Here is a 57671-nt window from a genome sequence, read left to right on the forward strand (position 1 = left end):
GATCAAACTCTCCATCGTATAATCTTTAATATTCTACGACTCTAGTCCATCCAAAACCCAAAGAAATCTTTCGAATTACTTGTTGTTTATTCTACGCTGTCGTTTCAATATGTCTAATGAACTTTGTTTTTTTTACAACTTTTAACTCCATTTTCATTACCCTAAAGTAACTCCTCTTTCGCCTCAGTTAACACCCTGCTCTCTAGCAAAGCGGGTGCAAATATAAAACCGTTTTTTTCTTCTCACCAAATGTTTTTCAAAAAAAATTTTAAAAAAAATACAATAATCTGAAAAGCAATGTTTTAAGAATTAAAAAAGATATCACCCCTTTAAAATCTTTTAATTTACACGATAATTTATTCTAATTACTTATTCATGTTATTGCTGAGTTCTATTGTTACATCTCTTCAAGATATTATCTTTGCCCTTGTCTTAAAAGATATCAGATGATTAATATAACACTGCCAGATGGGGCGGTTAAACAAATGGAAAGCAACTCCACTCCTTTTGATGTGGCGTTAGAAATTAGCCAAGGCTTAGCAAGAAATGTTATATCTGCCAATTTCAATGGCACAACGGTAGAAGTATCTACTCCATTAAAAGAGGATGGTACATTAACCTTATATACGTGGGAGAATGACGAAGGTAAAAAAGCTTTTTGGCACTCATCATCACATGTTGTGGCTCAGGCTTTACAAGAATTATATCCTGGTATCAAATTAACTATTGGCCCAGCAATAGAGAACGGCTTTTATTATGATGTAGATTTTGGAGAGCATACTATTTCAGAAAAAGATTTTTCCACTGTAGAAAAAAGGGCACTTGAAATTGCTAGAGGTAAACACAATTTTAAAATGCGTGAAGTTTCAAAAGCTGACGCACTGAATTTTTATAACAGTCAAAACAATGAATACAAGGTTGAATTAATTGAAAATCTTAACGACGGCGAAATCACTTTTTGTGACCATAGCACTTTTACTGATCTTTGTCGTGGTGGCCATATTCCAAATACTGGCCTTATTAAAGCAATCAAGATATTAAATGTAGCTGGAGCTTACTGGAGAGGAGATGAAAATAACACACAATTGACTAGAGTATATGGCATTTCATTTCCAAAGCAAAAACAATTAACTGAATATCTTGAGTTATTAGAAGAAGCGAAAAAACGTGATCACCGAAAGTTAGGCAAAGAACTAGAGCTATTTACTTTCTCACAAAAAGTTGGACAAGGATTACCGCTATGGTTGCCAAAGGGAGCAGCACTGAGAGAACGTCTAGAAAATTTTCTTAAAAGCGCTCAAAAAAAAGCCGGGTATGAAATGGTGGTTACACCCCATATTGGCCAAAAAGAACTTTATGTAACATCTGGACATTATGCCAAATATGGAGAAGATAGTTTTCAACCTATTCATACTCCGAAAGAAGATGAGGAGTTTTTGCTTAAACCAATGAATTGTCCTCACCATTGCGAAATCTACAAGAACAGTAGATGGAGTTACAAAGACTTACCCAAACGATATGCAGAGTTTGGTACGGTTTATAGATATGAACAAAGCGGAGAACTGCATGGTTTAACAAGAGTTCGGGGCTTTACACAAGACGACGCACACATTTTTTGTACCAATGATCAATTAAATGATGAATTCAAAAAAGTAATCGACTTAACTCTTTATGTTTTGGGATCATTAGGTTTTGACAATTTTACCGCACAAGTTTCAGTTAGGGATTTAGAAAAACCAGAAAAATACATTGGCGAAGTAGAAAACTGGGAGAAAGCAGAACAAGCAATCATAGAAGCTGCAGAAGAAAAAGGTTTAGATTTTGTCATAGAATCTGGCGAGGCTGCTTTTTATGGTCCAAAGTTGGATTTTATGATTAAAGACGCTTTAGGTCGAAATTGGCAATTAGGAACAATACAGGTTGATTACAATTTACCAGAACGTTTTGACCTAACATATAAAGGCAGTGATAATGAGCTGCATAGACCAGTAATGATTCACAGAGCACCGTTTGGAAGTTTAGAAAGATTTGTGGCATTATTATTGGAGCACACAGGAGGTAATTTCCCATTATGGTTAATTCCTACGCAAGCAATGTTACTTCCTGTGAGTGAGAAGTATGAAAAATATGCAGAAAAAGTTTTGAATTCGCTTGAAAATCACGAAATTCGCGCGCTCATTGATAATAGGAACGAGACTGTAGGGAAGAAAATTCGAGAGACAGAGCTAAAAAAAATACCTTTTATGCTCGTTGTAGGTGAGAATGAAGAAGAAAATGGTACCATTGCAGTAAGAAGACACGGAGGTGAAGATTTAGGTAATATCTCAATAAAAGATTTTGCCAATTTGATTTCGAACGAAATTAATAGTACCTTAAAGTCGTTCTAATAAAATTAAGTTTAACAAAATTATTAAGTCATAGCAATTAGAAGAAGATCTAGGCCACAGCCAAGAAGGGAAAACAAAAATCCCCACAAAATCAATGAAAAAATAACCGTACCAGAGGTAAGATTGGTAGGTGATAATATTGAAATGGGTGTTTACCCTGTTAGAAAAGCATTAGCAATTGCCAAAGAACAAGAATTAGATTTGGTTGAAATTAGCCCAAACGCTAAACCACCGGTTTGTAAGATTATTGATTACAAAAAATTCTTGTACGAGCAAAAGAAAAGAGAAAAGGCGTTAAAAGCCAAAGCTACGAAAGTAGTAGTTAAAGAAATTCGATTTGGTCCTCAAACAGATGACCATGATTATGAATTCAAAAAGCGTCACGCTGAGAAATTTTTAAAGGATGGTGCCAAATTAAAGGCATATGTATTTTTTAAAGGTCGATCAATAGTGTATAAAGACCAAGGTGAAATTTTACTTTTACGTTTGGCACAAGAATTAGAAGATTTAGGTAAAGTTGAACAAATGCCTAAGTTAGAGGGTAAACGTATGACAATGATGATTGCCCCTAAAACAAATAAGAAATAAGCGGAGTTACTAGGATAAAAAAGAGAGAAAATGCCTAAGATGAAAACAAAGTCCAGTGCTAAAAAGCGTTTTAAGCTTACAGGCTCAGGCAAAATTAAAAGAAAGCATGCTTTTAAGAGTCATATATTGACTAAGAAATCTAAAAAGCGTAAGCTAAGGTTAACGCACTCAACATTAGTACATGAGGCTGACGTTAATAGTATTAAAGAACAATTACGTTTAAAGTAAGACTTCTTTAGGTTTAATAATTGTTTAACCATGGAGTTAGGCTCACAAAAGTTCCTACAAATTAAATAAGGGCGCCTACTACAAAAAAATTAAATTAAAATGCCAAGATCAGTAAACTCAGTAGCTTCAAGAGCCAGAAGAAAAAAGGTGATGAAGCAAGCAAAAGGTTACTTCGGACGAAGAAAAAATGTTTGGACAGTAGCCAAAAACGCGGTAGAAAAAGCAATGCAATACGCTTACCGTGATAGAAGAAACAAGAAGAGAACTTTTAGAGCTCTTTGGATTACACGTATTAATGCAGGTGCAAGAATGCACGGCCTCTCTTACTCACAATTTATGGGTAAGGTAAAAGCTAACAACATCGACCTAAATCGTAAAGTTTTAGCCGATTTAGCAATGAATCATCCAGATGCATTTAAAGCTATAGTTGAAAAAGTAAAATAAATTCACATAAACTTTAACCCCGCTTAAAAAAATCCTGTCGAAATCGGCAGGATTTTTTTATGTACCAAAAGCAGTAATTACAACATTTCTACCAGAAGCATAATCTCTGTGTTCACACAAATAAATTCCTTGCCATATTCCCAAATTCAAATTTCCATTAGAAATAGGCACTTGAACTGTTGTTCCCAGTAAAGCTGATTTTATATGAGCTGGCATATCATCTGAACCCTCATAATTGTGTTTGTAATACGATTGATTTTCTGGTACCATGACATTAAAATGAGATTCAAAATCTACTCTTACCGTTGGGTCAGCATTTTCATTTATAGTTAAACTGGCTGAAGTGTGTTTTATAAAAACCTGTAAAATACCTACTGTAATTGATTCTATTTCTTGAAGATTAGCTATTATAACATTTGTAATTAAATGAAAACCCCGCTTGTACGGTTTTAAAGTAATTTCGGTTTGATAAAATTTCATGGGTTGAAGTTAATACAATCTTTACACCAAGGCAGGCTTCTTGGTATTACCTTTGTTCTTTATATAATTATATGGATTTATCTAGAGTTAAAATGGTAGTGTCTGATATGGATGGCACACTATTAAATTCAAATCATGAAGTAAGCAACCAATTCTTTGAGCTTTTTACAAGCCTTCAAAATCAGGGAATTCATTTTGTAGCCGCAAGTGGTAGACAATATCATAGTATGTTAGACAAGCTTTCTAGCATAAAAAACCAAATAACTTTTATTGCTGAAAATGGTGCCCTTATAAAACGAAATGATGAAGTTCTATTAACTACACCTATAGCTAGAAATGCTATAAGCGGTATACTAGATGCTGTACATCCCGTTTCTAACGCGCATCCGGTTTTATGTAGTGAAAACAATGCATATGTTGACGGAGCTTCTGATGATTTTCTTAAGTTGTTAAAGGAGTACTATTCAAGTTTTGAAATTGTTACTAACCAAAAAGAAGTAGATACTGAAGTATTAAAGGTTGCTATTTATCATTTTGAAGATTCAGAAAAATACATTTATCCTAAAGTTGAACACTTTGAAGGCGACTTAAAAGTAAAAGTATCGGGTTCAAACTGGGTTGATGTTTCTCATAAAAATGCCAATAAAGGTTATGCTTTAGAAAAAGTAATGAAAGAATACAATGTATCAACTGATGAACTTCTTGTATTTGGAGATTATAATAATGATATTGAGATGTTAGCACTGGCAAAGTACAGTTTTGCCATGGAAAATGCACATCCAAATGTAAAACGAGTTGCTCAATTTCAAACTACGAATAATAACGATTATGGAGTTGAACGAATTTTAGAAAAATTGATAAAATAAAAAAGGCGGTCAAAAGACCGCCTTCTATTTTTAATAAGTCTGACCATTTAGTTTAAGTCAAATCTATCTAAATTCATCACTTTAGTCCACGCAGCAACAAAGTCATTTACAAACTTTTCCTCTGCATCATTACAACCATAAACTTCAGCAATAGCTCTTAATTCCGAATTTGAACCAAATATTAAATCTGCTCTTGTTGCAGTCCACTTAACATTTCCAGATTTTCTATCCTTTCCTTCAAATACTTCTTCTTGCTCATCAATGGTATTCCAAACTGTGTTATAATCCAATAAATTCACGAAGAAATCATTACTTAATACACCAGGTTTAGAAGTTAAAACTCCATGTTTAGAATCGTCATAATTAGCGCCTAACGCTCTCATTCCCCCAATTAAAGCAGTCATTTCTGGTGCAGTAAGTGTTAGTAATTGAGCTTTATCTACTAACAACTCTTCTGTTCTTGCAGAATATTTTTGTTTTAAAAAGTTACGAAAACCATCTGCAACGGGTTCTAGAGCTTCAAAACCTTCAGCATCAGTTTGTTCAGCTGAGGCATCCATTCTACCTGGAGTGAATGGTACATTCACGTTAAAACCACCATCTTTTGCTGCTTTTTCAACAGCAGCTGTTCCAGCTAATACAATTAAATCAGCAATTGAAACTTGCTTATCACCAGATTGATTGCTATTAAATTCGTCTTGAATTCTTGTAAGCGTATCTATAACTTTTTGAAGACGTTTAGGGTTGTTAGCCTCCCAAGTATTTTGTGGAGCTAAACGAATTCTACCACCATTGGCACCACCACGTAAATCAGAACCTCTAAAAGAAGATGCTGCACCCCACGCCGTAGTTACTAATTCTTGAGTACTTAAGCCTGAAGCAAGTATATTCTTCTTTAATTCTTCAACATCAGCATCATTAATTAATTCGTGATTCACAGCAGGTATTGGGTCTTGCCACAATAAATCTTCTGCTGGTACTTCTGGACCTAAATATCTAGCTTTTGGTCCCATATCTCTGTGAGTTAATTTAAACCATGCTTTAGCATATGCTTCTGCGAATTCGTCTGGATTCTCTAAGAATTGTCTTGATATTTTTTCATAAGCTGGGTCCATGCGTAACGATAAATCTGTTACCAACATAAATGGAGCGTGCTTTTTTTCTGGGTTATGAGCATCTGGTACGGTTTCGGCACCTGCACCATCTTTTGGTTTATATTGCCAAGCACCTCCTGGACCTTTATGCAACTCCCATTCGTAATTAAATAGGTTTTCCAGATACTTATGACTCCATTTTGTGGGTGTATCTGTCCATGCACCTTCAATTCCACTTGTTATTGTATATTCTCCAACGCCTGAACCAAGATTGTTTTTCCAACCCATACCCATCATTTCAATTGGAGCACCATTTGGTTCTGGTTCTAAATGGTCAGCATCAACCCCAGCACCATGAGTTTTACCAAAAGTGTGACCTCCTGCAATTAATGCAACTGTTTCGTAATCGTTCATTGCCATTCTACCAAAGGTTTCTCTGATATATTTTGCGGCATCTACGGGGTCAGGATTAGCGTTGTGACCTTCTGGATTCACATAAATAAGACCCATATGTGCGGCACCAAAAGTTCTTTCCATTTCACCATCTTCGTTGTAACGTTCTTTGTTACCTAACCATTCCTTCTCGTTACCCCAGTTGATATCTAATTCTGATTGATAAATATCTTTTCTACCACCAGCAAAACCATACATTTTAAGGCCCATACTTTCATGAGCAACGTTTCCTGCCAATATTAATAGGTCTGCCCAAGACAGTTTTTTACCATATTTCTGCTTAATTGGCCATAGTAGAAGTCTTGCTTTATCTAGATTAGCATTATCTGGCCAACTGTTTAATGGAGCAAACCTTTGTGCACCAGTACCACCACCACCTCTACCATCAGAGATACGATAAGTTCCTGCTGCATGCCATGCCATTCTAATAAAAAATGGTCCATAATGACCATAATCTGCTGGCCACCAGTCTTGACTATCTGTCATTAAATCAGTTAAGTCTTTTTTAACAGCAGCTAAATCTAATTTTTTAAACTCTTCAGCATAATCATATTCTTCACCCATAGGGTCAACCATATTAGAATGCTGTCTTAGAATGCTCAAATTAAGAGAGTTTGGCCACCAATCTTCATTAGATGTACCACCACCAGCTGCTTGTGAGAGTTCTCCATTTAAAAATGGACATTTTGCAGATGAATCATTGACATCCCAGGCTTCACCGCCATGAGGATTACCGTTTTGTTTATTTTCCATTGAATTCTATAGATTACTTATTTATACTTCTAAAATTATGACTATCCCCTTTAAAGTTAAGGAGAAACTAATCTATTTGAGTTATTACAATATTGGTTTTGACTATAAGACAAGTATTTTAGTATCACTATTACTTATATACAAGATTAGCCCGCAAAATTATATTTACGAAGTATAGTGAGTTTTGATGGCACATTAAACTGCAAAAAAATGATAATTACGTTTTTTGTTTTTTCTTTTTTGCGGCTGGAAAAAGAACGTTATTTAAAATTAAACGATAACCAGGTGAAGTTGGATGTAGCTCCAACTCGGTTTTAGGGTCTCCCACTCTATGTTGATAATCTTCTGGATCATGACCTCCATAAAACGTAAAGAAACCTTTACCTTGAATACCGTGGATATATCTGGCCTCTCCATTTAATTTACTTTCACCTAAAACCATTACAGTAGGTTTTACTTCCTTAGAAGTAAAGGATGTTGTTTGCCCCATAAAACCTTTTACTAAGGTTGTATGATTTTGGGTAAGCATTGTGGGTACAGGGTCCCATTTAGCAGAAAATTCCATCAGAGAAAAATAATCAGACTCTTTCGGAATTTTACGTTTAGCCGTCATATCAATACTTGAGAATTCATATTTTAAAGGATTACGTTCCAAAGTAAAATTTGAAAAAGCAAAAGTTCTATTGAAATCAAGTTTGGCTTGGTAATTAGGTTCTGAAGGGTCACCATCAAACATTGGCTCGCAAATATCTAAACCGTTTGCTGCTAGAGCAATATCAAAACTATCTGTAGCTGAACACATGGCAAACATAAATCCACCACCAATTACATACCTTCTAATCTTTTCTGCTACTGCTCCTTTTTGTACAGATACCTTAGTGTAACCTAATTTATTGGCACGTTCTTCTGCCAATCTTTTACCTTCTATATACCACGGAGCAGCTCTATAAGCACCATAGAATTTACCATATTGCCCGGTAAAATCTTCATGATGTAGATGCAACCAATCATATAAAGCTAGTTTATCATCGAGCACTTCTTCATCATAAATAGTTACATACGGAATTTCAGCATAAGTCAGCACCATGGTCACGGCATCATCCCAAGGTTGGCTATCTTTTGGAGAGTAAACGGCAATTTTTGGAGCTTTCTCTAATATTACCGCCTCTTGATTTTTAGAAGGACTACTAATTTCATCTAAAATAGATGCAGCTTCAGCATCTGATAATACCTCAAAAGACACTCCTCTAATTTGACATTCTTTTCTAATAGGGTCACCATCTGGTAATAAAAAAGAGCCACCTCTGTAATTGAGTAGCCACTGAACTTTTTGTTGCTTTGTAAGTACCCAATAGGTAATACCATAAGCTTTTAAATGGTTTTTTTGATTTTCAGCATCCATAGGTATGAGAATCACCGACGCTGAAGCTATCCATGAAAAAAACAAAAAAGCTACGCTTAAAAAAGCCTTATTAAAAAGGAACGTCGTCGTCTGGGTTTGTTGAGTCATGATTAATTGAACTACCAAAAGCTTCTTCAGCTGAGGGTAAATCTTTTGGAGCGAAAGGATTTTCATCATCATTCATCTTAGATTGAAACTCAAAAGGAGAATCAAACTCTTCTAAATTATCGAATTTACCTAAAGCACCAATGAACTTTAACCTAATGTTTTCAAGTCCACCATTACGATGCTTTGCAACAATGAATTCTGCTTGGCCTTGAGTAGGGGTACGTTCTTCATCATCCCACTCATCAATTTTGTAATATTCAGGTCTATAAATAAACGATACAATATCTGCATCTTGCTCAATTGCACCAGATTCACGAAGGTCAGATAAAATTGGTCTTTTACTTCCACCTCTGGTTTCTACAGCTCTAGAAAGCTGAGATAGGGCAATTACTGGCACATTTAATTCTTTTGCAAGTGCTTTTAGGTTACGAGAAATCGTAGATATTTCTTGCTCTCTATTTCCTCCTTTTTGACTACCACCCGCTGTCATTAACTGCAAGTAGTCAATTACAATCATTCGAATACCATGCTGAGAGGCTAACCTTCTTGCCTTAGCTCTTAAATCAAAAATTGACAACGAGGGTGTATCATCAATAAACAACGGTGCTTTTTCTAATGATTTTACTTTTACATTTAATTGTTCCCACTCATGTTTCTCTAGCTTGCCCGTACGTAACTTTTCTGATGACAACCCTGTTTCTGAAGAAATTAACCGTGTAATTAACTGTACGGATGACATTTCTAGCGAAAAGAAAGCGACAGGTATATTAGAATTCACAGCAATATTGCGGGCCATTGACAGTGTTAGGGCCGTTTTACCCATACCAGGTCTTGCTGCTACAATAATTAAATCACTAGGTTGCCAGCCAGAAGTCAACTTATCTAGCTTATCAAATCCAGATGGTATACCACTTAACCCTTCTTTGTTTGAAATTTCTTCAATTTTTTTCTTGGCTTGAATAACTAAATTCTGTGCGGTTTCTGCAGAACGTTTTAAATTACCTTGGGTTACCTCATATAATTTTGATTCAGCATTGTCTAATAAATCAAAAACATCTGTTGATTCATTATAAGCATCTTCAATTATCTCATTTGAGATTTTAATTAAACTACGTTGAATAAATTTTTGAAGAATAATACGTGCATGAAATTCAATATGGGCAGATGAAGCAACTTTTTGAGTGAGTTTAATTAGGTAAAAGTCACCACCAGAGGCTTCTAGCTTACCATCTTTCTTTAATTGCGAAGAAACGGTTAATAAGTCAATTGGTTCAGAAGATTCAAACAGTTTAAAGATGGCTTCATAAATATATTTATGTGCATCCTTATAGAAGACATCCTCATGAAGAATATCAATAACCTCATCAACACCCTTTTTGTCAATCATCATAGCTCCAAGCACAACTTCCTCTAAATCAACAGCTTGTGGTGGTATTTTTCCTTTTTCAAACGGGATTATCTTAGACGAGTCTATGCGTCGACCTATTATCTGGGGTGTGTTCTCCATAAGTACGAAAGTATGTAATTAACTTTCAGTTAACCTTAAATTTTAATTACGAATGTTAACCAGTAATAAACAAATGTAATGTTGATAACTACAAATTTGTTGTTAATAACTAGAAATTAACGCAAAACAAAAAATGTTAAAGAAATTTTAAAACGAAAAAACAAGGGTTAACCGTTATACACCCCCATATTACTATATTTTTCCATTCGAGTTTTCACCAATTCCTTTGGTGATAACTTTTTTAATTCTTCAAAATGGGAAGTTATTTTGTTTTTTACGGTTGTAAATGTTTTCTCACGGTCTGTGTGGGCACCACCTAAAGGCTCTTTTACAATTTCGTCTATAAGCTTTTGCCTTTTCATATCGCTTGCCGTTAATTTCAATGCTTCTGCAGCCTGTTCTTTGTATTCCCAACTTCTCCAAAGTATAGAAGAGCAAGATTCAGGAGAAATTACAGAATACCATGTATTCTCAAGCATAAGTACTTTATCGCCTACACCAATACCTAAAGCGCCACCTGAAGCACCTTCACCTATAATTATTACAATAATTGGTACTTTTAAGCGAGACATTTCTAAGATATTACGGGCAATGGCTTCACCTTGTCCACGTTCTTCTGCTTCAATACCGGGGTAAGCACCCGGAGTATCTACAAATGTTACTACAGGTACACCAAACTTTTCAGCAGATTTCATTAATCGCAATGCTTTTCTATACCCTTCTGGGTTAGCCATACCAAAGTTTCTATATTGACGCGTTTTGGTATTGTACCCCTTTTGTTGACCAATGAACATAAAACTTTGGTCGCCTATTTTACCTAGACCACCTATCATTGCTTTGTCGTCTTTTACCGTACGGTCACCATGCAATTCTAAAAAAGTATCTCCACAAAGTGCAGTAATATAATCCATGGTATATGGTCGGTTAGGGTGTCTAGATAGTTGTACCCTTTGCCATGCCGATAGGTTCTTATAGATGTCTTTTTTGGTTTCTTCTAGTTTCTTTTCTATTTGTTGGCAGGTTTCGGTAACATCAACATCACTTTCCTCTCCGATAATTCTACATTTATCAAGTTGTTGTTCCAATTCCTTAATAGGAAGCTCAAATTCTAGATATTCCATAATTATGTAAGCGTCTCTTGAGTTAATTTAGCACGCAAAGATACAATTTATAATGGGTAAGAATAAAGTAGTTTTAAAACTTATCGCTTAGCTTTTTGCAGAAGAATGTATGCCAAAAGACCAAATATTAGGTTAGGGATTATTACTGCTAAAAGCGGCGAAAACCCAGACTGTTCAGCTAGTGTACCAAAAATACGGTCAAAAAATATGTAGATAAAGGCAACTCCAATACCAAAAGCCAAATTAACCCCCATACCGCCTCTACGTTTTACAGAAGAAACTGCAACAGCAATGATAGTTAAGATAAATGCTGCAATAGGCAGGGCCCATCTTTTATACTTCACCAAGATGTAGGTATTAATGTTTGCAGCACCTTTTCGTTTTTGGTCGGATATAAAATCATTTAACTCAAACAAATTTTTGGTATCCGCCACATATGAAACTGGGGCTAAATCATCTATTTGAAAATCAAAAATAGTATCTAACCTTCTTTTGGTTTGCACGTACTCAATACCATCTTTTAAGGTACGTTTGCTATAAGTTGTTAATCTATAAATACTGTCTTGTGGTAACCATCTTATGTTGGCAGCATTAATTTTATATTCTAGTTGTTGATTTTCATCAAAATGTTCATAGGTAAAATCGTAACCAATTTGCCTGTTAGGTTCAAAGCTACTCACATAAATAAAATCAGTTTCATTTAACTGATTAAAAATGTTCTTTGTTTGCCGGTCTGCCCTACCCTTTTTAAAATATTTGTATTCAAACTCATTAAAGCCAATACTTGCGTGAGGTACAATAAACATACCCATCATAAAAATTAAGATGGCAACAATAGTAGCGCCAATCATATAAGGTCTTAAAAACCGCCAATAAGAGACTCCAGAACTTAAAATGGCAACAATCTCTGTATTACTCGCCATTCTAGAAGTAAAGTATATAATAGATAAGAATAGCATTATCGGCAATAACAGGTTACCAATAACTAAACTAAAGTTGCCATAAAATACTATAACTTCGGCTAGAGGGGCTTCGTTATCTATAATCTTACCTATTTTTTCAGCAAGAGAAACCATTATTCCTATCGGAATAAATAATAACAAAATTCCCCCAAATGTAAAGAGGTATCTTTTTAAAATGTATTTATCAAGTACACCAAGCTTCATAAACGCCTACCCATCTTATTAACCATTTTATTTTTCCAAGAGGCAAAATCTCCAGCTAAAATACGTTCTCTAGCGGTGCGTACCAACCAAAGGTAAAAGCCAAGGTTATGTATTGTTGCAATTTGTTTTCCTAAATATTCATTTGCCGCGAATAAATGTCTTAGATATGCTTTAGAATATTCGGTGTCTACAAAAGTTACTCCCAATTCATCAATAGGTGAAAAATCATTCTCCCATTTTTTGTTTTTAATATTGATGGTACCTTCAGAGGTAAATAACATACCATTACGGGCATTTCTTGTTGGCATAACACAGTCAAACATATCTACACCTAAGGCTATATTTTCTAGAATATTTATTGGGGTACCCACACCCATTAAATATCTTGGTTTATCTTCCGGAAGAATATCACAAACAATTTCTGCCATCTCGTACATTTCTTCTGCTGGCTCCCCAACCGATAATCCTCCTATGGCATTACCTTCTGCACCTACTGAAGCAATATATTCTGCGGATTGCCTACGTAAATCTTTGTAAGTAGAACCTTGAACAATTGGAAAAAAACTTTGTGAGTAATCATATTTAAATGGCAGTTTTTCTAAATGATTTATACATCTATCTAGCCATCTATGTGTCATATGCATTGATTTTTTTGCATATTGATAATCACATGGGTAGGGCGTACACTCATCAAATGCCATAATAATGTCTGCTCCAATAACGCGTTGAATTTCCATCACATTTTCTGGGGTAAAAAAATGTTTAGAACCGTCTATGTGCGATTTAAAATGAACACCTTCTTCTTGTATTTTTCGATTACCCGATAAGGAATACACCTGGTAGCCGCCACTATCAGTCAAAATATTTCTATCCCAACCCATAAACTTGTGCAATCCACCAGCCTGTTCTAAAATTTCAATACCAGGACGCAAGTATAAATGATAGGTGTTCCCAAGAATAATATCAGGGTTTATATCATTTTTTAGCTCTCTTTGGTGTACTCCTTTTACTGAGGCCACTGTACCAACGGGCATAAAAATTGGGGTTTCAATTTCGCCATGGTCAGTTATAAGTTTACCTGCTCTGGCTTTAGACCCTTTATCTTTTTGAAGTAAATTAAATTCCAATCTTCTAAATTGAAGCGCAAATATAGCCAACTGGTTTTGGTGAATACCTTAACAAAAAAATAAAGTTTATTGGCCAGACTATTTAACAATTAAATACTTGTTTATAACAGAGCGTTTTCAATTTGGTTTCAAAGCTAATTGCCACTACTTTTGGCTGAATTATAAACAAACCCATGGCAGACATAAAACAACTTGAAGATTTAGTCGTGCAAGTACGACGAGACATACTACGTATGGTGCATAAAGTAAATTCTGGTCATCCAGGTGGTTCACTTGGTTGCACAGAATTTTTTGTAGCACTTTACAACGAAATAATGAACCTAAAAGATGGTTTTGATATGGACGGTATTGGAGAAGACCTTTTCTTCTTATCAAACGGACATATCTCACCAGTTTTCTACAGCGTTTTAGCACGTAAAGGCTACTTTCCTGTAGAAGAATTAAACACTTTTAGATTAATAGATTCTAGATTACAAGGTCACCCAACTACGCATGAAGGATTACCTGGTATACGTGTTGCTTCAGGTTCTTTGGGTCAAGGCATGTCTGTTGCAATTGGTGCCGCTGAAACTAAAAAATTAAATAAAGACACTAGTCTAGTGTATAGTTTGCATGGTGATGGAGAATTACAAGAAGGGCAAAACTGGGAAGCCATTATATATGCTGCTTCAAAAAAAGTTGACAACCTAATTTGCACCATTGACAGAAATGGTCAACAAATTGATGGACCAACCGAAGAAGTTATGGCACTTGGTGATGTTTCAGAAAAATTCAGCGTATTTGGTTGGGATGTTTTAGAAATTGAAGACGGTAACGACCTAAAACAAGTAATAGACGGTTTAAATGAAGCCAAAAACAGAACTGGAAAAGGTAAACCTGTTTGTATAGTAATGACTACCATGATGGGTAATGGTGTAGATTTTATGATGCATACCCATGCTTGGCATGGTAAAGCTCCTAATGATGAGCAATTAGCAACTGCCTTAGCGCAAAACCCAGAAACTTTAGGTGACTATTAAAAAGAAATTATCATGACAAAATATACAGACCAAGGAAAAAAAGACACCAGAAGTGGATACGGTGAAGGTATGACTGAGCTGGGAAGAACCAACCCAAACGTGGTTGCCTTATGTGCAGACCTTGTAGGTTCTTTAAAAATTCAAACATTTATAGATGAAAACCCAGAACGCTTCTTTCAAGTTGGAATAGCGGAAGCAAATATGATGGGTATTGCCGCTGGTATGACTATTGGTGGTAAAATACCATTTGCAAGTACGTTCGCCAATTTTGCAACAGGTAGGGTTTATGACCAAATAAGACAGTCGATAGCATATTCTGATAAAAACGTAAAAATTTGTGCCTCACACGCAGGTATAACTTTAGGTGAAGATGGTGCTACGCATCAAATTTTGGAAGATATCGGTTTAATGAAAATGTTACCTGGTATGACGGTGATAAATCCTTGTGATTTTAACCAAACCAAGGCAGCTACTTTAGCTATTGCTGAGCACCACGGCCCAGTGTATCTAAGATTTGGTAGACCTAAAGTTGCCAACTTTACTCCAGTTAATCAAAAATTTGAGATAGGTAAAGCACTACTGTTAACAGAAGGTTCTGATGTAACTATCATTGCAACAGGCCATTTAGTGTGGCAAGCGCTTTTAGCTGCCGAAAATTTAGAGAATCAAGGTGTTTCTTGCGAGGTCATAAATATTCACACCATTAAGCCTTTAGATAAAAAAGCTATTATCGACTCTGTTCAAAAAACGGGTTGTGTAGTTTCTGCTGAAGAACATAATTATTTAGGCGGTTTAGGAGAAAGTGTAGCCAGAACTTTAGCCGAACATAACCCCGCGCCACAAGAGTTTATAGCTACAAAAGACACCTTTGGTGAAAGTGGAACACCAGACCAATTAATGGATAAATATGGGCTAAATGCAAAAGCTATAGAAGCTGCTGTTCACAAGGTTATTAAAAGAAAATAAACTTTGGTATCGTCTTTGATAGCTATTTTGACCGTACATAACTTTAAACAAAGCAAAGTCATGAAAAAAACAATTTTAGTAGTTGTTGCGCTTTTTACAGGTGCAATGGCATTAGCACAGTCTGGGTCAGGATTTGGTATCAAAACCGGTATTAATTACAACGGTAATGGCGATTATTTTGATTCTGCCGCACAAGCTTTTGAAAATCCTGATAGAAACGCAGGTTTCCATGTTGGTTTTTGGGGTAAAATTGGTAATCGCATTTATTTTAGACCAGAGTTGGTGTATACCAGTACATCATCTGGTTATGATGAAGGTGATTTAAAAATTAAAAAACTAGATGTTCCCGCTTTAGTAGGAGTAAAGGTTATTGGTCCGTTACATGTATTTGCTGGCCCATCTTTTCAGTATTTATTGGATACTGAATTTGAAAGTGATGGAATTACTTTTGATGAAGTAGAAAATGATTTTACCGTAGGTATGAATTTAGGAGCAGGCGTTAATCTTGGTAAATTTGGTATTGACCTTAGATATGAAAGAGGTTTTAGTGAAAACGAAGTTAATTTTATTAACGCTAACCTAACTAATTTAAATGGTGACCGAGTAGATACTCGTCCAGACCAATTAATTCTAAGTCTTTCTTTAAAGATTTAATCACAATCACACCAAAGTGCAACGCATTAAAAAGCCCAAATGAAAATTCATTTGGGCTTTTCTTATTTGTTTAAATAGCAAATCCTTTAATCATCAGTATCATCATCACAATCTTCTTTTTGTACATCTGCATCTAAATAATCTGGTGTGCCATCATTATTGGTATCAGGATAAGGCAATACAATATCGCAATTGGCATCTGAAATTTCTGTTTTTGTAAGTACGCCATCATCGTCGTCATCGATATCAACATAGTCAGGAAACCTAAATGTAGATCCAGAATTCTCTTCACTGGTTAAATCTGTATTATCATCAAATAAATACCCATTGCCATTAAGGTCTTCTTCTATAGAAGGTACTCCGTCTTGGTCGTGGTCTGCAACATTCATCGCAAACATATCATAGGTGAAAATCAATGGACTGTATTGTGGAATCGCTCCTGAAACGTTATTGAAGTTTCCTAAACCTGAAGGAAATATTACCAAACCTATTCCGTAGCCATCAACTGAAAATGTTCCATCATTGTTATTTATTACTTCCCCACCAGATGCTATTTTAGAAGCCCCTAGTCCAAAACCTCTAAAACTTTTTCCTCCGAAGCTTGATTGCGGTTGTTGTAATGTAACTAAGTCAAACCAAGTAGGGGTAAAATCAGTTCCATCAAAAGAAGTTCTATTTAATAATTGACCGCGATACCTGACATAGACTGAATCTGCAACAGAAGGTGTAGCGCCAACACCTTCTCTTAAAACCATGTAATAGTATTTATGCGGAACATCATTTTCTTCTTCGCTTAGAAGAAACTCATTTGACGATACATTCACAGTTTCTACCTTAAGCGAATCCATGGTTAAAAAGTCCATAAAAGACATTTTATCCGCATTAGCTTCGGTAATGGTATCAATAACAATTTTAAAATCGAAACCCGCTGGTGTTTGTTCAAATTCTTCGTAGTTAAACGTATGTGAACCTAAAAACGCTAAAATTTCCTCATCATTTTCTTCAGCAACTTCTGATAAGAGTCTTGGAGGTACGGCATCATCATTATCATCATCATTATTACAACCTAATAAGGCAATGGTAGTAACAAACAACAGCAGTCTTTTAATCATCCTTCTTCTTTTTGAAGGGCGCAAGATACGATTTTCCCTTATTTTTGAAACGAAGTTAACAGCTAGTTTATATGCGGATAGATAAGTTTTTGTGGGCAGTTAGATATTACAAAACGCGAAACATGGCAACCAATGCATGTAAAAACGGTCATGTAAGGGTAAATGAAGCTGTTGTTAAACCTTCTAGAGAGGTTTTTCCGGGTGATAAAATACAACTGCGAAAGAATCAAATTAACTATCAATTAAACGTAATTAACATACCTGATTCTAGAGTTGGTGCTAAACTAACTAATCTTTACAGAGAAGATATCACTCCCGAGTCTGCCTTTGAACATAATGAGTTACAGAAATACAGTAAAGAATATTATCGCAAAAAAGGTATGGGAAGACCAACAAAGAAAGACCGCAGAGATATAGATGAGTATTTAGACGAATCAGAATAAGTTATATTTAGTTTTTATTCTTACGAAGAGGTTATTAAAATTTACACGAATCGTTATTGCCACAAAAATTGAGTTAGGTTTAAAAAGAAATAAGCATCTTTAATTGAAAACAAATAAATTTGAACCGCTAACTGTAGTAGTATGCCAGATAAGATTTTAGAACATCAAGAGATTCAGTATAAAATTCGCCGTATTGCCTATCAGATTTATGAAGCCAATGTGGATGAAAAAGAAATTATTATAGCTGGTATTGAGGGCGGCGGTTTAAATTTTGCAAAAAAAATAGTTCAGGTGTTAAAGAAAATTACCGAAGCTGAAATTGTTTTATGCAAAATGGAAATAGATAAAAAGCAGCCGTTGGCCAATCCAATAAAAACTTCAATCAAAGAGGAAGATTACAAAAATAAGTCTATTGTATTGGTAGATGATGTTTTAAATTCTGGAACCACGCTTATTTATGGGGTACACCATTTTTTAAAGACACCTTTGAAACAACTTAAAACTGCGGTTTTGGTAAATAGAAACCATAAAAAATATCCTGTAAAGGCTGACTATAAAGGTATTTCATTATCTACCTCATTGAACGAACATGTAACGGTAGATTTAGATAGTAAAGCTTCATCAGTCTACTTGTCGTAATAAGTTTTCTAGTTCTAGTACTACCTCCTCTACTGTTTTATAATTGCAGTTAATGGTGTATTGCGCCTGATTATAAAACGGACTTCGTTCAAAAAGATGCTTACCAATAAACTCTGGTAATTCTGCATCGCTAATGTTTTGTATAAGTGGTCTATGTGCTTTTTGTGAACGCAATCTTTTTACCAATTCTGGTATAGATAACTTTAGATAAATGGTAATTACCTTAGAAGCATTTAAAAAATCCATATTATTAGCGTAACAAGGTGTACCGCCGCCTAGGGCTAAAACACCTTCACTATTATTTTCAACAAAATCTCGTAAGACTTTACTTTCTAATTTTCTAAAATGTATGGTTCCATGAGTTTTAAACAGTTCTGAAATAGTTGTATTAGATTCATTTTCAATACGTTCATCTAAATCAGTAAAAGTGGTGTCTAATTTTTGAGCAAACACCCTACCAACGGTAGACTTTCCACTACCCATATAACCTATCAATACTATCATCATGCTGTAAAAATGGAACTTTTTAATATTAAGACAAAATATTATTGTTTTGGACTTGTGAAATTAATAATTGGTCTTATATTTGCACCCGCTAAAGAGGAAAAAACCTCAATAGTGTTGAAATTATGACCTGATAGCTCAGTTGGTAGAGCATCTCCCTTTTAAGGAGAGGGTCCTGGGTTCGAGCCCCAGTCAGGTCACAAAAAAGTTAAGTCTCTCGGACTTAACTTTTTTTGTTTAGATTAGTTTTATGCCCACGTGGTGGAATTGGTAGACACGCTACCTTGAGGGGGTAGTGGGAGCAATCCCGTGGAAGTTCGAATCTTCTCGTGGGCACAAATTCAATAAGCAATTTTTAGGTTATTCTTTCGGCAAAGAACTGTTCTTCATTTCTAATCTTTAAAACCTAAGAGTTAACGTCTATTTTTAATTTTCAACATTTTAGCTCTAAATTTTGTTATTAAAATTTAACGCTACGTTTGGAGAACTTACGTGTTAAAAGACTAAATTTGTTTAACTATTTTTTCCAAAGTATGAACAATGTAAAGAAAGATTTTAGTATTAGAGACTTGGAAAATCTCTCAGGCATTAAGGCACACACTATCCGTATTTGGGAAAAGCGTTATAATCTGTTAGAACCAGAACGTACCTCAACAAACATTAGAACTTATAGTTTAAAAAGTTTACAAAAGCTTTTAAACATTACGCTTCTCTACAACACAGGCTACAAAATCTCAAAGATTGCTAAAATACCAGAAACCGAAATCCCGGTTATGGTTAGAGAAATTGTTGCACAAAATAGCGAGAAAAGTCATGCCATTAATGCTTTTAAGTTGGCAATGGTAAACTTTGATCAAAATCTGTTTTTTAGTACGTATAATAGTTTGCTCTCTGAACGCTCTTTTAGAGAAATATTTTATGAGGTTTTTATACCTTTAATGACAGAGTTAGGTTTACTATGGCAAACCGATACCATAAGTCCGTCTCATGAACATTTTATTACCCATTTGATAAAGCAAAAAATCTTTATCAATACCGAAAAACTCCAAGTACTTGAGCCAACTAATACTGAAAAAGTATTTGTGCTTTATTTACCGGAAAATGAAATTCATGAATTGGGTTTATTGTATTTGAATTATGAGATTGTACTTAAGGGGTATAAAACCATATTTCTTGGACAGTCAATGCCGATATCAAATCTCATAGACCTTAAAAAATATTACGACAATCTCTTTTTTATATCTTATTTCACTGTTTCACCAACTAAAGACAACTTAAAGGATTACATCGAAGAATTTAGTACCACATTAGTTGATAGTGAAAGTAATGTTAACCTTTGGATTTTAGGCCGAATGGTTCAACATTTAGAAGACATTAACTTGCCTGAACATATAAAAACGTTCAATTCAATAGAACAATTAACCAGCGGAATCTAATTATGAAAAAAGTTGCTGTTATTGGTTCAGGTTTTTCATCGCTATCATCTGCTTGTTATTTAGCAAAAATGGGTTTTGAAACCCATGTTTTTGAAAAAAATAGCACTGTTGGCGGACGTGCAAGACAGCTCAAGAAAGAGGGTTTTACATTTGATATGGGACCAAGCTGGTATTGGATGCCAGACATTTTTGAAAAGTTTTTCAACGATTTTGAAAAAAAAACTTCTGACTATTACCAATTAGACAAACTAGACCCAGCATACAAAATATTTTTTGAAGATGAGACTATGACCATAGGCGATAGTCTAGAAAAAATAAGTGCGGAATTTGAACGCATTGAAGCTGGCAGTTCTGTTCACTTGAAACGCTTTATTGAAAAAGCAGCAGACAACTACGACATAGCTATTAATAAAATTGTTTTAAAACCAGGTCTTTCACCGTTTGAACTGGTTACCAAAGACACTATTTTACGAGTAGGTCAATTCTTTAAAACAATAAGTTCTGACGTAAGAGAAAAATTTTCAAATCCAAAATTAATTTCAGCCTTAGAATTTCCGGTTCTTTTTTTAGGTGCTAAACCAAGTAATACGCCGTCTTTCTACAGTTTTATGAATTACGCAGATTTTGGCTTAGGAACTTGGCATCCTAAAGGCGGCATGTACCAAATTGTAGAAGCAATGAAAGCTCTTGGCCAAGAACTTGGGGTTATTTTTAATACCAATTCTCCTGTAAATAAGATTAACGTAACCAACGGAAAAGTTTCAGGAATTCGAGTGAATAATCAAGATATTTCTTTTGATATTGTTATTAGTGGTGCTGATTACCATCATTCAGAAACACTTCTTAATCAAGAATTCAGGCAGTTTTCAGAAAAATATTGGGAGAAGAAAACATACGCACCAAGTTCACTTTTGTTTTATGTAGGTTTTAATAAAAAGCTAACCAACATAGAACACCATAATTTATTTTTCGATACTGACTTCACCAAACACTCGCAAGAAATTTATGATGAGCCAGCTTGGCCAGAAAAACCACTATTTTATGCGAACTTTCCTTCGAATACAGATGAAGGTATGGCTCCAGAAAATTGTGAAGCTGGGTTCTTCTTAATTCCAATTGCGCCAGGTTTAGAAGACACGCAAGAACTAAGAAATCAGTATTTTGATATAATTATTAGTAGATTAGAACAACGAACTAATCAAAAAGTTAAAGAAAATATACTGTTTACAGAAAGCTTTTGTGTAAACGATTTTATTGAACAATACAATTCTTATAAAGGCAATGCTTATGGCATGGCCAACACCTTGTCTCAAACTGCATTTTTAAGACCAGGATTAAAAAGCAAAAAAGTAAAAGACCTCTATTTTACGGGGCAGTTGACCGTTCCAGGGCCTGGTGTACCGCCAGCCCTAATATCTGGTAAACTGGTTGCTGATTTGATTAAAAAGAAATACGTTACGCTATGAAACAATTATTTGACCAAGTTTCGAATGCGTGCAGTAAACTTGTTACAGAGTCTTACAGCACCTCCTTTTCTATGGCCACCAAAATGTTGGGTACAACTATTAGACAAGATATCTATAACATTTACGGCTTTGTACGTTTTGCTGATGAAATTGTAGACACTTTTCATGAGTATGACAAGAAGGTCTTGTTTAACAACTTTGAAAACGATTTAAATCTTGCAATAGAACAAAAAATAAGTCTTAATCCTATTCTTAATTCTTTTCAATATACCTTTAATAAATACAACATCCCCTATCATTTAGTTGCGTCTTTTATGAAAAGTATGCGAATGGATTTATCTAAAAAAGAATACCATACTGATGCTGAATACAAAGAGTATATCTATGGTTCAGCAGATGTTGTTGGCTTAATGTGCTTGTGTGTATTTGTAAATGGAGATAAACAGCAATATGAAGATTTAAAAGAATCGGCAATGGCATTGGGTTCCGCTTTTCAAAAAGTGAATTTTCTAAGAGATTTAAAAGCCGATTATGAGTTCTTGGAACGCTCTTATTTTCCTAATACCAACTTGTTAGAATTAGATGAAGAGTCTAAAAAACGAATAGTTGGAGAAATTGAAGCCGATTTTGCTAAAGGATTTATGGGTATTGAAAAACTCCCTTCAGACGCAAAATTTGGAGTGTATACCGCATTCAAATACTACAAACGTTTATTAGCTAAATTGCAAAATACGCCACCTCTTGAAATAAAAAATAAAAGAATAAGAGTACCGAACTACGAAAAATTCGGACTTTTGGCTAAATCTTACGTCAACTATAAATTACAATTAGTATAGAATGAAAATTGCCCTTTGGATACTTATCTTTTTAGGAACGTTTAGTTTTATGGAATTCATGGCATGGTTTACTCATAAATATATAATGCATGGTTTTTTATGGGTATTGCACAAAGACCATCATAAAAAAGACCATGATTCATGGTTTGAAAGAAATGATGCATTCTTTATTTTTTACGCAGTAGTGAGCATGTCTTTAATTATGTTAGGAGCAGAAACCAGCTTTTGGTATGGCTGGCCTCTTGGGTTTGGAATTTTAGCCTATGGTATTGCATATTTTACGGTACATGATATATTTATTCATCAGCGTTTTAAAATATTTAGAAACGCTAATAATAGATATGCAAAAGGAATTCGTAGAGCACACAAAATGCATCACAAACACATTGGTAAAGAAGATGGTGAATGTTTTGGAATGTTAATTGTGCCATTTAAATACTTTAAAAAATGAATTTAAATAGAGCCATTGTTATTGGCTCTGGAATTGCCGGATTAGCCACTGCCATTCGACTTAGAAAAAAAGGATATGAGACTTTAGTTTTTGAAGCAAACAGTTATCCTGGCGGTAAATTACATGCAAAGATTTCTAATGGTTACCGTTTTGATATGGGCCCCTCTTTGTTTACTATGCCACATTTAGTCGATGAACTTTTTGAACTACATGGTAAAAACCCTAGGTCTTATTTTAACTACAAACAAAAACAAAATATTTGTAATTACTTCTGGGAAGACGGTACCGTTTTCTCAATGGCTTCTAACAGTTCACAATTTATAAAAGAGGCAAGCGCTAAATTTAATGAACCAAGCAACCATCTTGAAAGTTATATAGATAACAATTGTCTTAAGTATGAAGCAACAAGCACCTTATTTCTTGAAAAATCTTTACATAAACTAAGTTCATACTTATCAAAAGATACACTAGCTGCCATAGTTAAAATTGGAAAGCTTGGCCTGTTTAATACCTTAAATTCTACCAATGCTAAAGCATTTAACAATCATAAACTAGTACAACTATTTAATAGATATGCTACTTATAACGGGTCATCACCGTATAAAACCCCAGGAATAATGTCTTTAATACCACATTTAGAGATGGAATTAGGCACCTATTTTCCAAATGGCGGTATGCACGCCATTACAAAAAGTTTGGTAGCCTTAGCAAAAGAACTAGGTGTAGAATTTCATTTTTCTACCAAAGTCGAAGAAATAATTATAGAAAACGGTAGTGCTACGGGAATTAAAACTTTGGATAAGGAATATAAAGCAGCTATTGTTGTTTCGAATATGGATGTTTTTCCAACCTATAAAAAATTATTAAAAAAAGAAAAACAGCCAAACAAAGTTCTGAAACAAGAACGTTCTAGTTCCGCACTTATATTTTATTGGGGAATTAAGAAAACCTTCAAAGAGCTTGACCTTCATAATATTTTTTTTACGGAAGATTACGAACAGGAATTTGAGCATATTTTTTCAAAAAAAACTCTTTTCAAAGACCCAACAGTATACGTAAACATAAGCTCAAAAGAAGAAACACTAGATGCCCCTAATAATTGTGAAAATTGGTTTGTAATGATTAATGCTCCGGGAGACTACGGTCAAAATTGGGATGAACTTATCCAATTCGCTAGAAAAGTAATAGTATCAAAACTAACACGAATTCTAAAAACCGATATTGAAAGTTTAATTGAGACCGAACTACTATTACATCCTGCCGAAATTGAACGTAGAACCAGCTCTTATCGCGGAGCATTGTATGGTGCTGCAAGTAATTCACAATTTGCGGCCTTCCTAAGACATCCTAATTTTAGTAGAAATATTAAATCACTTTACTTTTGTGGAGGTTCTGTTCATCCTGGTGGTGGAATACCACTTTGTTTATTATCCGCCAAAATTGTAACTGACCTAATTCCCCATGCAAAAAAATAGTTCAATCAGAGTAAACCAATTCGCTATTTTTCTACTTTGGCTATTTCATATTAGTGCCATTATAGGTATTTCAATAGGTTATGAAGATTGGTTTGTGAGTAAGACCCCTTTAAACCTTTTAGTTTCTGCACTATTATTTGTTTTTATATATCCTATTAATAACCTTAAGAAAATAGGTTTACTTGTCACTTTTTTTGTTATTGGAATGTTTGTTGAATGGCTAGGGGTAAATTACAGCCTACTTTTTGGGACTTATTCCTATGGAAATAATTTAGGAATTAAAGTTGATGGTGTTCCTTTATTTATAGGAATGTATTGGGCATTACTAACTTTTGTTACTGCAGAAATAGCGCTATTGTTAACCAAAAACGCATGGTTAAAAATACTTACCGCATCTTTATTAATGGTTGTTTTAGATGTGTTTATGGAACAGCTTGCCCCTAGATTTGATTTTTGGTCTTTTGGTGAAATAGTACCACTGTCTAATTATATAACTTGGTTTGCGGTTGCTCTTTTGCTACAAACTATAGTATACTATTCTAAAGTTACAGGCAATAGAACAATAGCTATTCATTTGTATTTGGTTCAACTTTTATTCTTTATATATTTCACTATTTTCTTTAGTTAAAATTTAAAGGAATAGCATCGTTCTTGAAGTTTCCAAAACGGTGATATGGTTGAAAGCGAGCGAAAAGTTCTTCGCTATACCATTTTAAATCTCTAGTTTTTTTTATTGCAGTTATGTGACCATTAGCTCTGTATGCAAAATCTTCTAAGGCGCTTTTATTTTTCCAAATACTAAAAGTAGCCATTTGTTTAAACGGCATCTCCCCCACTCCTTTGGTATATAATAAGCCCTTGTTGTCACTTAAGCTATGTTGTGATTTTGGAACAAATTTCCAAAACTTCAGTAATAATCTTGTTTTAATAGTTGCTCTTGTAATAACAGCTAGATATTCGTTGCTTTTATCAACATTATAATGCTTTTTAAAAGGATTATTTCCATTCCACTCCCCTTTACTTACCATATTTTTCATGAATAGAACTAAATGCTCATTTGTGTTGTTTACATAGCGTTGAAATAAAGAGGATTCTTCAAAAAATAACTTAGCCGCTTGCTCATTATTCCACACTTGAAGAACTGCGTAAGTTCCCCAATCTGGTAAAGGATTAAATCCTGTTTTACCGGTTCCTAAGAGTTTATAAAACTCTAAGCCTTTTTGGTTACGCATTGGGCCATGAGCAAATTGCATCATAAAAAATGCCCATATCTTTTGCCAAATAGTGGAAAAAGTAAAAATACTTATTGTGGTAATTTGTTGAGTCATTATTCCAACAAGCTATCTAAAAGCTGGCGCGTTTTTTTTGTATTCCAATCTGAGACTCCTTCTTCTGCTACTACAATTTTACCTGTTTTACTAATTACGTAAGAAGCTGGAGGCTCTTTAATATCTAGAGGTGCTTTATCGCCTACTATCAGATAGGTTATTGGCATTGTAATATGTACCTTCTCTTTAAATTCTAGAACTGGTTCACGCTCTTCATTAGTTATTGCATAAAAATCAACCTTGCCTTTATAATCGTCATATAATTTCTGTAATGTGCGTATTTCAGCTTCACAAGCCGGCAATTTCCAACTAGCCCAAAATACTACAACTGCAACCCTGCCTTTAGATTTTTCAAAACTGAAAAAATCCCACGATTCATCTTTTAAACGCCAATTGTAATTTGGTAATTCTTTCTGTTCCGCTTCTGGAATAGCTTCTGGGGAAACCGCAAATATTTGATTTAAAGCAAGCTTTCCGAAATAACCTAAAGGGGTAACAAAGAAGGCTAAAACTATTAGAATAGTTAAAAGGTTTAGGGTAGTTTTTTTAGTCAATTTCATGCATAAAAAGTTTTAACCAATTAAAAAACTCCTGAGCAAATCAGGAGTTTTTAAAAGTACCTTATTTAAAAAGAAAATCTTATGCATTTTCTTTTTTAATCACGTTTAAAGCTGACCCTTCTTTAAACCAGTTTATTTGTGCATCGTTATAACTATGATTTGCCATAATAGTATCCTTACTACCATCTGAATGAACCACTTCAATAGTTAACTGCTTATCTGGCATAAAGTCAACAATATCAACAAAATTAAAGATGTCATCTTCTTGAATTTTATCGTAGTCACTCTCATTAGCAAACGTCAAAGCTAACATACCTTGCTTTTTAAGGTTTGTTTCATGAATTCTCGCAAAAGACTTTACTAAAACCGCTGCTACACCCAAATGCCTTGGTTGCATAGCTGCATGCTCACGAGAAGAACCTTCACCGTAATTATGGTCACCTACAACAATAGTTTTAATACCTTTTGCTTTGTAAGCACGCTGCGTATCTGGCACACCACCATACTCCCCGGTTAATTGGTTCTTAACAAAATTTGTTTTCTGATTGTATGCATTTACAGCGCCAATCAACGTGTTATTAGCAATGTTGTCTAAATGACCTCTAAAACGTAACCATGGTCCGGCCATTGAAATGTGGTCAGTAGTACATTTGCCATAAGCTTTAATAAGCAATTTCATTCCTTGTAAACTTTCTGGTTTAATAGGAGTAAAAGGGTCTAATAATTGTAAACGTTCAGATTCTGGTGAAACTATTACGTTAACATCACTTCCATCATTAACCGGAGCAACATAACCGGCATCTTCAACCGCAAAACCTTCTGGTGGTAATTCGTACCCCCTAGGTTCATCTAACATTACCTCTTCACCATCTTCATTAATAAGTTTATCCGTAGCCGGATTAAAGTCTAATCGCCCTGCAATAGCAATAGCGGTTACCAATTCTGGAGAGCCAACAAAAGCAAGGGTATTAGGGTTACCATCAGCACGTTTGGCAAAGTTTCTATTGAATGAATGTACAATAGTATTTCTTGGCCCATTAGCTGCTTTATCACCGTATCTATCCCACATGCCGATACAAGGTCCGCAAGCATTAGCAAAAACAGTAGCACCAATATTATTAAACGTATCTATAAAACCATCTCTTTCAATAGTATAGCGTACTTGTTCAGAACCAGGAGTAATTGTGAAGTTCGATTTGGTTTTTAAATTCTTATCAGCAACTTGTTTAGCTAAGGAGGCTGCTCTAGAAATATCTTCATAAGAAGAGTTGGTACATGAACCAATAAGACCGTACTCTACATTCAGTGGCCAGTCGTTCTCTTTTGCTGCTTCGCTCATTTTTGAAATAGGCGTAGCCAAATCTGGAGTAAACGGACCATTCAAGTGAGGTTCTAACGTATTTAAATCGATTTCTATTACTTGGTCAAAATAACTTTCTGGATTAGCATAAACTTCGGCATCACCAGTTAGATGTTCCTTAATTTCATTAGCCGCATCAGCAACATCAGTTCTACCAGTTGAACGTAGATATCTATCCATAGAATCATCATATCCAAATGTTGATGTCGTAGCGCCAACCTCAGCACCCATGTTACAGATAGTACCTTTACCTGTACAAGACATTGAAGTTGCACCTTCACCAAAATATTCTATGATTGCACCTGTACCCCCTTTTACTGTTAGAATATCTGCAACCTTTAAAATCACATCTTTAGGAGCTGTCCAGCCAGAAAGTTTACCAGTAAGTTTTACACCAATTAGCTTAGGAAATTTTAATTCCCATGCCATACCCGCCATAACATCTACAGCATCAGCACCACCTACACCAATGGCAACCATTCCTAATCCGCCTGCGTTTACAGTGTGAGAATCGGTACCAATCATCATACCACCAGGAAAAGCATAATTTTCTAGTACAACTTGGTGAATAATACCTGCACCCGGTTTCCAGAAGCCAATACCGTACTTTTTAGAAACTGACTCTAAAAAGTCAAATACCTCATTACTGGTTTGATTAGCTCTTTTTAAATCTGCTTCAGCACCTACTTTAGCTTGTATTAAATGGTCACAATGCACAGTTGTTGGTACTGCAACTTTTGGTTTACCAGCATGCATAAATTGTAATAACGCCATTTGCGCTGTAGCATCTTGACAAGCTACTCTATCTGGAGCAAAATCTACGTAATCTTTACCTCGCTTAAAAGCTTCGGTTGGTTCTCCTTGCCAAAGATGTGCATATAATATTTTTTCTGACAAGGTCATTGGCTTGTCTAATAATTTTCGGGCAGCTTCTATGCGCTTACCCATTTGGGAATAGACCCCCTTTATCATTTCAATATCAAATGCCATATACTTGTTTTTTTATCTTTAGTTAAGAAACCACAAGTTACAAACATTTACGAAAATCATATCTAATAACAGGCTAAAGAAAAATTATTAGGTTATTAGTAATAGTGATATTTCTAAAGAAAAAATTGAACAAAAAAGCCTGAGCATATGCTCAGGCTTTTTATTTACGATATAATTTGCAATAATTAGATAACTAATTGTTTTTGAGAAGGCTTAAATTTAGTTAAGACTATACCATCTACAGCGGCCTCATACTCTTGCAAAGTAGGTGTTCTACCAAGAATTGTAGATAGTACTACCACAGGAGTTGATGATAACAAAGATTCACCTTTTTTCTCACCAGAGTCTTTTACTACTCTACCCTGAAATAAACGTGTAGACGTAGCCATTACCGTGTCTCCTGGCTCTGCTTTCTCTTGATTACCCATGCATAGATTACAGCCAGGTCTTTCTAAGTATAACATATTCTCGTATTTAGTACGAGCAGCGGCTTTAGGGGCATTATCATTAAACTCAAAACCAGAATATTTTTGTAACACTTCCCAATCACCTTCTTCTTTTAACTCATCTACAATATTGTATGTTGGTGGTGCTACCACCAAAGGAGCTTTGAACACTACCTCACCATGTATAGCTTCAATATTCTTAAGCATTTGCGCCAATATTTTCATATCGCCTTTATGCACCATACAAGAACCAACGAAGCCTAAATCAACCTTTTTAGTACCGCCATAAAATGAAAGTGGTCTAATAGTATCATGAGTATATCGTTTAGAAACGTCTTCGTTATTAACGTCTGGATCCGCAATCATAGGTTCAGCAATCTCATCTAAGTCGATTACAACTTCTGCATAATACTTTGCGTTAGCATCTGGTTTTAAGGCAGGTTTTATTCCAGTTTTTAGTTCTTGAATTCTGTTATTGGCTTTATCTACCAACCCTTGTAAAACTTGTTTTTCGTTATCCATACCCTTTTCAATCATAATTTGAATACGGTCACGAGCAATCACCAAAGATTCTATTAGGGTTTCTTCTTCAGAAATACAGATAGATGCTTTAGCTTTCATTTCAGCGGTCCAATCTGTAAATGTAAAAGCTTGGTCAGCAGTAAGTGTACCAATATGAACCTCAATTACGCGCCCCTGAAAAACGTTTTCTCCATCAAACTGCTTCAACATTTGTTGCTGCGTTGCATGAACTACATCACGGAAATCCATATAACTTCTCATGTTACCTTTAAAAGTAACTTTTACTGATTGTGGTATGGGCATTGTAGCTTCACCAGTAGCTAATGCCAAGGCAACTGTACCAGAATCGGCACCAAAAGCTACCCCTTTAGACATACGGGTATGTGAATCACCACCTATAATGATATCCCAATCATCAACCGTAATATCGTTCAATACTTTATGAATAACATCTGTCATGGCGTGATATTTCCCCTTAGGGTCACGGCCCGTTATTAAACCAAAGTCATTCATAAACTTCATCAGACGAGGAATATTAGCCTTTGATTTATCATCCCATACAGAAGCCGTATGACAACCTGATTGGTAACCAGCATCAACAATAGGTGAAATAATAGTTGCTGCCATCATTTCTAGTTCTTGAGAAGTCATTAAGCCGGTAGTATCTTGAGAACCTACAATATTAACCTCAACTCGTACATTAGAACCTGAATGAAGTGTTTTACCTGGAGTAGTACCTACGGCATTTTTATTGAAAATTTTCTCAACCGCGGTTAGTCCATGGCCTTCAACTGAAATTTCTTTTGAAGGTGCATACACTTGAGGTATCTCTATACCTAATACCTTACATGCGAATGTTTGAAGTTTTTTACCAAAAACTACAGCGTAAGAACCACCTGCTTTTATGAACTCCATTTTTTGTGGAGTCAACGCAGCAGAAATATCTTTTAATTCTTTATCGCCATTGTAAAGCTTTTTTTCTTTTGTATTAATGGTAAGAACGGTACCCGTAGCAACAGAATATACTTCTTTTAAAATTGGCTCACCATCTTTATCGACAATGGTTTTACCGTTTTCATCTTTTTGCTTAACCCAGTTTTTTAAGTCGATACCTATACCACCTGTTACTCCCACAGTGGTTAAAAAGATTGGAGCAATACCATTAGTACCTGCAATAACTGGAGCAATATTTATGAACGGTACGTATGGCGAAGAAGGAATACCCGTCCACAAGGCTACATTATTAACACCAGACATACGAGATGAACCTACACCCATTGTACCCTTTTCAGCAATAAGCATAATACGCTTATCTGGATGTTGTTCTTTTAATGCCAATACCTCTTGTTGCATTTCTTTATTATGCTCAAAAATAGATTGGCCGTGTAATTCGCGGTCAGAACGAGAATGCGCATCTGCACCTGGGGACAATAAATCTGTTGAAATATCTCCAACACCAGCAATATAGGTTACCACTTTAATTTCTTCTTCTACTTCTGGTAACTTGGTAAAAAACTCAGCTTGAGCGTAGCTTTCAATAATCTCTTTAGCAATTGGGTTACCTGATTTCATAGCGTTTTCTAAACGCTCTGTATCAGCTTCGTATAAAAACACTTGCGTTTTTAAAACTTTAGCCGCTTTAACTGCTGTAGGTTTATCTTGCCCTAAAGCTAAATCTAATAAAACCCCAATGGAAGGTCCGCCTTTCATATGAGACAATTGCTCAAAAGCAAAGTCAGGTGAAATTTCTTCAATAACCACTTCGCCAAGGATAATTTCTTTTAAAAATTTGGCTTTAACGCCTGCTGCGCTAGTGGTTCCAGGTAGTGTATTGTAAATAAAAAACTCTAAAGAGTCTTTTCTATCTGGATGATTTAATTCTTTAATTTGTGAAATTAATTCACTTGTTAGTTCAGCACCATCAATTGGTTTTGGGTGTAAACCTTGAGCTTTACGCTCATTAATTTCCTTAATGTAATCTTTGTAAATACCCATAAAAAATAAATAAAGCTTACCCGTGTAAGCCAGTTAGGTTGTAATAGGTTTAATTATAAAAAAACGCATTTCTTCGGCACCATCATTGACAAATACGCATCCTACAAAAATACGAAAACGTTACCGTATTTATTGTGTCAAATGCGTTATGAAAATCTATTTTATTGTGATATTATCCTAATAGTTCAGTGATAATCTGGTCGATTGTAATGCCTTCGGCCTCTGCTTTGTAGTTCTTAAGTACTCTATGCCTTAGAATACCATGAGCAACGGCTTTTACATCTTCAATATCTGGAGAGTACTTACCATTAATTACCGAATGTGCCTTGGCTGCTAAAACTAAATTCTGTGACGCCCTTGGACCCGCACCCCAATCAACAAAATTTTTGATGATGTCAGGAGCTGTATCACTATTTGGTCTAGTTTTATTTACAAGTCTAACGGTATAATCAATTACATTATCTGCGATTGGTACGCGTCTTATCAGTTGTTGCACTTCTCTAATGGCTTCGGCACTAAATAAGGTGTTTAAGTTAACCGAAGCATCACTAGTAGTATTCTTAACTACAGCAATTTCTTCTTCGATAGACGGATATGTAAGCTCAATCGCAAACATAAAACGGTCTAATTGAGCTTCAGGCAAAGGATAAGTTCCTTCTTGCTCAATAGGGTTTTGTGTAGCTAACACAAAATATGGTAAATCTAATTTGTATTGATGCCCAGCAACGGTAACCGCTCTTTCTTGCATGGCCTCTAATAAAGCTGACTGCGTTTTTGGAGGTGTTCTATTTATCTCATCTGCAAGAATGATATTTGAGAAAATAGGGCCTTTGATGAACTTAAAGTTTCTATTTTGGTCTAATACTTCGCTACCCAAAATATCACTTGGCATTAAATCTGGAGTAAATTGAATTCGTTTAAAATCTAAACCCAAGGTCTGAGCTATAGTATTAACCATTAGCGTTTTAGCCAAACCAGGCACCCCAATCAATAAGGAATGACCCCCTGTGTAAATGGAAAGTAAAATTTGCTCAACAACGTGTTCTTGGCCAATAATGACCTTACCTATTTCCCGCTTTAAATCTTGATGTTTTTGAACGAGCTTGTTTACAGCTTCTACGTCTGACATGCAGTTAGTTTTTTACCCAATTATTAGCGAATTCACAGTCTCTATTATCCGGGTCAACATGAATGTAGTTTTCTTCAATATGCTCTTCCATCCACTCTTTAATAGCCTTAAATTGCTTTTCTCTTAAAGCAAGTTCTTGTATTTTTAAGTAATCTCTTGCAAAATCAGCTTTATGCTCATCATATCTATTTGAGATTTTCATAATCTTGAACTTAGGTGCTCCTCCTCTTGGGTCATCTTCTTTTAGTGGTTTAGAAATTTCACCGTCTTTTAAATTTCTAATTTGATTGTATAGAGAAGGGTCCATTTTTGTAAGTTCAAAACGTGAACCATAATCTATAGGATTACGTAAAACCCCACCATCGAACTTGGTTTCTTTTTCGTCTGAAAAATTTAAAGCAGCTTCTTCAAAAGTATATTTTCCATCAATAATATGCTGACGAATGCTGTCTAGTTCTTGAACTGATTTTTCAACTTCTTCATCAGAAATTTCAGGTATCATTAAAATATGTCTTAAATCTACCTCTTGCCCTCTAATTTTTTCTACCTTAATTATGTGGTACCCAAAATCGGTTTCAAAAGGTTCAGAAATTTCACCTTCTTGTAAGCTAAAAGCAACATCTTTAAATTCTTTTACAAAAGGAGTCTCTCTAGTCATACTATAAAACCCTCCTTTAGATTTTGAACCAGGGTCTTGTGAATAAAGTATTGCCTTAACGTTAAAACTAGCATCATTTTCTAAAACATCTTGGCGAATTTCTTTTAAGCGATTTATAATTTTTAATTTTTCTTTATCGCTAGGTTCTGGTTGCTTTACAATTTGGCTAATTTCTAATTCTGCACCAATCATTGGTAAGTCTTCTTCATCAAATTTATTAAAGAATTGTCTCACCTCTTCTGGGGTAACCTCAATACCTTCAACAATCTTAGTCTGCATTTTTTCTGAAAGCATTCTTAGTTTATTGATTTCAAATAGTTCTTTTCTGAAACTTTCTGGGTCTTCTTTTTTATAAAATTTTAGCACCTTTTCCATAGAACCCACTTGCGAAACTAGTTGTTGAATTTGAGCTTCACTTTGGGCATTAACCTGCTCATCAGAAACCAATAAGCTATCTTGAACTGCTTGGTGAGCATATAACCTATCTTCCATCAATTTACCAAGTAATTGGCAATGTGTAATATCTTGAGTTGAGGCACCTTGAGTTTTTAAATCGATAAGGGTTTTTTCTATATCAGAATCTAGAATTACGTAATCACCAATTACGGCCGCAATACCATCTAACTTTATTCTAGTTTTTGTTGTAGTGTCTTTTACTGCTTCAACAATTTCTTCTTCTTGTGCAGAAATTTGGAAAACTGATGCACATATTACTACAACGCTTATAATTCCTTTCTTAATCATAAATCTCAAATTCATTTTTTTTAAGGGCTTCATCTAACAATTCTGTTTCTAACTTTTTTAAGAACGCAATCTTTCTTCTATTAAGTATGAGTTGTTTAATGTTAGGTGTAACGTAACTCATTGGAGCAACATCATTTATCTCCAAAATATTTGTCACTTTGCCCAAATATACCCCCAAAGAATCTTGCAACTCAAAGAATTGTGATTTTTTTAAGTAGTTGTCTTGGTTCACATAAGTTAACGCCGGAATCTCTTCCATAACCCTATTGGTACTTACCCAGATAGAATCATTCAAATGCATTTTTTTAAACTGTACGGCTATTGAATCTAAGAACTTTTTATCTTGTTCTTCAAATCTTTTGAAACGAGTAACTACTTCTTCTTTATTTAAAAATTGATTGGGAAGCGCAACAAAGCGTAATTTTACCAAACGCTCACTTAATTTAAAATTGTCTTTTTCAGCTTGATAAAATTGCTGTATTTGACTGTTAGAAATTGTGGTGTCTTGTGCTTGTGCAACCAATGCATCTGTATAAGCTTTGGTATACAAATCGGCCTTATAACCGGCAACTAGCTTGTTATATTCTTCTTGTTTTTCTTCAGGTAAATTAATTATAGCCTTAGAAAGCAAAAGTTCTCTTCTTGCCCAATTATTGATATAATTGTTTACGATTATGGCACTATCTTGAGGACTATTACTACTTTTAAGCAACGGTTCAATATCCTTTTTATAAAGAAATTTATCTCCTGCCCTAGCAATTACTTCTTTTTCTTCTTTAGGCTTTAATAGCCCATCACAAGAAATACATAAAAAAACTAAAGCTGTAAGTAGTAAAAAAGAACTGCGATTCATTATCATAACTGCGTAGCGCAAAAATAACAATTAGTTAAACTAAGACAAGGTTAAGAACTATTAATAAACCATAGAGTTGTTTGAACTTTTTATATTTATTGATAACTACACTAAAAAAATGAAAAATCATATCATTAGATACCTAAGTCCACGTAACTCATTTAACTTTTTCTTTCTGTTAAGCTTGCTACTTATTAGTTCCTGTAGCGAAACAAAAGAAAAAAACTTTCTTGAAATTGCCTTAGCATCAGAGCATCCTAATATAAAAAGAGTCATGGATAGTGTCTCAGCATATGAAGTTCAAATTAGATATACCAAAATAGAGCGTCTAAAAGATTCCGTTGTATTAACAGATTATGATTTTCAGGTTGATGAGAACACCTATTTCTACCCTGCTAGCACGGTAAAACTACCCGCAGTTGTAGCAAGTTTGGAAAAGTTAAATGAAATAGATTCTTTAAACAGAAACACCAAATTTTATATTGAAGGTGATAGTGTTGAAACCACTTTTACTGAAGCAATTCACCAAATATTTGCGGTGAGCAGCAATGAAGCCAATAATAGATTAGTAGAGTTTTTAGGTTTTGATGAGCTCAATAAACGAATACAAAAAAAAGGTATTTCTGGTTTTAGGGTGTCTCATAGACTTTCCACAACAAATGCCGATGAAGTTAGCACTACCCCACTGGTTATCTATTTAAATGATTCTACTACTTCTACTACCAATACAATTATAAATACAACCGCGGAACCTTTAGCATTAAACAAGACCGTTAAAGGCGATGGTTATTTAGCTCAAGATGAACTAATTAAAGAACCTTTTGATTTTAGTTTGAAAAACTGGTATTCAATTCCAGCGCAAACAGGTCTTTTAAAAAGACTTTTCTTTCCAGAATTATTTGATGAAAACGAACAGTTTACATTAAGTAGTGAGCAACTATCATATTTAAAAGAAGCCATGGCTACCACGCCATATAAATTAGGATACGACAGAATAAAATACTACGATAGTTATGGTAAATTTCTAATTTATGGAGACACCAAAGAAAACATACCAGATTATATATCAATTTATAATAAAGTTGGTTATGCCTATGGCACTTTAACAGATTGTGCCTATGTGGTTGATACTAAAAACAAGATTGAATTTATACTAGGAGCCACAATTTTGGTCAACAAAAACCAAACATTCAATGACAATATTTACGAATTTGAAGAAGTTGGCATTCCGTTTTTAGGGCAATTGGGTAGAGAAATTTATGAACTTGAAAAGAATAAGTAGAAAAACACTATTCATTTCATAATAATTATAATATAATTCTTATTAGTTGTGTATTATTTATACTTTCGCTTGTAGGAATTACTTTCATTTATGAGTGGGGTTATAGAGAGCTATATTTTCTTAAGTACTGAAAAACAACATTTTAACACTGAGTTACTTCAAAACTTAGTAGCGCGTTCTTCATCAATGAATAAACGCTATGGTATCACAGGTTTTATGTACCAAACTCAGCCCTACTTTTTTGGGTATGTAGAAGGTACTAGTAAAAATATTGCACAACTAAAGACCAATCTTAATTCTGACACCAGACATAAGGTAATCTATTGGCTTAATGACAAAGAAAAACAAAAACGCCGTTTTAAATCTTGGGATTTAGTTAAAAAAGAAAATTATAATGACAAGGATGCTGACACTTCTAGCTCTATTTTTTTATTGTTAGATGTTTTGGTTTTATCTATAAATACGTTTATAAGAAATCAAGTTCAAGTAAGCGGTACCAAGCAACGTGAAGTCTTTGAGAAAATAGACCGGTTAGCCAACTTATTTGAACTAATTAAGCAGAATGAACTACATAGTTGATTTATATTGGCTCACCATATAAATCAAAATCGGCAGCGTCATTAATTTTTACAGTACAAAACTCACCCAACTTTACATAGTGCTTTGTAGCATCTATTAAAACTTCATTGTCAACATCTGGAGAATCAAACTCAGTTCTAGCTACAAAATAATTACCTTCTTTTCTGTCAACAATGCAACGGAACTGTTGACCAATTTTTTCTTGATTGAGCTCCCACGATATTTGAGATTGAATTTCCATTATCTCGTTGGCGCGTTGCTGTTTTATTTCTTCAGGAACATCATCTTCTAAATTATAGGCATGGGTATTTTCTTCATGACTGTAAGTAAAGCAACCTAATCTTTCAAAACGCATTTCTTCCACCCAAGATTTAAGAGTTTTAAAATCTTCTTCTGTTTCACCAGGATATCCAACAATTAAGGTTGTTCTGATTGCCATATTAGGAACTGCCTTTCTAAACTCTTGCAACAACCTTGTAGTCTTTTCCTTAGTCGTACCTCTACGCATACTTTTTAAGATAGGGTCTGCAATATGTTGTAGCGGTATATCAATATAATTACAAATCTTAGGTTCGTTTTTCATTACCTCTAAGACATCCATAGGAAAACCAGTTGGAAACGCATAGTGTAATCTAATCCATTCAACACCTTCTACTTTCACCAAGTTTTGAAGTAATTCAGCAAGATTTCGCTTTTTGTATAAATCAAGACCATAGTACGTTAAATCCTGCGCAATAAGAATTAACTCTTTAACACCATTTGCGGCCAACTTTTCAGCCTCTTTTACCAAATCTTCTATAGGTGTGCTTCTATGCTTACCACGCATTAAGGGTATAGCGCAGAAAGAACATGGCCTGTCACAACCCTCAGCAATTTTTAGGTAAGCGTAATTCTTAGGTGTTGTAGTTAAACGTTCCCCTATTAATTCGTGCTTATAATCAGCTCCCAGAGCTTTTAATAACAACGGTAAATCACTAGTACCAAAATATTGGTCTACATTAGGTATTTCTTTTTCTAAATCTGGTTTGTACCGTTCGCTTAAACATCCAGTTACAAAAACCTTATCAACAATACCTTCTTCCTTTTTTTGAACGTAATCTAAAATTGTATTAACACTTTCTTCTTTTGCATTAGCTATAAAACCACAGGTATTTATAACTACAATATTACCTTCCTCCTCATGTGCAACTTCTTTATTGTTGGCTTTTAATTGCCCCATAATAACCTCTGAGTCGTAGATGTTTTTACTACACCCTAGGGTTACCATATTTATTTTGTTGCTCTTAACTGACTTTGTGCGCATTACTTCTTTAAAATGGAGCGCAAAAATACAACAACAAGCTGCAAGACATCGATTAATTTGAATAATTATACCATTTATACGTTTCTACTTAAGAAAAAAAATTGCATAAATGAGCACTTCTATTTTAAAACCATGCTTTGGAATACTAGGTATAGCATTGCTAATGATTTCTTGTGAAACAGAAAACTTTATTAATGAAGATGAAATAGATAACACTGAAGAACCAGAAGTTAGTGAGTTGTATTTTCCTCCTTCCAATTCTGATGAATGGGAAACAGTTTCGCCAGCTACTCTAGAATGGAATTTAGCACAAGAAACTGATTTAAAATCTTTTCTTGAAGAATCGAATACAGAAGGCTTCATTATTTTAAAAGATGGTAAATTAGCAGTTGAGTGGTATTTTGGAGATTTTACCCAAGATAGCAACCATACATGGAACTCAGCAGCCAAAACACTAACAGCCATGACGGTTGGCATTGCCCAGCAAGAAGGGTATTTAAACCTTAATGAGTCTTCATCAAAATACCTAGGAAATGGCTGGTCATCAATGACCGTTGCTCAAGAAAATGCAATACGTATAAAACATCATCTTAGCATGACAACAGGTCTAGACTACGATGTCGAAGATACTTTTTGCACAGATGCGGATTGCCTTTTCTACAAAAACCAACCCAATGATGAATGGTATTATCACAATGCTCCCTATACCTTATTAGACCAAGTTGTAAGTGAGGCAGTAGAAATGGAGTTTAAAAGTTACTTTAATTCTAAAATTCGAGATAATATAGGCATGCAAGGCCAATGGGTAAAATTTGGGTTTAACAACCTTTATATAAGTAATACCAGAAGTATGGCTCGTTTTGGTCTTTTATGTCTTAATAAAGGTAATTGGGGATTTGTGAATGTACTTTCAGATAAAACCTTTTTTGAAGAAATGACAAATACCTCACAAGAATTGAATCCTTCATACGGATATTTATGGTGGTTAAACGGAAAATCTTCTTATAAAATACCTGGAAGCACTGCACAAAACAACGGTCCATTGATTCCTAATGCACCAACAGATTTGGTAGCAGGTTTGGGTGCCAACGACCAAAAGCTATATGTTGTTCCAAGTCAAAATTTGGTAGTAGTACGTGTTGGTGAAGATTCTGGTGAAAGTCTACTGGGACCCTCTGGTTACGATGATGAATTATGGCAAAAATTAAACACCTTTTTCAACAACTAATCTTGGTACTGTTCTGGTATTTTTCTTGATTTAGATACCGCTTCGTAAGCTGAAGCTAATTGGTACAACTTTCCTTCTTGAAACTGCTTAGCAATAAAAGTTAGACCAATTGGTTCTCCTGTTTCCATATAACCCATAGGAACGGTTATTGCAGGATATTCCGCCGCAGCAGCAAAACCAGCATGGTAATTATTTATAGATAATATGGCATCTAAACCGTGTGCATTCATAGGGTTGTTAAAGAACTTTCTACCTTCTAATTTTAATCGTTGCTTTATGGCCACCAATTCTTCAGTAGTTGTAGAATCTACCAAAATACCATCAAACCTAACTTGTCCATAGGGTATTCTAATTAAGGTGTCTTGAAGATTGAAGTTTACCACATCTTCTACGTTTTCAACCTTTACAGCATCTTTGTTTTTTACTTGTGTGGCCAAATAACGTGGTAAATCATTTTTCATATCGATATTTAAAATTGATAGAAAACCATCAAAATTCACTTCCTCTGGCTCAATTTCAACCACCTTGCCTCCCGAAGCTTTAATTAATTCTATTGTATTTTTGTAGGAGTCGTTATCGGCCAATAACTTCTTAAATACACCAAACTTTTTACCTTGTAATGAAGATTTACCAACGTACCAATCTTGAGGCCAATCAGTTTGTACAGATTCCGCATCTTGCTCATCAAAACCTCTCATAGCATCAATTAAAATTCCGTTATCAATAACATTTTTGGTCATTGGTCCAGGAGTATCTAATGTACTAGAAATGGGTACTATACCTGTTCTACTTAATAAACCTATTGTTGGTTTTAATCCAACGATTGAATTCTGACTAGAAGGGGAAAGTATAGAACCTGATGTCTCTGTACCTACAGCAGCAACTGCATAATTAGCAGCTGTACTAGTTCCACTACCTGCACTAGAACCTCCCGTATCAAATTTCATTCTTCCATAAGGATTCAAGGTTTGACCACCAATAGCGCTTTGGCCGTTAGGACAATCACATAAGAAATTAGCCCATTCACTTAAATTAACTTTTCCTAAAATTAATGCTCCTTTTTCTCTAAGTTGTTTAACAATAAATGCATCGTCTGTAGTGTTGTCTTTTAAAGCTACAGCTCCTGCAGTGGTGGCCATACTTTTAGCTCCAATATTATCTTTTAGTAGAATAGGCATACCGTAAATTGGGTGATGCCCTTCAGCCGTTTTATCTAAAGCTCTCGCTTGTTCTAACACTTCTGAATTTAAAGATATAATTGTATTAAGTGTTGAAGTATTTGGCAATTCGTATTTATAAATTCGGTATAAATAAAATAAGCTCAACTCTTCATAGGTGAATTTTTCATTGGTAATGTGCGCTTGCAGTGTTGGAATATCTTGCTCAAGAATTAATGGTTTTAAAACTTGATAACGTTGCTCAGAAAACTTAGAAACTTCATTGTATAGCGGCAGAAAGACTTCATTTTTATTCAACACTTTGCTTTGAATAAACTTATATCTCATGCGTTTACTTTCGTGTTCAGCATTAGCAGCAACATCTAAAGAATCATTATAGGGTTCCCATAATACTAAGTTCGTTTCTTCTTCATTTAAATCAACTGTATTAGTAGTGTTTTCAGGCTTAACATCTTTTTTATCAGTTTTACAAGAAGATAAACTAAGTACAAACAATCCAATTAATGCTACTAAGCATTGCTCTAAATATTTCATTTGATTTTATTTTTTGTTTTCAATAACAACAGAATTTGCTACAATATCATGCAACGCTTTTCTTTTTTCATTAGAAGTTACGGTTAATAAGGATAACCAACCTAACGTACTCTTTAATATAAACCGCAGCAAAGCTATCGGGAAACTTATTCGTTTACCAATTTCGTTATCTTGTTGTACACTAATATTGCTGTAAGTATGACCAATGGTTGCTCCATTTAAAGACGTAAACAAGGGGTCATATAATATAAAAATTACTACAAAGACCACCATTCTCAATGTATTAGGCACCTCAGAAAATAAAGCAAATAGTTCTGAAACTGCATACATAGCCGAAATTAAGATAACAGAATCGATAACCACCGCTTTAATTCGGTCTGGTAGCATGGCATATTGTAAACTCATATTTTAAAGAAAGAGTCCACAAATTCATATTTATTAAATACTTGTAAATCTTCAATACCTTCACCAACTCCAATGTATTTTACTGGTATTTGAAATTGGTCAGAAATACCAATAACCACTCCCCCTTTTGCTGTACCATCTAATTTAGTTACAGCAAGGCTGGTAACTTCAGTTGCCTTGGTAAATTGTTTGGCCTGTTCAAATGCGTTTTGCCCAGTAGAACCATCTAAAACAAGAAGCACATCATGCGGTGCATCTGAAATCACCTTTTGCATAACACGTTTAACTTTAGAAAGTTCATTCATTAAATTTACTTTATTATGAAGTCTTCCTGCAGTATCAATTAACACTACATCTGCACCATCAGCGACCGCGGAGTTTAAGGTATCAAAAGCAACAGAAGCAGGATCACTACCCATTTTTTGCTTTATTATTGGAATATCAACTCGTTCTGCCCATACTTGCAATTGGTCAATTGCTGCTGCTCTAAAGGTATCACCAGCTCCTAATACAACCTTTTTTCCTTGTTTTTTAAATTGATATGCTAACTTACCTATAGTGGTAGTTTTACCAACACCATTAACCCCTACCACCATAATCACATAGGGTTTTTTATCAATTGGAACAATGAATTCATCAGCTTCACCACTATTGGTTTCTGATAGTAAGCCAGCAATTTCTTCTCGTAAAATTTTATTTAACTCTTCAGTGCCTAAATATTTATCTTTAGAAACGCGCTCCTCTATACGCTCAATAATTTTTAATGTAGTATTCACCCCAACATCAGAAGTTACTAGTACTTCTTCTAGATTATCTAAAACCTCATCATCGACTTTAGATTTACCAGCTACGGCTTTGCTGAGTTTTCCAAAAAAACTGTCTTTACTTTTTTCTAGACCTTTATCTAGGGTGTTCTTTTTTTCTTTCGAAAAAATATTTTTGAATATGCTCATTTGTGTTTTTCGTAATACTCAAAGATAGGAAAGTGTTGGGAAAGGAATATAAAGAAAAAGCCGCTCAAATTATTTAATCTGAGCGGCTTATAATATTATTGTGGTTGTATTATTTTTTGTTTAACCAATCGTTCACCAACTCTGGTGACATTACAGACTCAACAAAAGTATAAGCACCAGTTTTTGGAGACTTTACCATTTTAATGGCTTTAGTCAATCTTTTTGAACTACTTTGTAGTGTTGCTACTGTCTTCTTTGCCATGTCTTATTATTTAATTTCTTTGTGAACAGTCATTTTCTTTAAGATAGGGTTGAACTTTTTAAGTTCCATTCTATCTGGAGTGTTCTTTTTATTTTTTGTAGTAATGTAACGAGATGTACCTGGCATACCAGAATCTTTATGCTCTGTACATTCTAAAATAACTTGAATTCTGTTTCCTTTCTTTGCCATCTTAACTCAATTTAAATAGCTGCACCGTTGGCACGCATCTCTTTAAGAACGGCAGAAATACCTTTCTTATTGATTATTTTAATACCCTTACTAGATACCGTTAACGTTACCCATTTATCTTCTTCTGGAACATAAAATTTCTTTTTGAAGATATTGGCATCGAACCTTCTTCTAGTTTTATTAATAGAAAAGGAAACGTTATTACCAAACATTACCTTTTTACCTGTAACATCACAAATCTTCGACATGGTGTTGTGCTTAAATTTTTAGCGAGTGCAAATTTAGATAAATATCGGAGACAGGCAAAACTAAAAGTCAGAAATTTGAAATTTCTTTATATAAAATTTCAAAAGCCTTGTTTACAGACTTTCTAACCACACGTTCTCGAGGCTTACCCATTTTAAATTCCTGAGCAAAAGTTCGCTCTGGTGTACTAATAGCAATAAAAACAGTACCTACTTCAACATCTGAATCTCCTTTAGATGGTCCTGCGTTTCCTGTGGTAGCAATAGCAAAGTCTGTTCCTATAATTTCTTTTACATTTTTAGCCATAGCTACTGCCACTTCTTCACTCACAACAGAGTGCTTTGCAATTAAATCCTCATCAACACCAAGAAGTTTTATTTTGGTTTCTGTTGCGTAACTAACCACTGCTCCTTTAAAGTAATTAGATGCGCCAGGCACAGCAGTTAATTGTTCTGCAATTTTACCACCGGTAAAGCTTTCTGCAGTTGCTAATGTAAATTGCTTTTGAGTCAACAGTTTTCCTATAACTTCTTCAATTGTATTTTCATCTTCTTCACCATATATAATGTCACCTATTAGAGGATATAACTTTTTAACCTGTTTTTCTATTTCAGATGTTAACGTTTTTTTGTCAAAACTTTTACCAGAAATACGTAATCTAACTTTACCTAAACTTGGTAAGTAGGCCAATTTTAGTGGTTCAGGCAAATTATTTTCCCAATCTTCAATAGTATTTGCAATGGTGCTTTCTCCCCAACCATAGGTTAATATGGTTCTATGAATGATAAATGGTCTTTTAAAAGTGTCTAAAACTCTAGGTATGACTTCTTTAGTCATCAACCCTTTCATCTCATAAGGTACTCCTGGCATAAAAACAAAAACAGAACCATTCTTTTCTAACCATAAACCGGGTGCTGTACCAAAACTATTGTGCAGTATTGTAGCTTTAGAAGGAACCAAAGCCTGTTGCCTATTCATTTCTGAAATAGGAACGTTTATGTATTTTTTGAATAGCAGTTCAATATGCGCTAAAACCTTTTCATTCTTTACCAAACTGTCGTCAAAAAAATCGCAGATTACGCGTTTGGTTACATCATCTTTTGTGGGTCCCAGCCCACCGGTAATAATAACTAACTGACTTCTTGTGTTCGCTGTTTCTAGAGCGTCTCGTATTTGTGATTCCTCATCTTGGATAGAAGATATTTGATAAACACTAATACCTACCTTATTTAATTCTTGCCCCATATAGGCAGAGTTGGTATCTATAATTTGCCCAATAAGTATTTCATCACCTATAGTGATGATTTCTGCTTGCATTAAAAAGTAATTTGAATTATTTTAAAGGTCTAAATTAAAAACAGGAAAAATAGGCCAATACGTGGTTATTGAAATTGAAAGTCGTTTTGCAGTTCAGTAATCACCTGCAAAATATCTTTCTTAAGTTGGGGGAACTTAGATTCAATTTTATCCATATTGGCCGAATTTTTTCCTAGCGTTTCAATCTCTAGAGCAGCAGCTCTGGTTTCTTCCATACCCATTAAGTCTACATTCGGCTTAATCTTATGGGCTAACTTGTAAATTTGAACATATTCCTTTTCAGCAATTGCTTGTTCAAGACTTTTTAGGTCTTCTGGTACTTCTTCTAAAAAAACCGAAATCACTGAACGAACAAAGTCTTCATCCCCCTCAGCCATCTCATTAATCTTATCGAGACTATATATCATTATCTTACATTAATTGAAAAAAAACTTTCATCTTCTATCTTTCCTTCAAGGTAGTCATTCGGCGAAACTTTTCCAACACCTGCGGGTGTTCCTGTGAAAATAATATCACCTTTCTTCAACATAAAGTATTGTGAAACATATGCTATAAGCTCATCTATTTTCCACAACATCATTTCTGTGTTTCCGTTTTGTACAAAATCCCCATTTTTTAACAATGAAAACCCTAATTTATGTAAATTTTTGAAATTATCCTTATGCACCCACTTACCAATTACAGCTGCACCATCAAAACCTTTAGCCTTTTCCCATGGTAACCCTTTGGATTTCAATTCGCTTTGTATGTCTCTTGCTGTAAAATCTATTCCTAAACTAATTTCATTATAGTATTTATGTGCAAACTTTTGGTCTATATGCTTACCTACTTTATGAATTTTTACCAATAATTCCACTTCATAATGCACTTCATTGGAGAATTCTGGAATGTAAAAATCCTGTTCTTTAGGAAGAATGGCCGAGTCTGGCTTAATAAAAACTACAGGTTCTTTGGGCTTTTCGTTTGCAAGCTCTTCTATATGGGCAGCATAGTTTCTTCCTATACAAATGAGTTTCATTTATTAAGAATTTTTAATTAAATAATTTCTGACAGTTAGGGTAAAATTGCACACAAAATTCTCAATGATTTTTGTGACCGCAAGTTGTTTAACAAAGGTTTATGACAGCTTATTATTAAATTTTGAAAGCTTAAGCTGAGTAAGAACCTTTTTGGTGTATAACGGAAAATCCGCATTTAATATCCATCCAAAATAACCTGGTTCGTTATCAAGCACTTCGTTAACTAGCTTTCCTTTGTGCTTACCAAAAGTAAATACCGGTTCTCCCTGTTTGTTTTTGGCAATAAAACCAGCAAAATCTAGCGATTGTTTTCTTGTTGTAAATTCTGACAGTTTTTTCACATTGTTTTCCAATTCTGGATAACGGTCTAATTGCGCTTTCAACACTTCGTAGGTAGCATTTGTATCTGCTGCTGCACTATGGGCGTCTGTCAAATCTTTATCGCAATAAAACTTATAGGCCGCACCAAGAGTCCTCTTTTCCATTTTATGGAAAATTGTTTGAACATCAACAGAAACCATTGATTTCATATCAAAATCAACATCCGCCCTCAGCATTTCTTCTGCCAATAACGGTATGTCAAATCGGTCAGAGTTAAAGCCCGCTAAATCACTATCCTTAATAAGACTGTAAATCTCTTTAGATAATTGTTTAAATGTTGGTTCATTAGCAACTTTTTCATTAGTAATACCATGAACTGCAATAACCTCAGCAGGTATTTCCATTTCAGGATTCACCAGCCAAGTTTTACTTTCCTTATTACCGTTAGGATAGACCTTTAAAATAGCTATTTCAACAATTCTATCTTTAGCCACATTAGTACCTGTGGTTTCTAAATCGAAAAAGCAAATAGGTTTCGTAAGTTTTAACTCCATAGTTTGTGGGGACGAATTTTGGCAAAAGTAAAAATTGCAAATTGGTTCGCCCACTAAACAGGGCTATATTTCTCTATTAATATCCCAATCCTCTAAATAATCAGCCACGGTTTTCACAAACATACCGCCCAAAGCACCGTTAACTACGCGGTGGTCATAACTATGTGATAAATACATTTTACTGCGAACACCAACAAAATCTCCATCAGGAGTTTCAATAACCGCGGGTAGTTTGCGTATAGCTCCAAGAGCTAAAATACCTACTTGAGGCTGATTAATAATTGGTGTGCCAAAAACACTACCAAAAGTTCCAACATTAGTTACAGTATATGTGCCATCTTTTACCTCATCTGGTTTAAGCTCATTTTTACGGGCTCTATTGGCCAAATCATTAACCTTTTTAGCCATGCCAACTAAGTTTAATTGGTCTGCATTTTTAATTACAGGCACTATTAAATTACCATCTGGCAACGCTGCGGCCATACCTAGATTAATATTCTTTTTCTTGATGACACTATCACCCTCAAGAGAAATATTCATTAACGGAAACTTTTTAAGCGCTAGGGCTATAGTCTCCATAAAAATTGGTGTAAAGGTTAACTTTTCACCTTCTCGTTCTTCAAACTTCTTTTTAACCTTGTTTCGCCAATTAACTAAGTTGGTTACGTCTACCTCAACAAAACTTTGTACATGAGCAGCGGTAGAAATACTATCAATCATATGCTTGGCAATTAACTTACCCATTCTTGATAGTGGAATAATCTCGTCTCCTTCTTTAATAGTCACAGAAGATTGACTGGAAGCAGCTTGAACTTTATTCTTTTCTATAGCAGCAATCTCGTTATTTTTTATCGCAGATGGTTCTTCTGCCTTTGTATTTTGGGTAGTTTCTTTCGATGTTGTGGCTTGCCCTCTATGTTCAACATAAGAAAGAATATCATTTTTAGTAACCCTACCTTCCAAGCCAGAGCCTTGTATATTTTCTAATTCAGAGACTGAAACCCCTTCTTCTTTAGCAATATTTTTCACCAAAGGAGAGTAAAAACGCTTTGTCTCAGAAAAATCTTGTTGAGAATTAGTAACTGATGAAGCTACCGTTTCTATCTGTTGTTCTAATTCAACCGCGTTATTTTCTACCACTTCTTTTTCTTCTTCAACTGACTCTTTCCCTGGCTCTTGTTCAGTAGTGGATGAACCGGAATCCTCACCTTCAATTTCTATGATAGCAACAACTTCTCCAACTTGAATAACATCATCAACATCAAATCTTTTTTCAACTAGCTTGCCTTCAACCTCACTTGGAACTTCAGAATCCACTTTATCTGTGGCAATCTCAAAGACAGCTTCGTCCATTTCAATGGTGTCACCAACTTCTTTTAACCAAGTAGTTAATGTTGCCTCAGCAACACTCTCACCCATTTGAGGCAATTTTAATTCGAATTTTGACATATTCTTAAATTACTTGTTGTTTGGAGTATGTTTTTTGCAAAAATAGCATTTTAAGCATCGTTTTAATGATTTTAACGCAATTAATTTGCTTTTATTGAATTTTCGAAAGGCACACGATTTAAAATACTTCGACCCAAGGTAACTTCATCTGCATATTCTAACTCATCACCCACAGCAATACCCCGAGCAATTGTTGAAGTTTTAACAGCTAAACCTTCTAATTGTTTATAGATGTAAAAATTAGTGGTATCACCTTCCATCGTAGAACTCAAAGCAAAAATGAGTTCAGAAACCTCTCCTTCTTTTACTTTTCTTACTAAAGAACCAATAGTTAAATCTTGAGGCCCAACACCTTCCATTGGAGAAATTTTACCCCCTAATACATGGTAAAGGCCTTTATATTGAGAAGTATTTTCAATAGCCATTACATCTCTTACATCTTCAACTACACAAACTAGGCTTTTATCCCGTTTAGGGCTAGCACATATTTCACAGACTTCTGTATCAGAAATATTATGACAGCTTTTGCAATACACCACTTGTGTTCTCAATAAATTAAGCGCATTGGTTAACTCCTCTGTTTGCCTTTCTGGCTGCTTAAGTAAGTGCAATACTAAACGTAAAGCTGTACGCTTACCAATGCCTGGTAATTGTGAAACCTCGTACACTGCATTTTCTAAAAATTTAGACGAAAAATCCATCATTCAAAATTACAATATATCTTCTGGAAATTGGATTTTGTATTTTGCATTTTATTTCAAATTTATGACTGCTACTCAAATACTATTTCTTATTGCTGCCTATTTTTTAGTGCTCGTTGCCATCTCTTATTTTACTGGTAAAAACGACACTAATGCTGATTTTTTTAAAGCGGGCAAACAGTCTCCATGGTATTTAGTAGCTTTTGGTATGGTTGGTGCTTCACTTTCTGGAGTTACCTTTATCTCAGTTCCAGGTTGGGTAGAAGCCTCTGAGTTTAGCTATATGCAGGTGGTTATTGGGTATCTATTTGGCTATTTTGTTGTGGCTTTTGTTCTTTTACCTATTTATTATCGACTAAACCTTACTTCTATTTATGAATACTTAAAAGAACGTTTTGGTCCAACCAGCCATAAAACAGGTGCATTTTTCTTTTTTGTTTCAAGAGTACTTGGAGCAGCTTTTCGCTTATTCTTAGTAGCAATAGTACTGCAGCAATTTGTTTTCGATGATTTTGGTATTCCGTTTGAAATAACCGTTATCATTTCAATAGTATTAATCTGGATTTATACCAATAGAGGTGGAATTAAAACAATTGTTTGGACAGATACTTTACAAACCACATTTATGATTTTAGCAGTAATTCTTTCTATTGTTTTTATAAATCGAGAATTGGATTGGACTTTTAGCGAATTCTTAGCGTCTGATGAACTAAAAAAGTATAGTAATTTTTTAGTTACCGATGACTTTAGAGCTCGCAACCACTTTATAAAATCTTTTATTGGCGGCATGTTTATCACTATCTGCATGACAGGTTTAGACCAAGATATGATGCAAAAAAACCTGACCTGTAAAAACTTAAAAGATGCCCAAAAAAATATGGTGTCATTTAGTTTTGTACTAGTTCTGAGTACCTTTTTATTTATACTGTTAGGAGCACTACTTTTTATTTACGCTGGTCAAAATCAGATTGCTATTCCGTTGATGGATGGAGCACCCAAAACAGATTTACTTTTTCCTGAAATTGCTTTAAATAGTGACTTAGGTCTTACTTTAAGTATCACGTTTATGTTAGGGCTAATTGCAGCAGCATATAGCAGTGCTGATAGTGCTTTAACTTCTTTAACAACTTCTTTCTGTGTTGACTTTTTAAACGTTGAAGAAAAACCTCAAAATGAACAGAAGAAAACACGCAAACGTGTACATATTTATATGAGTTTTTTACTTGTTATTGTGATTATAATATTTAAATACATTTTAAGTAGAAATGTTATAGACAGCTTACTAATTGTAGCTGGCTACACGTATGGCCCATTATTAGGTTTATTTGCTTTTGGCATTTTTACAAAACACCAAATAAAGGATAAATACGTATGGATTGTTGGGGTGCTTTCTGTAATTTTAATTGCATTGATTGCAAATATTAACCCTGAGTATTTAGGAGGCTATGTAATGGGTTATGAATTATTACCCTTGAACGGATTGTTGACTTTTTTAGGTTTATATTTTATTAGGGAAAGAAAAGCAGCAGTTGTTTAAACGTTATATTGATTTGTTGCTAATAAAACTAAAGTACAAGCCACCTGAACTTTGATATTATTTTCTTGTAGAAGCTTATAAAATTCAGGATTTTCTGTACCTGGATTAAAAATTACGCTATTTGGTTGTAAGGCAATTATTTCTTTGTAGTATTTTTTTTGCAATTCAGAACGCATATATAACGTTACAACGTCAATATTTTGCAGTTCATTTAAATTTGTTTTAATTTGTACATCACGAACTATTTCATTCTTAGTTCCGAATGCAACAGTATCAATGTTGTTGTCACGTAACTTATTGATTGCTATGTTACTATAACGGTTCGGATTGGGTGACGCTCCAAAAACTAATGTTCTGTTCATTATAATTTGTTGTTAAATAAGTGGCGCAAACTGTAACTTTTTGTGATTTTTGCCGTCTTTTAAGATACAATCATTGGTAAGACTGTATTTTTTATAGTTAATGGTTAGTGTTTAGTATAGCTTATCAATGTATAACCCCAACTGCTAACGCACGTTGGGGTTTCTTTTAAAGCTTATACTAGTATTTTAAACTACCACCTAATTATGGCGCTCCCCCAGGTGAACCCACTACCAAAAGCGGCAAGCACTACCAAATCACCTTTTTTAATTTTTCCTTGTTCCCATGCTTCTGTTAATGCAATAGGTATTGATGCAGCGGTAGTATTACCATATTTCATAATATTATTAAATACTTGGTCATCAGTAAGACCAAATTTCTTTTGAACAAACTGAGAAATACGCAAGTTAGCCTGATGCGGAATTAACATATCTATATCTGTTGGCTGAAGTTGGTTTGTTTGTAATCCTTCCATAATTACTTCGCTAAAACGCACTACTGCGTTTTTGAATACAAACTGTCCGTTCATATGGGGGTAATAAGACTCATCATTTGGGTCGTTATCCTTTAATATATCAGAAACCCAACGCTTACCCATACCAGGTGCTATCAGAGATAATTCTTCAGCATGCTGCCCTTCTGAATGTAAATGTGTAGACAGGATACCTTTACTTGTGTCTTCTTCTCTACTTAGAACCGCTGCACCTGCACCATCACCAAAAATTACAGAAACTCCTCTACCTCTAGTAGTAAAATCTAATCCTCTACTATGTACTTCTGAGCCAATAACCAAAACGTTTTTATACATGCCAGTTTTAATAAACTGGTCAGCTACAGAAATGCCATAAACAAAACCAGAGCATTGGTTACGAACATCTATTGCACCTACAGTGTCAATACCCAAATCTCTCTGTACCAACACCCCTGGTCCTGGAAAATAATAGTCTGGACTAAGGGTTGCAAAAACAATAAAATCAATATCATTTTTATCAATACCGGCTCTTTCTATAGCTTTTTTTGCTGCTTTAACCCCCATTGAGGTTGTAGTCTCCTCTTCTGTATTTACATGTCTTCTTTCCTTAATACCAGTTCGCTCTTGAATCCACTCATCATTAGTATCCATTACTTTGGATAAATCATCATTGGTAACAACATGGTCGGGAACATAATAACCTAATCCCGTTATCTTAGAATTGTACATAGTGCGTTATTTAATTTGTAAATTAACAAATATCCTACGCTAAAATTGAATAAAATTGAATTTTTAAGGATTTCTATTTCAGAAAACGCTGATAATCATTAACCTTAACTTTAGCATTTAAGTCATACAATAGGTTGTAAAGACCAAAAAAGGTTCGGTTCATATAAATAAAATGTTTAGAACCTCGATTACTATTCATTTTTCGAATTTGCTGGTCTTTGGAGTAGCGTTCACTCAAATCTGCAATTTTAGCCCAAAAATCTTCATTCCCAAAATCAAAATTTTCATAATGAAAAGGCATAGTAAATATGCTTAGCATTTCTTTGAATAGGTTTTTGAAGAAAAGTAGTTCTTCTGAAGAATCTGTTGGCGTCAATATTTCTAATTCAAATAGTTTTTGCTCAAACAGCTCTTCATTTTGCAGGCATTTTTGGTCTGCCATTTCAAAATAGGGGATGTAAAAATCATCTGGAATTTGTTTTATACACCCAAAATCTATGGCAATTAAATACTCATCATCGCTTACTAAAAAGTTACCTGGATGCGGGTCTGCGTGCACTTTTTTAAGTCCGTGAATTTGATACATGTAAAAATTCCATAGCGCCTGCCCTAATTTATTACCCACTTTGGGGTCAAAATCTGTTTTTACAAATTCTCCTAAATGAAGACCCTGCATCCAATCCATAGTAATTATACGTTCACTTGATAACTCAGGATAGTACCCAGGAAAACGCATTAATTCAATTTTAGCGCAAGCTTTTGTTATTTCTTTACTTTGCTCTAATTCTAAAATATAATTAGTTTCTTCAATTAGTTTGTGTTCAACTTCTTTAAAATACTTTTCAGAATCCTTAGCTGGTAAATTGAACATTTTTAAGGCAATAGGTTTTACTAAAGCCAAATCGCTACTTATACTTTGCGCAACTCCCGGATACTGAATTTTAACCGCAAGTGTTTTGCCATCTTTCTCAGCTTTGTGAACCTGGCCAATGCTTGCTGCGTTTATAGAATTACTATCAAACTGGTCAAAAATTTCTTCAGGATATTTTCCAAAATACTTTTTAAACGTTTTTCTTACTAAGGGTGCTGATAATGGTGGAACAGAAAATTGAGAAAGCGAAAATTTCTCAACATATGCCCGTGGCAACAAGTTCTTTTCCATACTTAGCATTTGCGCTACTTTTAACGCACTGCCTTTTAAGCTTTTTAAGCCATCATAAATATCAGTAGCATTATCTTGATTGAGTTCTTCTTTGTCTAAATCAGGATTAACAAGTTTCTTACTGTAGTATTTTGCGTAGTTACCTCCTATTTTTATACCAGTAGTTACTAATTTCCCCGCCCTTTCTAACTTACCTGTTGGTATTTTATCCAATGTTTTCATTGGCAACTATGCTTTACTAGATTGATATAAAAACTTTCCAAAATCAATGATGCTCTCTAAAACTGAATTATCAAATACATCAAAAATGGTCCGAACAGATTTTTCTATGGCTACATCTGTATCCTCGAAACCAGCAGATGAATCATTTAACCAAAAACGAAGTAGAAAGAGTAACTGTAACCAAGCACCTTCAGAAAACAAACTTTTGTTCTGCTTAGTTATATTTAGCGTTTTTTCCTCATTAGCCTGCTCAATTAAATCGCCAGAAAATTCTTTTACCTTTTTACGTAGTCCTTTTAACTGTTCTAAACTTTCTAGTTTGTTTTTCTGATTTTGAAGCGTAAACAACACATAACTTCTGTTTTGTGTAAGTAACTCAAAAAAAGTGAAGAAAAAGGTTAACATTTTGTCTCTGTTAGTAAAAGACAAGTATTCTTTATTCTTATCAAGCAGTTCAAAGGTATTATCATAGAATTTCACCCAAATACCTTTTCTAATACTTTCTATTGAACCATAATAATTATAAAAATCACTTTCGTCAATTTTTACGTCTTTACAGAATTTATAGACAGATTTTGGTTCAGCATCATTTTCAAGCACATAATCCATGTAAAGTGCAATCAATTTATTACTGTCTATCTTTTTTGTAGCTGCCTTTGTTGCCATAGGTATTTTGTTTAGTCAAATTTACTATTAAACAAACAGTTTTTACGTTAAAAATTATGCAATTCTACACCCTTAAAATAGAAAGCGTACCTTTTGAGATAAGATACGCTTTCAACAACCTAACCAATAAATAAACAAACTTTTAAGGGGAACTCTTTATCATAGCAATTTATCCCGTTTGCTTTACAAATATAGTTTTTGTTTAAGCTTATTTAAAAATTATTAAACATAATTGTTTGTTAAAAATTAATCGGTATAAATCCATAGTGTCAGATTGTCACTTTTAGGCAAGTGGTATTTTTTTTGATAAAAAGGAGTTGGAATCATATATAAAGCGATTAAAAAGCAAAATTTTAAAAATTAAAAGAAAATGGCTACAGGTAAAATAAATGTATCAGTCGAAAATATTTTTCCACTGATAAAGAAGTTTTTATACAGCGATCATGAAATATTTTTACGCGAGTTAATTTCTAACGCAACAGATGCAACCTTAAAATTAAAACACTTAACTGCTATTGGTGAAGCTAAGGTAGAATATGGCAATCCTAGAATTGAAGTTAAGGTTGATAAAGAAGCTAAACAAATTAGAATCATCGACCAAGGTATTGGTATGACAGAGGAAGAAGTTAAGAAGTATATTAATGAGGTAGCTTTTTCTGGTGCAGAAGAATTCTTAGATAAATATAAAGATGCCGGTAAGGATGCTGGCATTATAGGTCACTTTGGTTTAGGTTTTTACTCTGCCTTTATGGTAGCAGACAAGGTTGAAATAATTACCAAAAGCTTTAAAGACGAAGCTGCAGTTCACTGGAGCTGTGATGGCTCTCCAGAATTTGAACTTAAAGAGGCAACTAAAACTGATAGAGGTACAGAAATTGTGTTACATGTTGCTGAAGATTCTACAGAGTTTTTAGAAGAAGGTAGAATTAGAGAGCTGTTGACTAAGTATAACAAGTTTATGCCAATACCAATTAAGTTTGGTACTAAAACTGAGACTTTACCAAAACCAGAAGGTGCTAAAGAAGAAGACCCAGCACCAACCCAAGAGGTAGATGATATCATCAACAATCCAAACCCAGCTTGGACTAAAAAACCAACAGATTTAACTCAAGAAGATTACGCTGGTTTTTACAGAGAACTGTATCCTATGCAGTTTGAAGAGCCTTTGTTTAATATACATTTAAATGTAGATTATCCGTTTAACTTAACAGGTATTTTATACTTTCCAAAGCTTACCAATGATTTAAACGTACAAAAAGATAGAATTCAACTATATCAAAACCAAGTTTTTGTTACCGATAATGTTGAAGGTATAGTTCCAGAATTCTTAACCATGTTAAGAGGTGTTATTGATTCGCCAGATATTCCACTAAACGTTTCACGTTCCTATTTACAGGCAGATGGTGCAGTAAAAAAGATTTCAAGCTACATCACCAAAAAAGTTGCCGATAAATTAAACTCATTATTTAAAGATAATCGTGAAGACTTTGAACAAAAGTGGAATGATATTAAAGTTGTTATTGAATACGGAATGCTTTCTGAAGATAAATTCTTTGACAAGGCTGAAAAATTTGCGCTTTATCCTACAATAGACGGTGACTACTATACTTTTGACGAATTGGTTGAAAAAATTAAAGACAGTCAAACAGATAAAGACAACAAAACCGTAGTTCTTTACGCCTCTGATAAAGAAGCACAACACAGTTATATTGAAGCCGCTAAGGCCAAAGAATATACCGTACTGTTGTTAGATTCTCCTATTGTACCGCATTTAATACAAAAGCTAGAAACGGCTAAAGAGAATATAACATTTGCACGTGTAGATGCTGACCACGTTGATAATTTAATTAAGAAGGAAGACACTTCAATCTCTAAAATGACCGACGAGGAAAAAGACAAGGTCAAAGAAGAGATTGAAAAAGTTGTTGGTGAAAAAGGCTATACCATACAAATGGAAGCTATGGATAGTTCAGCCCAGCCCTTTATTATAACAGAGCCAGAATTTATGCGTAGAATGAAAGAAATGCAGCAAACTGGTGGTGGTATGTTTGGTATGGGTAACATGCCAGATATGTTCAACTTGGTAGTAAATACCAATCATGAATTGGTGAACGATATTTTAAATACCAAAACCGCTAAAAAGCGTGAACGCTTAATTAACCAGTCATTAGACTTGGCAAGACTTTCTAAAGGATTATTAAAAGGAGAGGCATTAACTAATTTCATCAATCGTAGTTACGATATGATTAAATAAGCTCCATTTCTGCTAACGCAGAAATGGCAAAATTTAAACCGCTTTAAAATGTATAGTATCATTTTAAAGCGGTTTTTTTATTGTATTTCTTTAACTTATACCTCTAAACCAACCAACTATGAGCAACGACTATAAAAGTCCAGCTTTTAAAAAACTACTAGATTCACTTCAACAGCAAAGTTGGGAATTAGAGCTCATAATTTCGGGTTTCGCCATTTTTGGTTTGTTTACAGCTTATGAACCCTTAGAAATAAAACTTTACAATGCAGAAAATAACGACCAAATTTATCAGTTTGTTGTTTACGTTGTAGCCCTTGCTGCTTGCTCTATTCTACTATTTAATTTGTTGCTACATGTAGTCCTGAGAGGTTTATGGATTGGTGCTTTAGGACTTCGATATATTTCTGGTGATATTGATTTTGAAGCCTTAAAATATTCCCCAAAGTTTAGAAACTACCTAGAAAAACGTATTGTTTCTTTCGATAGGTACATTGCCAGCTTAGAGAATTATTGCAGTATACTCTTTGCTGTTTCTTTTCTACTAATATTCTATGTATTAGCCTTAACTATGGTAATAATATCCATGGTTTTACTTGGCACACTAATCGTTGACAATGAACAATTACCTCATTGGATTTCTAAATACATTGGCGCGGTTCTAGCAATTTTTTTATTGCTAGGTATGGTTTTAACTTTTATCGATTTTGCAACCCAAGGCTATCTTTTAAAACGAAAACAGTGGATCTCTAAAATCTATTTCCCTATTTACTGGGTTTTTAGTTTTATAACGCTGTCTTTTCTCTATAGACCTCTAGTATATAATTTCCTAGACAACAAGTTTGGTAAACGCTTGGTACTAGCGTTAGTACCTATTTATGTTGCTATTTTATTCTTGACCTCAATTGAATATAGAAATTCTAATTATTTAGAAAAAGATAAGAACTCCAATAGCAGATTTGCGAACAAAGAAAATTATATGGATATGTTGACCAGTGAGGCTGATTTTCCCGGAGATTTGGTAATACCTTCAAAAATTATTACCACCAATTATTTACAAGTTTTTATGCCCTTTAGAGAAGAATTAGACGACCGTATTTTTGCTTTTGATGAAACTCTTAAACCAGAAAATGACCGCAGAGGATTAAGTTCTGATATTCAATTCTCTTCTAACTGGGATGATAAAATTAAGAGTATAAAGCAAAAAGATAGTATAAGAAAAAAATATGTAGAAACATTTAACACCATGTATCTGTTTCAAATTGATTCTACTACCAAAGACGGAGAATTTATTTTAACCACTAATAAAAAGGATGTTTTTGGTTTTGAAACGGTACTAAAACTAGATAGTCTCTCAGAAGGCAAACATCTCTTAAAATTGCGTAAACTTCGCAAGAAAAAAGAAAAAATTGATACCCTAAGTACAATGGTTATTCCGTTTT

Annotated in this window: 55 protein-coding genes and 2 tRNA genes (1 of these 57 running past the window's edge); 24 read left to right on the forward strand and 33 right to left on the reverse strand. The window is 34.4% G+C overall.

The window, feature by feature from the left end; all coding sequences use genetic code 11:
* Nucleotides 1-446: 446 nt before the first annotated feature.
* The 4 genes from thrS to rplT all read left to right on the forward strand — a co-directional run bounded on the left by thrS (nucleotide 447) and on the right by rplT (nucleotide 3647).
* The gene (gene thrS, locus H5V42_RS14495) at nucleotides 447-2387 is read left to right on the forward strand and encodes a threonine--tRNA ligase (RefSeq protein WP_185783900.1); all 1941 of its coding nucleotides are present in this window, start codon (nucleotides 447-449) and stop codon (nucleotides 2385-2387) included.
* A 36-nt stretch (nucleotides 2388-2423) separates the two neighbouring features.
* Nucleotides 2424-2975, forward strand: coding sequence for a translation initiation factor IF-3 (infC, locus tag H5V42_RS14500; protein WP_185783981.1), 552 nt, complete (start codon nucleotides 2424-2426; stop codon nucleotides 2973-2975).
* Between the two features lie 30 nt (nucleotides 2976-3005).
* Entirely contained in the window at nucleotides 3006-3203 is a 198-nt protein-coding gene (gene rpmI, locus H5V42_RS14505; RefSeq protein WP_185783901.1) for a 50S ribosomal protein L35, read from the forward strand.
* A 99-nt stretch (nucleotides 3204-3302) separates the two neighbouring features.
* Nucleotides 3303-3647, forward strand: a complete 345-nt coding sequence (rplT, locus tag H5V42_RS14510; RefSeq protein ID WP_185783902.1) for a 50S ribosomal protein L20 — start codon at nucleotides 3303-3305, stop codon at nucleotides 3645-3647.
* 57 nt (nucleotides 3648-3704) lie between these two features.
* Here the strand turns inward: rplT and H5V42_RS14515 are convergent, their stop codons facing one another.
* On the reverse strand, nucleotides 3705-4127 hold the full coding sequence (locus tag H5V42_RS14515; RefSeq protein ID WP_185783903.1) for a secondary thiamine-phosphate synthase enzyme YjbQ: 423 nt from the start codon (nucleotides 4125-4127) through the stop codon (nucleotides 3705-3707).
* Nucleotides 4128-4198: 71 nt separating this feature from the next.
* Here H5V42_RS14515 and H5V42_RS14520 point away from each other — a divergent pair, with 71 nt between their 5' ends.
* On the forward strand, nucleotides 4199-4993 hold the full coding sequence (locus H5V42_RS14520) for an HAD family hydrolase (RefSeq protein WP_185783904.1): 795 nt from the start codon (nucleotides 4199-4201) through the stop codon (nucleotides 4991-4993).
* 47 nt (nucleotides 4994-5040) lie between these two features.
* On the opposite strand, the gene katG is transcribed toward H5V42_RS14520, so the two are convergent.
* The 6 genes from katG to tgt all read right to left on the reverse strand — a co-directional run bounded on the left by katG (nucleotide 5041) and on the right by tgt (nucleotide 13724).
* Nucleotides 5041-7293, reverse strand: a complete 2253-nt coding sequence (katG, locus tag H5V42_RS14525; RefSeq protein ID WP_185783905.1) for a catalase/peroxidase HPI — start codon at nucleotides 7291-7293, stop codon at nucleotides 5041-5043.
* A gap of 217 nt (nucleotides 7294-7510) precedes the next feature.
* Nucleotides 7511-8803 carry an asparagine synthetase B gene (locus tag H5V42_RS14530; protein ID WP_194336984.1) on the reverse strand — a complete coding sequence of 431 codons (1293 nt, stop codon included), beginning with the start codon at nucleotides 8801-8803 and terminating at the stop codon, nucleotides 7511-7513.
* Entirely contained in the window at nucleotides 8766-10310 is a 1545-nt protein-coding gene (gene dnaB, locus H5V42_RS14535; protein WP_185783906.1) for a replicative DNA helicase, read from the reverse strand. The genes H5V42_RS14530 and dnaB overlap by 38 nt, the downstream gene beginning before the upstream one ends.
* A 167-nt stretch (nucleotides 10311-10477) precedes the next feature.
* Nucleotides 10478-11431: an acetyl-CoA carboxylase carboxyltransferase subunit alpha gene (locus tag H5V42_RS14540; protein WP_185783907.1), complete on the reverse strand. Its 954-nt coding sequence runs from the start codon at nucleotides 11429-11431 to the stop codon at nucleotides 10478-10480.
* 80 nt (nucleotides 11432-11511) lie between these two features.
* Nucleotides 11512-12597, reverse strand: a complete 1086-nt coding sequence (locus tag H5V42_RS14545; RefSeq protein ID WP_185783908.1) for an LptF/LptG family permease — start codon at nucleotides 12595-12597, stop codon at nucleotides 11512-11514.
* On the reverse strand, nucleotides 12594-13724 hold the full coding sequence (gene tgt / locus H5V42_RS14550) for a tRNA guanosine(34) transglycosylase Tgt (RefSeq protein WP_185783909.1): 1131 nt from the start codon (nucleotides 13722-13724) through the stop codon (nucleotides 12594-12596). Before tgt ends, H5V42_RS14545 begins: the two co-directional genes overlap by 4 nt.
* 173 nt (nucleotides 13725-13897) lie before the next feature.
* Here tgt and H5V42_RS14555 point away from each other — a divergent pair, with 173 nt between their 5' ends.
* From H5V42_RS14555 to H5V42_RS14565, 3 genes are read left to right on the forward strand one after another with little or no spacing between them, the layout of a single operon-like run.
* The gene (locus tag H5V42_RS14555) at nucleotides 13898-14743 is read left to right on the forward strand and encodes a transketolase (RefSeq protein WP_185783910.1); all 846 of its coding nucleotides are present in this window, start codon (nucleotides 13898-13900) and stop codon (nucleotides 14741-14743) included.
* A 12-nt stretch (nucleotides 14744-14755) separates the two neighbouring features.
* Nucleotides 14756-15709, forward strand: coding sequence for a transketolase family protein (locus tag H5V42_RS14560; protein ID WP_185783911.1), 954 nt, complete (start codon nucleotides 14756-14758; stop codon nucleotides 15707-15709).
* A gap of 60 nt (nucleotides 15710-15769) precedes the next feature.
* Nucleotides 15770-16363 carry an outer membrane beta-barrel protein gene (locus H5V42_RS14565; RefSeq protein ID WP_185783912.1) on the forward strand — a complete coding sequence of 198 codons (594 nt, stop codon included), beginning with the start codon at nucleotides 15770-15772 and terminating at the stop codon, nucleotides 16361-16363.
* Between the two features lie 86 nt (nucleotides 16364-16449).
* Here the strand turns inward: H5V42_RS14565 and H5V42_RS14570 are convergent, their stop codons facing one another.
* Nucleotides 16450-17475, reverse strand: a complete 1026-nt coding sequence (locus H5V42_RS14570) for an FKBP-type peptidyl-prolyl cis-trans isomerase (protein WP_185783913.1) — start codon at nucleotides 17473-17475, stop codon at nucleotides 16450-16452.
* Nucleotides 17476-17546: 71 nt separating this feature from the next.
* Here H5V42_RS14570 and H5V42_RS14575 point away from each other — a divergent pair, with 71 nt between their 5' ends.
* Together H5V42_RS14575 and H5V42_RS14580 are read left to right on the forward strand one after the other, a co-directional pair.
* Nucleotides 17547-17918: an RNA-binding S4 domain-containing protein gene (locus H5V42_RS14575; protein WP_185783914.1), complete on the forward strand. Its 372-nt coding sequence runs from the start codon at nucleotides 17547-17549 to the stop codon at nucleotides 17916-17918.
* Between the two features lie 141 nt (nucleotides 17919-18059).
* On the forward strand, nucleotides 18060-18557 hold the full coding sequence (locus tag H5V42_RS14580; protein WP_185783915.1) for a phosphoribosyltransferase family protein: 498 nt from the start codon (nucleotides 18060-18062) through the stop codon (nucleotides 18555-18557).
* On the opposite strand, the gene H5V42_RS14585 is transcribed toward H5V42_RS14580, so the two are convergent.
* Nucleotides 18540-19064 (reverse strand): shikimate kinase, encoded by a 525-nt coding sequence (locus H5V42_RS14585; protein ID WP_185783916.1) that lies wholly within the window; start codon nucleotides 19062-19064, stop codon nucleotides 18540-18542. The two genes, H5V42_RS14580 and H5V42_RS14585, sit on opposite strands and share 18 nt — an antisense overlap.
* Nucleotides 19065-19188: 124 nt before the next feature.
* Here H5V42_RS14585 and H5V42_RS14590 point away from each other — a divergent pair.
* The 8 genes from H5V42_RS14590 to H5V42_RS14625 all read left to right on the forward strand — a co-directional run bounded on the left by H5V42_RS14590 (nucleotide 19189) and on the right by H5V42_RS14625 (nucleotide 25353).
* Nucleotides 19189-19261, forward strand: a tRNA-Lys gene (locus H5V42_RS14590).
* 52 nt (nucleotides 19262-19313) lie between these two features.
* A tRNA-Leu gene (locus H5V42_RS14595) sits at nucleotides 19314-19397 on the forward strand.
* A 197-nt stretch (nucleotides 19398-19594) separates the two neighbouring features.
* On the forward strand, nucleotides 19595-20497 hold the full coding sequence (locus tag H5V42_RS14600; protein WP_185783917.1) for a MerR family transcriptional regulator: 903 nt from the start codon (nucleotides 19595-19597) through the stop codon (nucleotides 20495-20497).
* Nucleotides 20498-20499: 2 nt separating this feature from the next.
* A complete protein-coding gene (locus tag H5V42_RS14605; protein WP_185783918.1) occupies nucleotides 20500-21963 on the forward strand; it encodes a phytoene desaturase family protein in 1464 nt (487 codons plus the stop codon).
* Nucleotides 21960-22799, forward strand: a complete 840-nt coding sequence (locus tag H5V42_RS14610) for a phytoene/squalene synthase family protein (protein ID WP_185783919.1) — start codon at nucleotides 21960-21962, stop codon at nucleotides 22797-22799. The genes H5V42_RS14605 and H5V42_RS14610 overlap by 4 nt, the downstream gene beginning before the upstream one ends.
* A gap of 1 nt (nucleotide 22800) precedes the next feature.
* Nucleotides 22801-23250 carry a sterol desaturase family protein gene (locus H5V42_RS14615; RefSeq protein ID WP_185783920.1) on the forward strand — a complete coding sequence of 150 codons (450 nt, stop codon included), beginning with the start codon at nucleotides 22801-22803 and terminating at the stop codon, nucleotides 23248-23250.
* Nucleotides 23247-24725: a 1-hydroxycarotenoid 3,4-desaturase CrtD gene (gene crtD / locus H5V42_RS14620; protein ID WP_185783921.1), complete on the forward strand. Its 1479-nt coding sequence runs from the start codon at nucleotides 23247-23249 to the stop codon at nucleotides 24723-24725. Before H5V42_RS14615 ends, crtD begins: the two co-directional genes overlap by 4 nt.
* Entirely contained in the window at nucleotides 24712-25353 is a 642-nt protein-coding gene (locus tag H5V42_RS14625; protein ID WP_185783922.1) for a carotenoid biosynthesis protein, read from the forward strand. The genes crtD and H5V42_RS14625 overlap by 14 nt, the downstream gene beginning before the upstream one ends.
* Here H5V42_RS14625 and H5V42_RS14630 read toward each other — a convergent pair.
* From H5V42_RS14630 to H5V42_RS14660, 7 genes are all read right to left on the reverse strand, one after another.
* Complete coding sequence (locus tag H5V42_RS14630; RefSeq protein ID WP_185783923.1) at nucleotides 25346-26053, reverse strand: DUF3291 domain-containing protein; 708 nt, start codon at nucleotides 26051-26053, stop codon at nucleotides 25346-25348. The genes H5V42_RS14625 and H5V42_RS14630 overlap by 8 nt on opposite strands.
* Nucleotides 26053-26613: a TlpA family protein disulfide reductase gene (locus H5V42_RS14635; RefSeq protein WP_185783924.1), complete on the reverse strand. Its 561-nt coding sequence runs from the start codon at nucleotides 26611-26613 to the stop codon at nucleotides 26053-26055. The genes H5V42_RS14630 and H5V42_RS14635 overlap by 1 nt, the downstream gene beginning before the upstream one ends.
* A 79-nt stretch (nucleotides 26614-26692) precedes the next feature.
* Nucleotides 26693-28963: an aconitate hydratase gene (locus tag H5V42_RS14640; RefSeq protein ID WP_185783925.1), complete on the reverse strand. Its 2271-nt coding sequence runs from the start codon at nucleotides 28961-28963 to the stop codon at nucleotides 26693-26695.
* Between the two features lie 185 nt (nucleotides 28964-29148).
* Nucleotides 29149-31926 (reverse strand): bifunctional aconitate hydratase 2/2-methylisocitrate dehydratase, encoded by a 2778-nt coding sequence (locus H5V42_RS14645; RefSeq protein WP_185783926.1) that lies wholly within the window; start codon nucleotides 31924-31926, stop codon nucleotides 29149-29151.
* Between the two features lie 172 nt (nucleotides 31927-32098).
* Nucleotides 32099-33055, reverse strand: coding sequence for an AAA family ATPase (locus H5V42_RS14650; RefSeq protein WP_185783927.1), 957 nt, complete (start codon nucleotides 33053-33055; stop codon nucleotides 32099-32101).
* A 4-nt stretch (nucleotides 33056-33059) separates the two neighbouring features.
* On the reverse strand, nucleotides 33060-34457 hold the full coding sequence (locus tag H5V42_RS14655; protein ID WP_185783928.1) for a peptidylprolyl isomerase: 1398 nt from the start codon (nucleotides 34455-34457) through the stop codon (nucleotides 33060-33062).
* A complete protein-coding gene (locus H5V42_RS14660) occupies nucleotides 34450-35331 on the reverse strand; it encodes a peptidyl-prolyl cis-trans isomerase (protein ID WP_241731928.1) in 882 nt (293 codons plus the stop codon). Before H5V42_RS14660 ends, H5V42_RS14655 begins: the two co-directional genes overlap by 8 nt.
* Before the next feature lie 97 nt (nucleotides 35332-35428).
* Here H5V42_RS14660 and H5V42_RS14665 point away from each other — a divergent pair, with 97 nt between their 5' ends.
* Together H5V42_RS14665 and H5V42_RS14670 are read left to right on the forward strand one after the other, a co-directional pair.
* Nucleotides 35429-36592, forward strand: coding sequence for a serine hydrolase (locus tag H5V42_RS14665; protein WP_185783929.1), 1164 nt, complete (start codon nucleotides 35429-35431; stop codon nucleotides 36590-36592).
* A 90-nt stretch (nucleotides 36593-36682) separates the two neighbouring features.
* Nucleotides 36683-37171 (forward strand): BLUF domain-containing protein, encoded by a 489-nt coding sequence (locus tag H5V42_RS14670; protein ID WP_185783930.1) that lies wholly within the window; start codon nucleotides 36683-36685, stop codon nucleotides 37169-37171.
* A gap of 1 nt (nucleotide 37172) precedes the next feature.
* Here the strand turns inward: H5V42_RS14670 and rimO are convergent, their stop codons facing one another.
* Nucleotides 37173-38474 carry a 30S ribosomal protein S12 methylthiotransferase RimO gene (gene rimO / locus H5V42_RS14675; RefSeq protein WP_185783931.1) on the reverse strand — a complete coding sequence of 434 codons (1302 nt, stop codon included), beginning with the start codon at nucleotides 38472-38474 and terminating at the stop codon, nucleotides 37173-37175.
* A gap of 109 nt (nucleotides 38475-38583) precedes the next feature.
* Here rimO and H5V42_RS14680 point away from each other — a divergent pair, with 109 nt between their 5' ends.
* Nucleotides 38584-39702 carry a serine hydrolase domain-containing protein gene (locus H5V42_RS14680; protein ID WP_185783932.1) on the forward strand — a complete coding sequence of 373 codons (1119 nt, stop codon included), beginning with the start codon at nucleotides 38584-38586 and terminating at the stop codon, nucleotides 39700-39702.
* Here the strand turns inward: H5V42_RS14680 and H5V42_RS14685 are convergent.
* The 12 genes from H5V42_RS14685 to recR all read right to left on the reverse strand — a co-directional run bounded on the left by H5V42_RS14685 (nucleotide 39699) and on the right by recR (nucleotide 48830).
* Entirely contained in the window at nucleotides 39699-41414 is a 1716-nt protein-coding gene (locus tag H5V42_RS14685; RefSeq protein ID WP_185783933.1) for an amidase family protein, read from the reverse strand. The two genes, H5V42_RS14680 and H5V42_RS14685, sit on opposite strands and share 4 nt — an antisense overlap.
* 6 nt (nucleotides 41415-41420) lie before the next feature.
* Nucleotides 41421-41819 (reverse strand): RDD family protein, encoded by a 399-nt coding sequence (locus H5V42_RS14690; protein ID WP_185783934.1) that lies wholly within the window; start codon nucleotides 41817-41819, stop codon nucleotides 41421-41423.
* Nucleotides 41816-42772 (reverse strand): signal recognition particle-docking protein FtsY, encoded by a 957-nt coding sequence (ftsY, locus tag H5V42_RS14695; protein WP_185783935.1) that lies wholly within the window; start codon nucleotides 42770-42772, stop codon nucleotides 41816-41818. Before ftsY ends, H5V42_RS14690 begins: the two co-directional genes overlap by 4 nt.
* Before the next feature lie 109 nt (nucleotides 42773-42881).
* Nucleotides 42882-43034 carry a DUF4295 domain-containing protein gene (locus H5V42_RS14700; RefSeq protein ID WP_185783936.1) on the reverse strand — a complete coding sequence of 51 codons (153 nt, stop codon included), beginning with the start codon at nucleotides 43032-43034 and terminating at the stop codon, nucleotides 42882-42884.
* 6 nt (nucleotides 43035-43040) lie between these two features.
* The gene (gene rpmG / locus H5V42_RS14705) at nucleotides 43041-43223 is read right to left on the reverse strand and encodes a 50S ribosomal protein L33 (RefSeq protein ID WP_185783937.1); all 183 of its coding nucleotides are present in this window, start codon (nucleotides 43221-43223) and stop codon (nucleotides 43041-43043) included.
* An 11-nt stretch (nucleotides 43224-43234) separates the two neighbouring features.
* Complete coding sequence (gene rpmB, locus H5V42_RS14710) at nucleotides 43235-43471, reverse strand: 50S ribosomal protein L28 (RefSeq protein WP_185783938.1); 237 nt, start codon at nucleotides 43469-43471, stop codon at nucleotides 43235-43237.
* Between the two features lie 67 nt (nucleotides 43472-43538).
* Entirely contained in the window at nucleotides 43539-44786 is a 1248-nt protein-coding gene (locus H5V42_RS14715) for a competence/damage-inducible protein A (protein ID WP_185783939.1), read from the reverse strand.
* A 65-nt stretch (nucleotides 44787-44851) separates the two neighbouring features.
* On the reverse strand, nucleotides 44852-45193 hold the full coding sequence (locus tag H5V42_RS14720; RefSeq protein WP_185783940.1) for an Hpt domain-containing protein: 342 nt from the start codon (nucleotides 45191-45193) through the stop codon (nucleotides 44852-44854).
* Nucleotides 45193-45804 (reverse strand): fumarylacetoacetate hydrolase family protein, encoded by a 612-nt coding sequence (locus tag H5V42_RS14725; protein WP_185783941.1) that lies wholly within the window; start codon nucleotides 45802-45804, stop codon nucleotides 45193-45195. The genes H5V42_RS14720 and H5V42_RS14725 overlap by 1 nt, the downstream gene beginning before the upstream one ends.
* A gap of 99 nt (nucleotides 45805-45903) precedes the next feature.
* Complete coding sequence (locus H5V42_RS14730) at nucleotides 45904-46680, reverse strand: 3'-5' exonuclease (RefSeq protein ID WP_185783942.1); 777 nt, start codon at nucleotides 46678-46680, stop codon at nucleotides 45904-45906.
* Between the two features lie 63 nt (nucleotides 46681-46743).
* Entirely contained in the window at nucleotides 46744-48129 is a 1386-nt protein-coding gene (locus H5V42_RS14735; RefSeq protein WP_185783943.1) for a dihydrolipoamide acetyltransferase family protein, read from the reverse strand.
* An 80-nt stretch (nucleotides 48130-48209) separates the two neighbouring features.
* A complete protein-coding gene (gene recR, locus H5V42_RS14740; protein WP_185783984.1) occupies nucleotides 48210-48830 on the reverse strand; it encodes a recombination mediator RecR in 621 nt (206 codons plus the stop codon).
* A gap of 64 nt (nucleotides 48831-48894) precedes the next feature.
* On the opposite strand from recR, the gene H5V42_RS14745 reads away from it, so the two are divergent.
* The gene (locus tag H5V42_RS14745; protein ID WP_185783944.1) at nucleotides 48895-50367 is read left to right on the forward strand and encodes a sodium:solute symporter; all 1473 of its coding nucleotides are present in this window, start codon (nucleotides 48895-48897) and stop codon (nucleotides 50365-50367) included.
* Here the strand turns inward: H5V42_RS14745 and H5V42_RS14750 are convergent.
* The 4 genes from H5V42_RS14750 to H5V42_RS14765 form a co-directional block, all read right to left on the reverse strand.
* Nucleotides 50364-50729 (reverse strand): CoA-binding protein, encoded by a 366-nt coding sequence (locus tag H5V42_RS14750; protein ID WP_185783945.1) that lies wholly within the window; start codon nucleotides 50727-50729, stop codon nucleotides 50364-50366. The two genes, H5V42_RS14745 and H5V42_RS14750, sit on opposite strands and share 4 nt — an antisense overlap.
* A gap of 191 nt (nucleotides 50730-50920) precedes the next feature.
* The gene (locus H5V42_RS14755; protein WP_185783946.1) at nucleotides 50921-51928 is read right to left on the reverse strand and encodes a 3-oxoacyl-ACP synthase III family protein; all 1008 of its coding nucleotides are present in this window, start codon (nucleotides 51926-51928) and stop codon (nucleotides 50921-50923) included.
* 73 nt (nucleotides 51929-52001) lie between these two features.
* On the reverse strand, nucleotides 52002-53312 hold the full coding sequence (locus H5V42_RS14760; RefSeq protein ID WP_185783947.1) for an ABC1 kinase family protein: 1311 nt from the start codon (nucleotides 53310-53312) through the stop codon (nucleotides 52002-52004).
* Between the two features lie 6 nt (nucleotides 53313-53318).
* Nucleotides 53319-53978, reverse strand: a complete 660-nt coding sequence (locus H5V42_RS14765; protein ID WP_185783948.1) for a TetR family transcriptional regulator C-terminal domain-containing protein — start codon at nucleotides 53976-53978, stop codon at nucleotides 53319-53321.
* Between the two features lie 370 nt (nucleotides 53979-54348).
* Between H5V42_RS14765 and htpG the strand changes: the two genes are divergently transcribed.
* Nucleotides 54349-56232: a molecular chaperone HtpG gene (htpG, locus tag H5V42_RS14770; RefSeq protein ID WP_185783949.1), complete on the forward strand. Its 1884-nt coding sequence runs from the start codon at nucleotides 54349-54351 to the stop codon at nucleotides 56230-56232.
* A gap of 118 nt (nucleotides 56233-56350) precedes the next feature.
* Nucleotides 56351-57671, forward strand: the 5' portion of a protein-coding gene (locus H5V42_RS14775) for a hypothetical protein (protein ID WP_185783950.1). Its footprint extends 17 nt past the window's final position; 1321 of the gene's 1338 nt are visible here — the first part of the coding sequence; its start codon is at nucleotides 56351-56353; its stop codon lies beyond the right edge, outside the window.

Origin of the sequence: Croceivirga lutea, assembly GCF_014235875.1 — a bacterium.
Lineage (GTDB): Bacteria > Bacteroidota > Bacteroidia > Flavobacteriales > Flavobacteriaceae > Croceivirga > Croceivirga lutea.

Excerpts from the sequence above, each read along its gene's own strand:
- H5V42_RS14750 (WP_185783945.1), bottom strand. The coding sequence starts at position 50,729 with ATGAACAGAACATTAGTTTTTGGAGCGTCACCCAATCCGAACCGTTAT.
- H5V42_RS14755 (WP_185783946.1), bottom strand. The coding sequence starts at position 51,928 with ATGTACAATTCTAAGATAACGGGATTAGGTTATTATGTTCCCGACCAT.
- thrS (WP_185783900.1), top strand. The coding sequence starts at position 447 with ATGATTAATATAACACTGCCAGATGGGGCGGTTAAACAAATGGAAAGC.
- htpG (WP_185783949.1), top strand. The coding sequence starts at position 54,349 with ATGGCTACAGGTAAAATAAATGTATCAGTCGAAAATATTTTTCCACTG.
- H5V42_RS14765 (WP_185783948.1), bottom strand. The coding sequence starts at position 53,978 with ATGGCAACAAAGGCAGCTACAAAAAAGATAGACAGTAATAAATTGATT.
- H5V42_RS14735 (WP_185783943.1), bottom strand. The coding sequence starts at position 48,129 with ATGTCAAAATTCGAATTAAAATTGCCTCAAATGGGTGAGAGTGTTGCT.
- H5V42_RS14720 (WP_185783940.1), bottom strand. The coding sequence starts at position 45,193 with ATGATATATAGTCTCGATAAGATTAATGAGATGGCTGAGGGGGATGAA.
- H5V42_RS14605 (WP_185783918.1), top strand. The coding sequence starts at position 20,500 with ATGAAAAAAGTTGCTGTTATTGGTTCAGGTTTTTCATCGCTATCATCT.
- H5V42_RS14640 (WP_185783925.1), bottom strand. The coding sequence starts at position 28,963 with ATGGCATTTGATATTGAAATGATAAAGGGGGTCTATTCCCAAATGGGT.
- H5V42_RS14545 (WP_185783908.1), bottom strand. The coding sequence starts at position 12,597 with ATGAAGCTTGGTGTACTTGATAAATACATTTTAAAAAGATACCTCTTT.
- rpmB (WP_185783938.1), bottom strand. The coding sequence starts at position 43,471 with ATGTCGAAGATTTGTGATGTTACAGGTAAAAAGGTAATGTTTGGTAAT.
- H5V42_RS14565 (WP_185783912.1), top strand. The coding sequence starts at position 15,770 with ATGAAAAAAACAATTTTAGTAGTTGTTGCGCTTTTTACAGGTGCAATG.
- H5V42_RS14540 (WP_185783907.1), bottom strand. The coding sequence starts at position 11,431 with ATGGAATATCTAGAATTTGAGCTTCCTATTAAGGAATTGGAACAACAA.
- H5V42_RS14725 (WP_185783941.1), bottom strand. The coding sequence starts at position 45,804 with ATGAAACTCATTTGTATAGGAAGAAACTATGCTGCCCATATAGAAGAG.
- H5V42_RS14555 (WP_185783910.1), top strand. The coding sequence starts at position 13,898 with ATGGCAGACATAAAACAACTTGAAGATTTAGTCGTGCAAGTACGACGA.
- H5V42_RS14520 (WP_185783904.1), top strand. The coding sequence starts at position 4,199 with ATGGATTTATCTAGAGTTAAAATGGTAGTGTCTGATATGGATGGCACA.
- H5V42_RS14670 (WP_185783930.1), top strand. The coding sequence starts at position 36,683 with ATGAGTGGGGTTATAGAGAGCTATATTTTCTTAAGTACTGAAAAACAA.
- H5V42_RS14580 (WP_185783915.1), top strand. The coding sequence starts at position 18,060 with ATGCCAGATAAGATTTTAGAACATCAAGAGATTCAGTATAAAATTCGC.
- H5V42_RS14715 (WP_185783939.1), bottom strand. The coding sequence starts at position 44,786 with ATGCAAGCAGAAATCATCACTATAGGTGATGAAATACTTATTGGGCAA.
- recR (WP_185783984.1), bottom strand. The coding sequence starts at position 48,830 with ATGGATTTTTCGTCTAAATTTTTAGAAAATGCAGTGTACGAGGTTTCA.
- H5V42_RS14700 (WP_185783936.1), bottom strand. The coding sequence starts at position 43,034 with ATGGCAAAGAAGACAGTAGCAACACTACAAAGTAGTTCAAAAAGATTG.
- H5V42_RS14645 (WP_185783926.1), bottom strand. The coding sequence starts at position 31,926 with ATGGGTATTTACAAAGATTACATTAAGGAAATTAATGAGCGTAAAGCT.
- H5V42_RS14650 (WP_185783927.1), bottom strand. The coding sequence starts at position 33,055 with ATGTCAGACGTAGAAGCTGTAAACAAGCTCGTTCAAAAACATCAAGAT.
- H5V42_RS14625 (WP_185783922.1), top strand. The coding sequence starts at position 24,712 with ATGCAAAAAAATAGTTCAATCAGAGTAAACCAATTCGCTATTTTTCTA.
- katG (WP_185783905.1), bottom strand. The coding sequence starts at position 7,293 with ATGGAAAATAAACAAAACGGTAATCCTCATGGCGGTGAAGCCTGGGAT.
- H5V42_RS14560 (WP_185783911.1), top strand. The coding sequence starts at position 14,756 with ATGACAAAATATACAGACCAAGGAAAAAAAGACACCAGAAGTGGATAC.
- H5V42_RS14730 (WP_185783942.1), bottom strand. The coding sequence starts at position 46,680 with ATGGAGTTAAAACTTACGAAACCTATTTGCTTTTTCGATTTAGAAACC.
- H5V42_RS14515 (WP_185783903.1), bottom strand. The coding sequence starts at position 4,127 with ATGAAATTTTATCAAACCGAAATTACTTTAAAACCGTACAAGCGGGGT.
- H5V42_RS14760 (WP_185783947.1), bottom strand. The coding sequence starts at position 53,312 with ATGAAAACATTGGATAAAATACCAACAGGTAAGTTAGAAAGGGCGGGG.
- H5V42_RS14600 (WP_185783917.1), top strand. The coding sequence starts at position 19,595 with ATGAACAATGTAAAGAAAGATTTTAGTATTAGAGACTTGGAAAATCTC.
- dnaB (WP_185783906.1), bottom strand. The coding sequence starts at position 10,310 with ATGGAGAACACACCCCAGATAATAGGTCGACGCATAGACTCGTCTAAG.
- ftsY (WP_185783935.1), bottom strand. The coding sequence starts at position 42,772 with ATGAGCATATTCAAAAATATTTTTTCGAAAGAAAAAAAGAACACCCTA.
- H5V42_RS14635 (WP_185783924.1), bottom strand. The coding sequence starts at position 26,613 with ATGAAATTGACTAAAAAAACTACCCTAAACCTTTTAACTATTCTAATA.
- H5V42_RS14685 (WP_185783933.1), bottom strand. The coding sequence starts at position 41,414 with ATGAAATATTTAGAGCAATGCTTAGTAGCATTAATTGGATTGTTTGTA.
- H5V42_RS14690 (WP_185783934.1), bottom strand. The coding sequence starts at position 41,819 with ATGAGTTTACAATATGCCATGCTACCAGACCGAATTAAAGCGGTGGTT.
- H5V42_RS14665 (WP_185783929.1), top strand. The coding sequence starts at position 35,429 with ATGAAAAATCATATCATTAGATACCTAAGTCCACGTAACTCATTTAAC.
- crtD (WP_185783921.1), top strand. The coding sequence starts at position 23,247 with ATGAATTTAAATAGAGCCATTGTTATTGGCTCTGGAATTGCCGGATTA.
- H5V42_RS14610 (WP_185783919.1), top strand. The coding sequence starts at position 21,960 with ATGAAACAATTATTTGACCAAGTTTCGAATGCGTGCAGTAAACTTGTT.
- rplT (WP_185783902.1), top strand. The coding sequence starts at position 3,303 with ATGCCAAGATCAGTAAACTCAGTAGCTTCAAGAGCCAGAAGAAAAAAG.
- H5V42_RS14575 (WP_185783914.1), top strand. The coding sequence starts at position 17,547 with ATGCGGATAGATAAGTTTTTGTGGGCAGTTAGATATTACAAAACGCGA.
- H5V42_RS14655 (WP_185783928.1), bottom strand. The coding sequence starts at position 34,457 with ATGATTAAGAAAGGAATTATAAGCGTTGTAGTAATATGTGCATCAGTT.
- rpmG (WP_185783937.1), bottom strand. The coding sequence starts at position 43,223 with ATGGCAAAGAAAGGAAACAGAATTCAAGTTATTTTAGAATGTACAGAG.
- H5V42_RS14680 (WP_185783932.1), top strand. The coding sequence starts at position 38,584 with ATGAGCACTTCTATTTTAAAACCATGCTTTGGAATACTAGGTATAGCA.
- rimO (WP_185783931.1), bottom strand. The coding sequence starts at position 38,474 with ATGCGCACAAAGTCAGTTAAGAGCAACAAAATAAATATGGTAACCCTA.
- H5V42_RS14630 (WP_185783923.1), bottom strand. The coding sequence starts at position 26,053 with ATGACTCAACAAATTACCACAATAAGTATTTTTACTTTTTCCACTATT.
- rpmI (WP_185783901.1), top strand. The coding sequence starts at position 3,006 with ATGCCTAAGATGAAAACAAAGTCCAGTGCTAAAAAGCGTTTTAAGCTT.
- H5V42_RS14745 (WP_185783944.1), top strand. The coding sequence starts at position 48,895 with ATGACTGCTACTCAAATACTATTTCTTATTGCTGCCTATTTTTTAGTG.
- H5V42_RS14530 (WP_194336984.1), bottom strand. The coding sequence starts at position 8,803 with ATGACTCAACAAACCCAGACGACGACGTTCCTTTTTAATAAGGCTTTT.
- H5V42_RS14585 (WP_185783916.1), bottom strand. The coding sequence starts at position 19,064 with ATGATGATAGTATTGATAGGTTATATGGGTAGTGGAAAGTCTACCGTT.
- H5V42_RS14570 (WP_185783913.1), bottom strand. The coding sequence starts at position 17,475 with ATGATTAAAAGACTGCTGTTGTTTGTTACTACCATTGCCTTATTAGGT.
- H5V42_RS14615 (WP_185783920.1), top strand. The coding sequence starts at position 22,801 with ATGAAAATTGCCCTTTGGATACTTATCTTTTTAGGAACGTTTAGTTTT.